At 61.2% G+C, this 57,671-nt stretch carries 41 protein-coding genes (2 of these 41 running past the window's edge); 16 read left to right on the top strand and 25 right to left on the bottom strand.

The window, feature by feature from the left end:
* The 8 genes from NA647_RS08040 to NA647_RS08005 form a co-directional block, all read right to left on the bottom strand.
* Positions 1 to 1,624 carry the 5' portion of a TonB-dependent receptor gene (locus tag NA647_RS08040; protein WP_256057209.1) on the bottom strand. The gene continues 836 nt to the left of window position 1, outside the view, so 1,624 of the gene's 2,460 nt are visible here — the first part of the coding sequence; its start codon is at positions 1,622 to 1,624; the stop codon falls past the left edge of the window.
* A 127-nt stretch (positions 1,625 to 1,751) separates the two neighbouring features.
* Positions 1,752 to 2,738 (bottom strand): FecR family protein, encoded by a 987-nt coding sequence (locus NA647_RS08035; RefSeq protein ID WP_256057208.1) that lies wholly within the window; start codon positions 2,736 to 2,738, stop codon positions 1,752 to 1,754.
* The gene (locus NA647_RS08030) at positions 2,735 to 3,253 is read right to left on the bottom strand and encodes an RNA polymerase sigma factor (RefSeq protein ID WP_256057207.1); all 519 of its coding nucleotides are present in this window, start codon (positions 3,251 to 3,253) and stop codon (positions 2,735 to 2,737) included. The genes NA647_RS08035 and NA647_RS08030 overlap by 4 nt, the downstream gene beginning before the upstream one ends.
* Positions 3,254 to 3,384: 131 nt before the next feature.
* Entirely contained in the window at positions 3,385 to 4,089 is a 705-nt protein-coding gene (locus NA647_RS08025; protein ID WP_256057206.1) for a 3'-5' exonuclease, read from the bottom strand.
* Positions 4,086 to 6,020: a putative nucleotidyltransferase substrate binding domain-containing protein gene (locus NA647_RS08020; RefSeq protein ID WP_256057205.1), complete on the bottom strand. Its 1,935-nt coding sequence runs from the start codon at positions 6,018 to 6,020 to the stop codon at positions 4,086 to 4,088. Before NA647_RS08020 ends, NA647_RS08025 begins: the two co-directional genes overlap by 4 nt.
* A 188-nt stretch (positions 6,021 to 6,208) precedes the next feature.
* Positions 6,209 to 6,613 carry a phosphate ABC transporter substrate-binding protein gene (locus NA647_RS08015; protein ID WP_256057204.1) on the bottom strand — a complete coding sequence of 135 codons (405 nt, stop codon included), beginning with the start codon at positions 6,611 to 6,613 and terminating at the stop codon, positions 6,209 to 6,211.
* An 11-nt stretch (positions 6,614 to 6,624) separates the two neighbouring features.
* Complete coding sequence (locus tag NA647_RS08010) at positions 6,625 to 7,773, bottom strand: porin (RefSeq protein ID WP_256057203.1); 1,149 nt, start codon at positions 7,771 to 7,773, stop codon at positions 6,625 to 6,627.
* A 21-nt stretch (positions 7,774 to 7,794) separates the two neighbouring features.
* Positions 7,795 to 9,414, bottom strand: coding sequence for a methyl-accepting chemotaxis protein (locus NA647_RS08005; protein ID WP_256057202.1), 1,620 nt, complete (start codon positions 9,412 to 9,414; stop codon positions 7,795 to 7,797).
* 555 nt (positions 9,415 to 9,969) lie between these two features.
* On the opposite strand from NA647_RS08005, the gene NA647_RS08000 reads away from it, so the two are divergent.
* On the top strand, positions 9,970 to 12,222 hold the full coding sequence (locus NA647_RS08000; protein ID WP_256057201.1) for a putative bifunctional diguanylate cyclase/phosphodiesterase: 2,253 nt from the start codon (positions 9,970 to 9,972) through the stop codon (positions 12,220 to 12,222).
* 217 nt (positions 12,223 to 12,439) lie between these two features.
* Here NA647_RS08000 and NA647_RS07995 read toward each other — a convergent pair whose 3' ends face one another.
* On the bottom strand, positions 12,440 to 14,620 hold the full coding sequence (locus tag NA647_RS07995) for a malate synthase G (RefSeq protein WP_256057200.1): 2,181 nt from the start codon (positions 14,618 to 14,620) through the stop codon (positions 12,440 to 12,442).
* Positions 14,621 to 14,893: 273 nt separating this feature from the next.
* On the opposite strand from NA647_RS07995, the gene NA647_RS07990 reads away from it, so the two are divergent.
* Positions 14,894 to 15,412, top strand: a complete 519-nt coding sequence (locus NA647_RS07990) for a glycine cleavage system protein R (RefSeq protein WP_181099623.1) — start codon at positions 14,894 to 14,896, stop codon at positions 15,410 to 15,412.
* A gap of 29 nt (positions 15,413 to 15,441) precedes the next feature.
* Here NA647_RS07990 and rarD read toward each other — a convergent pair whose 3' ends face one another.
* Complete coding sequence (gene rarD, locus NA647_RS07985; protein WP_256057199.1) at positions 15,442 to 16,335, bottom strand: EamA family transporter RarD; 894 nt, start codon at positions 16,333 to 16,335, stop codon at positions 15,442 to 15,444.
* A gap of 191 nt (positions 16,336 to 16,526) precedes the next feature.
* On the opposite strand from rarD, the gene NA647_RS07980 reads away from it, so the two are divergent.
* Entirely contained in the window at positions 16,527 to 17,294 is a 768-nt protein-coding gene (locus tag NA647_RS07980) for an SDR family NAD(P)-dependent oxidoreductase (RefSeq protein ID WP_256057198.1), read from the top strand.
* The gene (treF, locus tag NA647_RS07975) at positions 17,291 to 18,892 is read left to right on the top strand and encodes an alpha,alpha-trehalase TreF (protein ID WP_256057197.1); all 1,602 of its coding nucleotides are present in this window, start codon (positions 17,291 to 17,293) and stop codon (positions 18,890 to 18,892) included. Before NA647_RS07980 ends, treF begins: the two co-directional genes overlap by 4 nt.
* A gap of 110 nt (positions 18,893 to 19,002) precedes the next feature.
* Here the strand turns inward: treF and NA647_RS07970 are convergent, their stop codons facing one another.
* The 3 genes from NA647_RS07970 to NA647_RS07960 are packed head-to-tail and all read right to left on the bottom strand — an operon-like array spanning position 19,003 to position 21,659.
* Entirely contained in the window at positions 19,003 to 19,506 is a 504-nt protein-coding gene (locus NA647_RS07970) for an LEA type 2 family protein (protein ID WP_423836463.1), read from the bottom strand.
* A gap of 8 nt (positions 19,507 to 19,514) precedes the next feature.
* Positions 19,515 to 20,276, bottom strand: coding sequence for a slipin family protein (locus tag NA647_RS07965; RefSeq protein ID WP_272889603.1), 762 nt, complete (start codon positions 20,274 to 20,276; stop codon positions 19,515 to 19,517).
* 3 nt (positions 20,277 to 20,279) lie between these two features.
* On the bottom strand, positions 20,280 to 21,659 hold the full coding sequence (locus NA647_RS07960; protein ID WP_256057195.1) for an NfeD family protein: 1,380 nt from the start codon (positions 21,657 to 21,659) through the stop codon (positions 20,280 to 20,282).
* 212 nt (positions 21,660 to 21,871) lie between these two features.
* Between NA647_RS07960 and NA647_RS07955 the strand changes: the two genes are divergently transcribed.
* The 7 genes from NA647_RS07955 to NA647_RS07925 all read left to right on the top strand — a co-directional run bounded on the left by NA647_RS07955 (position 21,872) and on the right by NA647_RS07925 (position 30,005).
* Complete coding sequence (locus tag NA647_RS07955) at positions 21,872 to 22,705, top strand: MBL fold metallo-hydrolase (protein WP_256057194.1); 834 nt, start codon at positions 21,872 to 21,874, stop codon at positions 22,703 to 22,705.
* Positions 22,705 to 22,920: a hypothetical protein gene (locus NA647_RS07950; RefSeq protein ID WP_256057193.1), complete on the top strand. Its 216-nt coding sequence runs from the start codon at positions 22,705 to 22,707 to the stop codon at positions 22,918 to 22,920. Before NA647_RS07955 ends, NA647_RS07950 begins: the two co-directional genes overlap by 1 nt.
* A gap of 399 nt (positions 22,921 to 23,319) precedes the next feature.
* A complete protein-coding gene (locus tag NA647_RS07945) occupies positions 23,320 to 23,478 on the top strand; it encodes a YqaE/Pmp3 family membrane protein (protein ID WP_131649596.1) in 159 nt (52 codons plus the stop codon).
* 395 nt (positions 23,479 to 23,873) lie between these two features.
* The gene (locus NA647_RS07940) at positions 23,874 to 27,386 is read left to right on the top strand and encodes a response regulator (protein WP_256057192.1); all 3,513 of its coding nucleotides are present in this window, start codon (positions 23,874 to 23,876) and stop codon (positions 27,384 to 27,386) included.
* 1 nt (position 27,387) lies between these two features.
* A complete protein-coding gene (locus NA647_RS07935) occupies positions 27,388 to 28,206 on the top strand; it encodes a CheR family methyltransferase (RefSeq protein ID WP_256057191.1) in 819 nt (272 codons plus the stop codon).
* Complete coding sequence (locus NA647_RS07930; protein WP_256057190.1) at positions 28,203 to 28,805, top strand: chemotaxis protein CheB; 603 nt, start codon at positions 28,203 to 28,205, stop codon at positions 28,803 to 28,805. The genes NA647_RS07935 and NA647_RS07930 overlap by 4 nt, the downstream gene beginning before the upstream one ends.
* 3 nt (positions 28,806 to 28,808) lie before the next feature.
* Entirely contained in the window at positions 28,809 to 30,005 is a 1,197-nt protein-coding gene (locus NA647_RS07925; protein ID WP_256057189.1) for a hybrid sensor histidine kinase/response regulator, read from the top strand.
* Between the two features lie 36 nt (positions 30,006 to 30,041).
* Here the strand turns inward: NA647_RS07925 and NA647_RS07920 are convergent, their stop codons facing one another.
* From NA647_RS07920 to NA647_RS07865, 12 genes are all read right to left on the bottom strand, one after another.
* Positions 30,042 to 31,190 (bottom strand): catalase family protein, encoded by a 1,149-nt coding sequence (locus tag NA647_RS07920; RefSeq protein ID WP_256057188.1) that lies wholly within the window; start codon positions 31,188 to 31,190, stop codon positions 30,042 to 30,044.
* A 51-nt stretch (positions 31,191 to 31,241) separates the two neighbouring features.
* The gene (locus NA647_RS07915) at positions 31,242 to 33,113 is read right to left on the bottom strand and encodes a di-heme-cytochrome C peroxidase (protein WP_256057187.1); all 1,872 of its coding nucleotides are present in this window, start codon (positions 33,111 to 33,113) and stop codon (positions 31,242 to 31,244) included.
* 202 nt (positions 33,114 to 33,315) lie between these two features.
* Complete coding sequence (locus NA647_RS07910; protein WP_256057186.1) at positions 33,316 to 34,461, bottom strand: hypothetical protein; 1,146 nt, start codon at positions 34,459 to 34,461, stop codon at positions 33,316 to 33,318.
* Positions 34,461 to 37,964 carry a toxin VasX gene (locus NA647_RS07905; protein ID WP_256057185.1) on the bottom strand — a complete coding sequence of 1,168 codons (3,504 nt, stop codon included), beginning with the start codon at positions 37,962 to 37,964 and terminating at the stop codon, positions 34,461 to 34,463. Before NA647_RS07905 ends, NA647_RS07910 begins: the two co-directional genes overlap by 1 nt.
* A complete protein-coding gene (locus NA647_RS07900; RefSeq protein ID WP_256057184.1) occupies positions 37,961 to 38,851 on the bottom strand; it encodes a DUF4123 domain-containing protein in 891 nt (296 codons plus the stop codon). The genes NA647_RS07905 and NA647_RS07900 overlap by 4 nt, the downstream gene beginning before the upstream one ends.
* The gene (gene tssI / locus NA647_RS07895) at positions 38,841 to 40,964 is read right to left on the bottom strand and encodes a type VI secretion system tip protein TssI/VgrG (protein WP_256057183.1); all 2,124 of its coding nucleotides are present in this window, start codon (positions 40,962 to 40,964) and stop codon (positions 38,841 to 38,843) included. The genes NA647_RS07900 and tssI overlap by 11 nt, the downstream gene beginning before the upstream one ends.
* A 190-nt stretch (positions 40,965 to 41,154) precedes the next feature.
* Positions 41,155 to 41,673, bottom strand: a complete 519-nt coding sequence (locus NA647_RS07890) for an Hcp family type VI secretion system effector (RefSeq protein ID WP_003284174.1) — start codon at positions 41,671 to 41,673, stop codon at positions 41,155 to 41,157.
* A gap of 284 nt (positions 41,674 to 41,957) precedes the next feature.
* Complete coding sequence (gene selO / locus NA647_RS07885; RefSeq protein WP_256057182.1) at positions 41,958 to 43,418, bottom strand: protein adenylyltransferase SelO; 1,461 nt, start codon at positions 43,416 to 43,418, stop codon at positions 41,958 to 41,960.
* Between the two features lie 71 nt (positions 43,419 to 43,489).
* Positions 43,490 to 46,786, bottom strand: a complete 3,297-nt coding sequence (gene mscK / locus NA647_RS07880; protein WP_256057181.1) for a mechanosensitive channel MscK — start codon at positions 46,784 to 46,786, stop codon at positions 43,490 to 43,492.
* Between the two features lie 109 nt (positions 46,787 to 46,895).
* Positions 46,896 to 48,641 carry a potassium/proton antiporter gene (locus NA647_RS07875; RefSeq protein ID WP_256057180.1) on the bottom strand — a complete coding sequence of 582 codons (1,746 nt, stop codon included), beginning with the start codon at positions 48,639 to 48,641 and terminating at the stop codon, positions 46,896 to 46,898.
* A 235-nt stretch (positions 48,642 to 48,876) separates the two neighbouring features.
* The gene (locus NA647_RS07870) at positions 48,877 to 50,679 is read right to left on the bottom strand and encodes an acyl-CoA dehydrogenase (protein WP_256057179.1); all 1,803 of its coding nucleotides are present in this window, start codon (positions 50,677 to 50,679) and stop codon (positions 48,877 to 48,879) included.
* Between the two features lie 117 nt (positions 50,680 to 50,796).
* Positions 50,797 to 51,699: a polyprenyl synthetase family protein gene (locus NA647_RS07865; protein ID WP_256057178.1), complete on the bottom strand. Its 903-nt coding sequence runs from the start codon at positions 51,697 to 51,699 to the stop codon at positions 50,797 to 50,799.
* A 115-nt stretch (positions 51,700 to 51,814) separates the two neighbouring features.
* Between NA647_RS07865 and fni the strand changes: the two genes are divergently transcribed.
* The 5 genes in view from fni to NA647_RS07840 are tightly spaced (at most 43 nt apart) and all read left to right on the top strand, a layout consistent with a single transcriptional unit that may run on beyond the window.
* Complete coding sequence (gene fni, locus NA647_RS07860) at positions 51,815 to 52,864, top strand: type 2 isopentenyl-diphosphate Delta-isomerase (protein WP_256057177.1); 1,050 nt, start codon at positions 51,815 to 51,817, stop codon at positions 52,862 to 52,864.
* Between the two features lie 43 nt (positions 52,865 to 52,907).
* Positions 52,908 to 54,197, top strand: a complete 1,290-nt coding sequence (locus NA647_RS07855; RefSeq protein WP_256057176.1) for a glycosyltransferase — start codon at positions 52,908 to 52,910, stop codon at positions 54,195 to 54,197.
* On the top strand, positions 54,190 to 55,353 hold the full coding sequence (gene crtY, locus NA647_RS07850) for a lycopene beta-cyclase CrtY (protein ID WP_256057174.1): 1,164 nt from the start codon (positions 54,190 to 54,192) through the stop codon (positions 55,351 to 55,353). The genes NA647_RS07855 and crtY overlap by 8 nt, the downstream gene beginning before the upstream one ends.
* The gene (locus NA647_RS07845) at positions 55,350 to 56,867 is read left to right on the top strand and encodes a phytoene desaturase (RefSeq protein WP_256057172.1); all 1,518 of its coding nucleotides are present in this window, start codon (positions 55,350 to 55,352) and stop codon (positions 56,865 to 56,867) included. The genes crtY and NA647_RS07845 overlap by 4 nt, the downstream gene beginning before the upstream one ends.
* A protein-coding gene (locus NA647_RS07840) for a phytoene/squalene synthase family protein (RefSeq protein WP_256057171.1) crosses the window boundary here: on the top strand, positions 56,864 to 57,671 show its 5' portion. Its footprint extends 119 nt past the window's final position; 808 of the gene's 927 nt are visible here — the first part of the coding sequence; its start codon is at positions 56,864 to 56,866; its stop codon lies off the right edge, out of view. The genes NA647_RS07845 and NA647_RS07840 overlap by 4 nt, the downstream gene beginning before the upstream one ends.

Here is a 57,671-nt window from a genome sequence, read left to right as displayed (position 1 = left end):
CGTCGCCGATCAGTACGCTGTCGGCCTGGGAGCGGCTGGCCAGATGGTAGTCGCCGTCGCCAAGGTCGTAGGCGGGCTTGGCGACTTGCGGATATTTGTCGAAGGAAGCCGCGCCGCACAGTACATCTACATATTGCGGCCCATTACCAGTACTGCCGCAGAACGTGCCTGCGGCATAAGGGATGTAATCGGTGTTATAGCGAACCCGTGCGATGTTTCCTTGGTAACCGAAGGTCATCTCATGGCCGATGCCCACGGTGTCGAAAACTGCATCGAGAAACAGGTTGCCCGAGGTCTCTTCGGTTTCTACCGGGGCGAAGGCATAGAGTGGCTGGACGTACACGCCGGCCGAATTCACGGTCGGCCCCGTATAGGCGTATTCGGTCGTGTACTGGCTGTAGCCCAGCGCGCCGCGCAGGCTGAACACGTCGCTCAGGCGCCACTGGAAGCGGCTGCCGACACGGTCGTGGCGGCTGTCGTTGTAGGCCCAGCGTTGGCTATAGAGCTCGTCGTTCTCCAAGTCGTCGGCATCAGGCCGGAATGCTTGATCGGCGAAGTACCAGTAGCTGGTGAGGCCCCGCGTCTCACTCTGCTTGTGCGAGGCGTCGAACTGGATGAGCAAGTCGTCGCTGACGTTCCAGTCCAGTGCGACGCTGGCCATGTGACGGCGTTCGACCTGGCCATCGATGGCGGTTTCACCGTCCTGGGCGAGCAGGTTGACGCGGTAGGCGAAGCGACCTTCGCTGTCGATCGGCCCGCCGAAGTCGCCGTGCAGGTACTGGTTCTCGCCGCCAGGGGTGCCGTAGGTCACGCTGTTGTAGCGCTCGGCAGTGGGGCGCTTGAGCACGTAGTTGACCAGTCCGCCGGGGCTGGCCGGACCATATAGGAAGCCGGACAGACCGCTGAGGATTTCCAGCCGCTCCATTTCCTCGATGAAGTTGCCGCCATCGTAGCCGTTACTGAAGCGCAGGCCATCATTGGCGATACTCAGGTTGCCGACGCCGCTGAAGCCGCGAATGGCTACCGCGCTGGCGTAACCGGCGCTGGTCGGGGAGGTGAACTGCGTGGTCGGGCTGAGCTTGAAGATGTCGTCGCTGGAGGTGGCCTGGATGTTATCCATCAGCTCCGAGGAAATCACTGCCACCGAATAGGGAGCATCCTGGAGTGCCATTCCGCCCAGCGCGCCGACGTTTCGCACGGCGCTGGCGCGATAGCCGCTTTCTTCGCCGCCCTCAGCCAACGCCTCGGTTGCCGTCACGGTGACATCCGGCAGTGCCATCGCCTCGGTTGCTGCCTGCTGCAAACTGAAGCTGCCCGAAGGGTCCTGACGAAGTTCGAGTCCGGTGCCGCGCAAGGCTCGCTGCAGCGCACCCTGGCCATCGAAGCGGCCTTGTACCGGCTCGGCCAGGCGGTCGCGGGTCAACGCCGGATCGATGCTGAGCACCAGTCCCGCTTCGGCGGCGATACGATTGAGGGTCGAGGCCAGAGGTGCGGCGGGCAGAGAGTACTCGCGAACATCGCCAATAACCGCTTCGCCGTTGGCCGCCTGGGCCAGTAGTGGCAGTGGTGCGACGGCAATAGCAACGGCCAGGAGGCTGGGACGGAACAGTGAAAGCGATGGCATTTGTGAATAACTCCCGAATAGGAATATGTCTCAGTTATTCATCAGGCCGGATCAGAAATGAAAAGTGATAGGGGCCGCTGAAAATATTTCATAGGGGCCCGCAGCGCCGCTGTGGTGGGCGCCGTCGCTACTTGCCCGGGGGGCTGACGGGTTGCGCCGGAACCACCTTGACCCACCAATCGGTGTGCCGCTCGATCCGCACCGGAAGGCTGGGCGGAAGCGCCGCCAGGGCCCGGTCGGTGTCATGCAGCGGAAAGCTGCCGCTGATGCGCAGGGACTCGAGGCTCGGATCGAGGCCCAGATAGCCGCGGCGGTATTCGCCCAGTTTTTTCAGCAGTTCACTCAACGGCAGGTCATCAACGACGAGCATGCCGAGGCTCCAGGCATCCGCCGCGATGGGCGCGGCCGAACTCTCTCCGAGGCGATTGCGATGCATCAGCACCTGCTCGCCAGCGCCTATGGTGCGGCCCGTTTGCCCGTCGTCCGGATGCGCGGCGACCGCCGAGCGCAGCACGATCAGCCGAGTGGCATTCCTTTCGCGACGAACGATGAAGCGCGTACCCAGCGCTCGAAGGTCGCCATGTGCGGTTTCCACGATGAACGGTCGCGGGTCGCTTCCCGGCGCCGTTTCCACTAGCACTTCTCCCTGATGCAGGAACAGTCCGCGTCGCCGCTCATCGAAGCGGATGTCCAGTGCGCTGCGGCTGTTCAGCTGGATGCGGCTGTTGTCGTCCAGCGTAAGGCTGCGCTGCTCGCCTGCGCCGGTGCTTGCGTCTGCGAGCCAGACCGGCAGCGGGCGCGCCTGAAGCGCAAGGCCGAGACCGAGCAAGCCGAGCAAGGCCAACCCCAGAAGCGTGCGGCTAACGGCATGCTGCCGTTTGGTCGCGGCATTGCTCTGCAGGGCGCGCCTGGCGCTTGGCGAGTTGATCGTTCCCAGACGCCGATCGATACCCCCCAGCTGCGCCCAGGCCTTGGCGTGCTCGGCGCTTTGGTTCAGCCAGCGCTGGAGTTCGGCGTCGAGCTGGATACCCGCTGCGTCGTCCCCCAGGCGCAATTGCCAGGCGATAGCCTCATCGAGGACGCGGGCCGATACCGGTGTGCGGTCCAGGCTCATGTCGGCTCGCCGTAGACGGCGATGTAACACTGGCGCAGCGCCTGGGCCAGATACTGCCGCACACGCGGGACCGACACGCCGAGGCGTTGGGCAATCTCGGCATGCGTCATGCCATCCAGGCGGTTGTAGAAGAATGCCGCGCGCGCGTTCGCGGACAGTTGACCCAGCAGCGCATTCACCTCGCGCAGCGCCTCGATGATCTGCAGCTGCTCCTCGGCGCTGGGTTGCGTTTCTTCCGGCTGAAGCGCCAGTTCATCGAGATAGGTGCGTTCCAGCGCACTGCGGCGAAAATGGTCAATCAGCAGGCCGCGGGCAATCGTCGCCAGCAGCGCTCGCGGTTCGCGCACCTCACCCAGGTCATTGCGTTTGAGCAGGCGCAGGAATGCATCCTGGCTCAGGTCCTCGGCGCGATGCGGGCAGGTCTGGTAGCGCCGCAGCCAGCTGAGCAGCCAATCACGATGGTCGCGATACAGCGTGCCTACAAAAAGTTGATTGGACGATTCACCCGCCGACAAGACGAACGCTCCGAGGCCTGGATTGGCCGGTAACGAGAACTATTCGCAGCATGATCGCAAGTTGCCGTTAGCGGTGCAACGACTGGCTATCGGTTACGCGGCAGATCCGAAGAGATTCATGTGCGGCGGTGCTACATCAATTGCGCCTGTTGGCGCCGACGCCAATTAGTCAGCCGCTGATTCAGCGCCGCCAAGCTATCCAATCCTTGCCGGCGCGCCTTACTGAGCAGGATCAGCGCCAGCTCGGCCGTTACGAGCGCGTCGGCGCTGGCATGGTGACGCTGCAGCACTTGCAGGCCGAAACGACTGCACCAGTCGTCCAGCCCATTCTGTCGCGGGCGATTGTCGGGACACAGCATCGGCGCGAGTTCGGCCACGTCGAGGAATGGATGACGCAGCTTGTGGCCGAGCGTCTGCCTGAGCGCGCGAGCCAGCATGCGCTGATCGAAACCGGCATGAAACGCCAGAATCGGGCTGTCAGCGACGAACTCCATGAAATCCAGCAACGCTTCGGCGGGATCTTCGCCGGCTTCCAACTCGCTCGGCGCGATGCCGTGGATAAGTACGCTCTCGCTGATTTTCTGAGCCGGTCGCAGCAACGTCGACTCGAACTGCTGGCCCAGGTCGATGCCGCCGTTCTCGATGACCACCGCGCCAATGGACAGAACGATGTCGCGACGCATATCCAGCCCGCTGGTTTCCAGGTCCAGCACCACCAGACGCGTTTCACTGAGCGGGCAGGTAGCGGGTGCCGACGGCACGGGTAGCCGGTCGCGTCGCTGCAGCTGTTCAAGGTCCAGTACCGGACCACGCATGTTGAACCAAGGCATGTTCATAACTGATAACGCAGGGTCAGGCTGCTCTGCAGGCGCTGGGCCTGACGGAAAGATTCGCGCAGGATACGACGGTCCAGGTGGTTCAGGGTGTCAGGGTCGAGCCGGTTGGAATAGGGCCGCCCCTCGCGTGCCTGCTGCTGGTGTTGCTGCATGCGCGTCTGCTGGATGAAATGGTAGGCCTCTTCGTAGGCCGCGCCATCCTTTTCGTCGACGACCTGCTTTTCCACCAGCTGCCGCAGCCGGTCGAGCGTGTTGGTGCTGGCGATACCGTTGGCCAGCGCCAGCAGCCGGGCACCGTCGACGAAGGGCGTCAGGCCCTGCACCTTGAGATCCAGCGTCGCCTTGCCGTCGCCTTTGCGGGTCATGACGAAGTCACGGAACCGGCCTACCGGTGGCCGGTGACGCAACGCATTTTCGGCCATCATCCGCTGAAACAGCCGATTTTCTGCAATCTCTTCGAGCAGGTCGCTGCGCAGCCGCTCACAGCCATCGCTGGAGCCGCAGACCGCTCTCAGGTCGAAGAAGATGGTACTGCCGAGCAGGTTCTCCGGCGTCGATTCACGGATGAACGAGCTGAAGCGCCGGCGCCACTCCTGCCGCGACAAACACAGCTGCGGATTGCCGGCCATGATGTTGCCCTTGCACAGGGTAAAACCGCAGGTGCCGAGGTCCTGGTTGATGCGCTCGGCGAGTGGCAGCAGTCGTCCCCGGATGTGTGCGGCTTCGGCCGCGTCCTTGGCTTCGAAGAGAATGCCATTGTCCTGGTCGGTATGCAGCGTCTGCTCGCGCCGGCCCTCGCTGCCGAAGCACAGCCAGGTAAAGGGGACGCCTGGATCGCCCAGCGCGTCGATGGCCAGCTCGATCACCCGGCACACCGAGTGGTCGTTGAGCAAGGTGATGATGCGCGTGATCTGGGTGGACGAGGCACCGTGGGCCAGCATGTTGTCGACCAACTGCTGGATGCGGCTGCGAATGATCACCAGCGTCTCGACGCTATCGGCATGCGAAATGGCCTGCGCCAGATGAACCAGATCGACGCGTTGCAGCGAGAACAGATCGCGCTCGGAAATGACGCCGCGCAGCAAGCCGTTCTCCACCACACAGATATGGCCGATGTGCCGCTCGGTCATCGCAATCGCCGCGTCGAACGCGGATGCGTCCGGCGGCAGGTGGAACGGGTCCTGTGTCATGAACTGGGCAATGGGCATCGACAGATCGGTCGTGCCGGTGCCGATCACGCGGCGCAGGTCGCGTAGCGTGAAGATGCCCTGGGGGTGCAGGCCGGCGTCGGTCACCACAATGCTGCCGACATTGTGTTCATGCATCAGGGCGACCGCTTCGTTCAGCGGCATCGAGGGCAGGCAGGAAACGGGATGATGCAAGGCCAACTCACCGATTCCGGTTTCCAGCGAATATTGCGAACCGAGATTTTCCACCGCCCGCATCTGTGCCTGCTGATTGACCAGATCCAGCAGGCTGCTCACGCCGCGCATGGCGAAGTCGCGGAACGCGGCGGATTTGGACACCAGCTTGACGAAGGCCGGCTTGTTCAGCAGAAAACAGAAGGTGTCCTCGGCGGCGAAATGACCGGTGCGGGTTGCGCGCTCGCCCATCAGCGCGGCCATCGGGAAGCATTCGCCGAGGATCACTTCGAAGGTGGTTTCGGTTCCGCGTTTGCTTGTGTGCGGCCGCTGGCCATGGACACGGCCCTGCTTGACGATATAGAAGTGCTCGACGATGCCATCGTCGGGCGAAATGATGCAGTCGCCTTCACTGTAGAAGCGCAGCTGGCAGTTTTCGACCAGATAGGCGAGGTGGCCCGGTTCCATCTGATTGAACGGCGGATACTTGCGCAGAAATTCCATGGTCCCGTGAATGTTCTGCAGCACAGCAGTCTTCCCTGCCTCGGCGAAGGCATCGGCTTTGCTCATGGTTCGCTTCCATTTTTCAAGCGCCCAATGGTGGGCCGTGGGTTCGGAAGGGCACATTGGACGTAAGTCTAGTCGCCTAAGGGAGGCATTGTGCTGACGGGCGTCGGTTGATTCGATGAGGGTGTTGCGGGTTTTTGCACGCAAAAAGAAACCGCCCAGAAGGCGGTTTCTTGCACTGCAGAATCAAATCACGGCAGGGTGAACAGCACCTTGACCGAATCATTGACCGCCGCGCTGTCGACATAACCGACTGCGTCGGCTTCGGCAGCGACCTTGGCGACCATCGCTGCGTCATCGGCGACGCTGGCCATCGGCTGGCCCTTGCCGGTGAATACGAGGCCGGACCAGTAGGACTTCAGCTGCGACTCGTTCTTGTTGGTAACTGCCGAGTAGAAGCTTTCCTTAGCCGGGGTCCAATCCTTGAGGTCCACGCCTTTCATGGACTTGTCCTTGCCCAGAAAGATGTTGGCGACGTCAGACTGCGAAGGTGCCTTGGCCGCGCCTGGATTGACGATTACGGCGACTTCGGCCTGAGCCATGGAAATCATGCCGAGCAGGGCTGCGCCACTGAGAATGCGAAGGGATGTTTTCATCTGGACGCTCCTCAGAATACGAAATCGACGCCGACGGAAACGATGTCGCCGTCGTAGTTGCGGGTTGGGGGACCGACGACCACTTCGTCGAACACTTCCTGAGCGCTACGGGTAAACCACCCGACGTAGCCGTTGGTAGTATCAACGCGCTTGTACTCGCCCTTGACTACTACGGTTGGCGCGGCCTGGTAGTTCAAGCCCAGGGTCCAGGAGTTCTGGCGACCACCGTTGTCATCCTGCTGTGCGTAGGTTACGTGCGGCAGGAAGTCACCAAAGCGGCGGCCCCCCATCAGGTAGAAAGAATCGACGGACTTCGCGCCGTCGTTTTCGATCGTGCGCGAGGTCCACTCGTTGCTGCTGAGCCAGGTGCCGTTGTCGTACTGGTAGCCGATCGAGGCGAATTTGCCTTTATCTTTATCGAGGCTCATCATTGGAAGCTTTGCGTTAGGACCCCAGCCTATAGCGGTAGCGTCTACGGTGCCGTAAATATCAGTTTTGATAGCCGTTTCGGCGTAGCCGATGCGCAGCATGCCGAAGTCATTGGTTGCCAGGCTCACACTGGCGGCGAGTATCTTGCCATAATCGATATCGAACCGCTCGTCGGAAGCATAGATGTCACGGTTCATCGCTTGACCGCCAGCGACCTGGAATACGATTGAACCGAAAGACAGCGGTACGGTGTACACCGCATCGACGCCTTCGTAGTTGGTCACCTCGACCTGGTTGTAGACCTCGTCCGGCAGGCGTAGCCAGGGGTAGGTGTACCCGACGTCGAGGCTTTCGGAATACATATAGATCGGGGTGCGCAAACGGCCGGCACGGAGCATCAGCTGGTCGTTGGTCTGCCAGGACAGGTAGGCCCACTCCAGGCCGGCCTTCCACTCATCATGCTGTGCCTTGGCGGTGGCCTGAACGGTCACGCTGACGGTGTCGGTCAGGCCATAGCTCAGCTGCGCGCCGAACTTGGATAGCTGGTCGCCACGCCAGGAATCGTTGGTCTGGCTCTGCACGCCATAGTTGCGGCCTTCGTCTTCGCCACCCAGATGGGTGAAGCCGACGGTGCCGAAGCCGTTGAAACGGTGCTCGCCCTGCTCGAGAGCGAATGCGGGTGTTGCTGCCAGGCAGGCAGCTGCCAGGCTTATGACACGTACTGCGGTCATGGGTGATGCTCCTAACACTGATTAAACGCGGAACTGGGCGGTGGCCGCCCGCAGGTGGTCGCCGGTACTGACCAGTTGCTCGCCGAGACGAGCAGTGGCTTCGGCGCCGTTTGCGGTTGCTTGTGCGTCCTGCTGCAACACTTGGGTTTCTTGTTGGATGGAACTCGACAGGCCGATCTGCTCCTGAGTGAACTGGGCGATGCCGGCGTTGAGTTCGTCGATCTGGTTGACGGTCTGGGCAATGGTTTCGAGCAATTGGGTGGCTTCTACCGAGCGCTCGATACTGGCGCGGGATTTCTCCCCGTTGCTGGTCATGACGTTAAGCACGGTGTTGGCGCTGGTTTGCAGCCGCTGGATGATTTGCTGAATTTCGGCGGTGGAGGCGGCGGTCTTCTGGGCGAGGTTACGCACCTCATCGGCGACCACGGCGAAACCGCGGCCTTGCTCACCGGCGCGGGCGGCCTCGATGGCGGCGTTGAGCGCCAGCAGATTGGTCTGCTCGGCAATGCTGCGGATCACCGTCAGCACTGAACCCACTTCCTGGGTTTCCTCTTCCAGCTGCTCCATGGCCTGCACAGCGCTCATCACACTGTTGCCCAGATCGCTGATGCCGCTGGACAGGCTGCCGACGTGCTCACGCGCGGTGGCGGCCTGGCGGGCGGCGGAGTTGGCTTCGTCGGAGGCCTGCTGCGAGCGCTGCGCCACCTCTTGAATGCTACCGGTCATGGTGAGGATGTCGCGGGTAATGGAGTCAGTGTGGTGCTGTTGCGACTTGGCGTTCTCTTCTGAACCTTGGGTCAGGTTGTAGAGCTCCTTCGATACCTGGCCGAGCGGGCTGGCGGCCTCGATAATCTGGCGAATGGTGCCCTGCAGTTTGTCGAGGAAGCCGTTGAACAGACGGATCATTGCGCCGATTTCATCGTTGGACTCGACGTTGACGCGGCGGGTCAGATCGCCGTCGCCCCTGGCAATGCCCTGCAATGAGTCGATCACGCCACGAACGTTGCTCATGATGCTGCGAGTCACGACCCACGCGCACAAGGTGACCAGAACCAGAAACGCCAGGCTCAGGACGATCCCCAGCCGCGTGGTGGTTGCATTGACTTCGCGGGTTTCGGCCAGCGTATGCTCGAAGTCATCGTAAGCGGCGCTGCGGAATTCAGCAGCCAGCCTCTGGGCCTGTGCTAGGTCGTTCCCCATACGATCGAGACTCGGGCGCAGGTCTTCGAAGGAAGCGCTGCCGCTGACGAGCTTGTTGGACGCGGAGATGGCATTGTCGGCGTAGCGCTCCACGGCGAGACGCCAATTGTCGAGGTGCTGGCGGCGGCTGGGCACCTGTACGAGTTTTTGCAGTTCGTGCTGGTGCGCCTTGATGTCCTGTAGCACTTCGCCGGCTTCGGTGAGCAAAGTTTGTTCGCCAGCCGCAACCGCGCTGTTGAGCAGGCCAGGGACGCGCGAGAACTGGAAAATAGCTGCGTCGGCCCGTTCCAGCACGGGGTAGCTGTGGGTTTCCAGCGCGTGTAACCGCGAGTCGGTGGCTGAGAGCTGGAACGATGTGTAGCCCACGAACAGGACAAGGCCCAATATCGCAACGGCAGGCGCGAGGGACAGTTTGAACGTCAGTGGTAGGTTTTTCAGCATTTTAGGGTTCCCGGACAGGGCCAGATGTTCGCTAGCCAAATGATGGCGTAATGATATCAAGGGTAAATTATGGGTACTAACTGACTTCTGGGTCATGTATCGCTAGATCCCAAATAAACTTAAGTTTTTTTGTTGGCGTCAGAATATCTTACGACGAAAGGCGCTTTTATCGTTACGCTCCTTAATTTCGACCTATAGCAGCAAAGCTTCCAGAATTCGGATGCATGGTTTCAACGGGTCAACTCGACAATCACCTCGCTGCGGTAACATTCGCCGGTCCGCGCAGCCAATAAGTAGAACGGGTACTTCATGGGCGTCAGCCAAATCCTTCTTCGTCGCTCGCTTCCCCTGCTGCTAGCGGTTCTCCTGGTTGCGGCGTCTGTTATCGCCTATTCCGTCACGCGCATGGCCCATTCGCTCGACCTTAACGTCAGCGAGCACAGTCGCTTTTTGGTCAGTAAAGCGCTGGATTACAGGCGGACAATGCTTGACCAAGGAGCGAATGCGCTCGTCGCGCTTAGTGAGGTGCCCGCGGCTCCGCAGCCAGGCGGGGAGATGGCTGCGCTGGACGCGCTTTTCCATAGGCTCGATTACGATGCCCTGTTGTTGTTTGGCCCCGGTGCGGAGACGGCTCGAGCATTAACCTCCGAAGCCGTGCGCGACAGCGAGTCGCGACGACAGCTCGATATCGGGTTTGAAAGGCTGGTGGAGCAGGCTCGGCAGGCCGGCCCCGGAGCGTTCAGTAATGGCGTTCTGCGGCTCGGCGATATGCTGGTATTGGCTGCTGTAGCAACCGCGTCGGCTGACGATCAAGCCGCCCCGGGCCAGATACAGACTGAGACCTTCATTCTGATGGACGTGCTGACTCCGGATGAGCTGCTGCAGCTTGGTTTTCAATACGGACTGATCGATCTGCATGTGGCCGACGAGGGCGCGATATCGGCAGAGTCCGGCCTGGCCATCCCCGGTCTGATCGGAGCACCGGTGATCTTCGGCTGGTCGCCGCCAAGGTTCGGTCGCGAGATGCTTTATGGGCTGCTGCCGGTTGTGGGCTCATCCGCGTTGCTTCTGCTTGTGCTCATGGGCCTGATTGCCCTCGATGCGGTGAAGGCTTCGCGACGCCTCGAAGAGAGCCATTCAGCGCTTCTGGACAGCCAGGCAAGCCTTGGCAGCAGCGAGAGACGCTTCCGTGATATCGCCGAGGCTGCATCCGACTGGCTGTGGGAAACCGATGAGCAGCTGAGGTTGGTATATCTCTCCGAGCGGTTCGAGCGCGTCACTCACCATACCGCCAGTCAATGGCTGGGCCGGCCGCTGGATGAGCTGCTTTGGGCTGAGGGTCAGGAGATCGCGCAGTGGTTGAGCAAACAGAGCGGCAAGTCCTTGCACTGCCAGTACTCGGACCGGAACGGCAATGTTCGGGTCTGCCGCGTGGCGTCACGTCCGATCATAGTGGACGGGCAGTGTGTCGGTTACAGAGGCACTGCCAGTGATATTACCGAGGAGGTCAAGGCCCAGACGCAGGTGGCGCACCTGTCTATGCACGATGCCTTAACCGGACTGCCCAACCGTAACAACCTGCATAATTTCCTCGCCGACAAGCTGGAGGCGGGAAGGCCGTTGGCGATGCTCAGTCTCGATCTGGATCGCTTCAAACCCGTCAACGACACCCTTGGTCATGCGGCCGGCGACCACGTGCTGAAGGAGGTTTCGCTTCGTTTGCTTCATTGCACGCGCAATGAAGACATGGTCGCCCGGCTTGGGGGTGACGAGTTCATCATGGTGCTTGATGGCATGAGCGCCCAAGAAAGCATCGAAGCGCTCTGTGCACGTCTTATCGAACAGATCAATCAGCCGATGGCCTACGAAGGCCAGGACATTTTCATCGGTGGAAGTATTGGTATTGCGCTTGCGCCGCAGGACGCGAACGAGGCGAACGAATTGTTGCGCTGTGCAGACATCGCGCTCTATCAGTCCAAGGCAGACGGACGTGCGACATGGCGGTTCTATGCCAGCGAAATGAACCAGCGGCTGCTGCAAAGACGGCAGATGGAGATGGACCTGCGAGACGCCATGGCCGCGGGAGAGATGATGCTCCACTATCACCCGCGCTATCGAACCAATGGCATGCACATGATCGGAGCGGAGGCGCTGGTGCGCTGGCAGCACCCACAAGCAGGGCTGCTCGGCCCGGCGCAGTTCATTGAATTGGCAGAGGAGACCGGGCTCATCGTCCCGTTGGGGCGATGGGTTTTGAGCGAGGCCTGCAGGGAAGCAGCACGTTGGCCAGAGCACATGATCGTGTCGGTCAACTTGTCTGTCGTCCAGTTCCGCCAGAGCGATCTGCGACTGGACGTCCAGGAGGCGTTGCAAGAGGCAGGCCTAGCCGCCTCGCGTCTCGAACTGGAGGTGGTCGAAAGCATCCTGCTGGATGAATCCGCGGGTGCGTTGAAAACGCTCAATTCGCTCAAAGAGCTAGGCGTACGGCTGACCATGGATCAGTTCGGTAATGGCTATTCTTCGCTCAATTACCTGCGAAATTATCCGTTCGATGGGCTGAAGATCGATCGCAGTTTCATCGCTAACGTTCTCAGGTCTGCGGATGACCGTTCGGTTATTAAGGCCATCATTGGGCTCGCTCAGGCCTTGGACATCAGCGTCACGGCTGAGGGGGTAGAGACCGGTGAGCAACTCGAGTGGTTGGGAGAAGAAAATTGCGCGGAGGTACAGGGCTTTCACATGTCCCAGCCGCAGACCGCTGAAGACTTGGACCGCCTGATTCGTGGCGTGGACGACGCAAGCGTATAACTGTTGCGGGACGATGTCGGCAGGCTACGCAGTTTTTTGTCCGTTCAGTGTCTGAACGATGGTTTTCCCTGCTCCCTTTAGCCTCGCCTTGCAGTTTTGGGGGCGAGCGCTACATGGGATCGCTGTGCTAGGTCGCCCTATCCGGCACTGATCGTACTGTTCGACTGTTGTGAAAAAGCCGCGCTGAGTGAAAGCGCGGCTGTAGTTCCTGCTGCGGTTACAAACCGTTCTTGGCCTTGAACTCGCGGCGGCGGCGGTGCAGGACCGGCTCGGTGTAGCCGTTGGGCTGCTTGGTGCCTTCGAGGACCAGCTCTAGGGCGGCCTGGAAGGCGACGCTGTTGCCGAAGTCCGGTGCCATCGGGCGGTACAGCGGATCACCTTCGTTCTGACGATCGACCACTGGCGCCATGCGCTTGAGGCTTGCGACGACCTGGTCCTGAGTCACTACGCCGTGACGCATCCAGTTGGCTACGTGCTGGCTGGAGATGCGCAGGGTGGCGCGGTCTTCCATCAGTGCGACGTCATTGATGTCCGGTACCTTGGAGCAGCCCACGCCCTGTTCGACCCAACGCACCATGTAGCCGAGGATGCCTTGCGAGTTGTTGTCCAGCTCGTTGCGCTTTTCCTCGTCGCTCCAGTTGGTGTCCTTGGCCAGAGGGATGGTCAGGATGTCATCCACCGAGGCCTTGGTGCGCTTGGCCAGCTCGGCCTGACGGGCGAACACGTCGACCTTGTGGTAGTGCATCGCGTGCAGCGTGGCGGCAGTCGGCGAGGGGACCCAAGCGGTGTTTGCACCGGCCAGGGGGTGGCCGATCTTCTGCTCGAGCATGCCGGCCATCAGGTCGGGCATGGCCCACATGCCTTTGCCGATCTGAGCCTTGCCCTGCAGGCCGCAGGCCAGGCCAACGTCGACGTTGTTGTCCTCATAGGAGCTGATCCACTTCTCGCCTTTCATCGCGGCCTTGCGAACAACCGGGCCGGCTTCCATGGAGGTGTGGATCTCGTCGCCGGTGCGGTCGAGGAAGCCGGTGTTGATGAACACCACGCGCTCGCGCGCTTCCTTGATGCAGGCCTTGAGGTTGATCGACGTGCGGCGCTCTTCGTCCATGATGCCGACTTTCAGGGTATTGCGCGGCAGCTTGAGCACGTCCTCGACGCGGCCGAACAGTTCGGTAGCGAACGCCACTTCTTCTGGGCCGTGCATCTTCGGCTTGACGATGTAGACCGAGCCGGTGCGGGTGTTCTTGCGGGTGGTGTTGCCGTTGAGGTTGTGCATCGCGGCGAGGCTGGTGAACAGGCCGTCCATGATGCCTTCCGGCACTTCGTTGCCGTCCTTGTCGAGGATGGCGTCGTTGGTCATCAGGTGACCGACGTTGCGGATGAACAGCAAGGAGCGACCATGTAGGGTCAGCTCGCCGCTGCCATCGGCCTTGCTGTACACGCGGTCGGGGTTCATCGCGCGGGTGATGCGCTTGCCGCCCTTTTCCAGTTCCTCGACCAGGTCGCCCTTCATCAGGCCGAGCCAGTTGCGGTAGACGATGGTCTTGTCGTCGGCGTCGACGGCTGCGATGGAGTCTTCGCAATCCATGATGGTGGTCAGCGCCGATTCCATCAGGATGTCTTTGACGCCGGCAGCGTCGGTCTGGCCGATGGGGCTGGCCGGGTCGATCTGGATCTCGAAATGGATGCCGTTGTGCTTGAGTAGCACGGCGATCGGCGCGTTGGCGTCGCCCTGGAAGCCGAGCAATAGCTGCGGGTCTTTCAGGCCGGTGGTGCTGCCGTCTTTCAATGAGACGACCAGCTTGCCGCCGTCTATGCGGTAGCCGGTGGAGTCGGCATGCGAGCCGCTTTCCAGCGGGGCTGCTTCATCCAGAAAGGCGCGAGCGTAGGCGATGACCTTGTTGCCGCGAACCTCGTTGTAACCCGGGCCCTTGCTAGCGCCGCCTTCTTCGGAGATGGCATCGGTGCCGTACAGGGCGTCATACAGCGAACCCCAGCGGGCGTTGGCGGCGTTCAGCGCGAAGCGTGCGTTCATGATCGGCACCACCAGCTGCGGGCCGGCCATGCGGGTGATTTCTTCGTCGACGTTCTGGGTGGTGGCCTGGAAGTCTTCGGCTTCGGGCAACAGGTACCCGATCTCCTGCAGGAAGGTCTTGTAGGCGGCGAAGTCGTGAGCCTGACCGGCGCGGGCCTGATGCCAGGCGTCGATTTTCGCCTGCAGTTCGTCACGCTTGGCCAGCAGAGCGCGGTTTTTCGGCGCCAGATCATGGATGACGCTGTCGGCGCCGGCCCAGAAGGCCGCGGCATCGACGCCAGTACCGGGGATCGCTTCGTTGTTGACGAAGTCATACAGGACTTTGGCGACCTGCAGGCCACCGACTTGAACGCGCTCAGTCATTACTCGCCTCACTTGGTTCTTCAAATCTTCGGACGATTCTTCTTGTAGTCCGGGTCGGCGGATACTACAGGAAGCCGTCCGGAAAAGCAGTTCGTTGCGCTTGTCAGCCCAGGTCGACGGCGCGGCATTGGAGATCAATTTGACCGTGCTAAAGCGGCGAAACCGACACCTTGTTCTATACCTATGGAACCGGGCTCCATGGGTGCACGACTCACGCTCAGGCGCACGCGGCTTTCGCCGGTAGCGCAAGAACCAACTGAAGAGGAGCCAGACATGGACCATCTCGTCCTGACAGTCATCGCCGAAGATCAGCCGGGGCTGGTCGAACGTATCGCCAACTGCATCGCCGGGCATGGCGGCAACTGGCTGGAGAGCCGCATGTCGCGCATGGCCGGGCAGTTTGCCGGAATTCTGCGGGTCGCGGTGCCGGCCGAAGCGCATGCCGACCTGATCGCCGCGTTGCAGCAGCTGGAGCGACAAGGCATCCGCGTGGTGTTCGCGCACAGCGGCGAAGAGCCCGAGCGCAGCTGGCGGATGATCCAATTGCAACTGGTGGGTAATGATCGTCCCGGCATCGTCCGCGACATCACCCGACTGCTGGCCGGGCACGGCGTCAACCTGGAAAGCCTGGACACCGATGTGTTGCCCGCGCCGATGACCAACGAATTGCTATTTCATGCCGATGCGCGCCTGGCGGTGCCGACCGAGCTGTCGCTGGAAGCGTTGCAGCAGCATCTGGAAACCCTGGCCGACGATCTGATGGTGGAGCTGAAATTGCAGTCAGCGGACTGACCGCTAACTACACCGGCGCATGCGTCGCCTCAGGCTTCAACGCTCCTGCGCATCAGCCGCCAGGCGTCATAGCTGTACACCGCCAGCCCGGCCCAGATGCAGATGAACGCCGCCTGGCGGTCGGCTGGGAAGGGCTCGTTGAACACCCACACCGCCAGTATCAGCAAAAGTGTCGGAGTGATGTACTGCAAAAATCCGAGGGTCGAATAGGGCAGATGACGCGCCGCGGCGTTGAAGCACAACAGCGGCAGCAGGGTGACGGGGCCGGCGGCTACCAGCCACAGTGCCTGAGGTTCGGTCCAGAACGACCATTCGGTGGTCGGCCCGCTGCCAAAGAAAAACAGCCAGATCAGGGCGACCGGCAGCAACAGCCAGGTTTCCACCACAAGGCCAGGCAGTGCCGCCACCGGCGCCTGCTTGCGCAACAGGCCGTAGCTGCCAAAGCTCAGCGCCAGCACGATCGCGACCACCGGAAAGTCGCCGAGCGTGATCAGCTGTAGCAGCACGCCGGTCGCCGCCATGGCTACCGCAAGCCATTGCAGCGGCCGCAGACGCTCACGCAGCACGATCAAGCCGAGCAGCACGTTGACCAGCGGGTTGATGTAGTAGCCCAGGCTCGCCTCGAGCATGTGATCGTTATTCACCGCCCAGACGTAGATCAGCCAGTTGGTGGCGATCAATACGCTGGAAATCATCAGCACGCCGATTCGGCGTGGGTGCGCCAGCAGCTCCTGCCACCAGCCGGGATGGCGCCACAGCATCAGCACCAGCGTGCCGAACACCGCCGACCAGATGGCGCGCTGGGTCACGATCTCGAGCGCCGCGTATTGCTCGATGGATTTGAAGTAGAGCGGGAACATGCCCCAGATGCAGAAGGTCGTGAGACCCAGCAAATACCCTTTACGCAGATCGGCGGTGGCCATGATGGTCCTGTAACGGAGCAACGGAGAGCCGGACATTCTGCGCCTGCGGCAGGCCCTTTGTCTGCTGCTGCGATGGCTCCCGCCGTTGAAGCAATTGGCAAACACACAGGTTGAACGCAGCGGACTGCACCCCGTCTCACCTGAACGACTCAGGGGCGTCCTCGCGCTCCGACAGCCATATGAGGTCTGCGATGAATTTGCACGACAAGGTTGCATTGGTTACCGGTGGCTCGCAGGGCATCGGTCGCGGTATCGCCGTACGCCTGGCCGAGGCGGGGGCCGATCTGGTCATCAACGGACGGCACGATGACGACGAAGTTCGGGAGACTCTTGAACAGATCCGCGCGCAGGGCCGGCGTGCCTGCTTCGTCGGTGCCGATGTCGGCGTGGTCGCCGAGTGCCAGCGGTTGGTCGAGCAAGCGGCCGAGCAGATGGGCCGCCTGGATATCCTCGTCAACAACGCCGGCGTGCAGAAACATGCCGCCTTTCTCGATGCCAGCGAGGCCGACTACGACCAGGTAATGAACGTCAATCTGCGCGGGCCGTTCTTTACTGCCCAGGCGTTTGCGCGATACCTGCGCGACGAGGGGCGGGGTGGGCGCATCATCAACAACAGCTCAGTTCACGAGGAGCTGCCATTCCCCAACTTCACCAGCTACTGCACCAGCAAGGGCGGTTTGAAAATGCTCATGCGCAACCTGGCAATCGAGCTGGCGCCCTTGGGTATCACGGTCAACAACGTCGCGCCGGGCGCGATCGAGACGCCGATCAATCGCTCGCTGATGAACCAGCCGGAAAAGCTCGCAGGCTTGCTGGCGAACATTCCCGCCGGCCGTCTCGGCCAGCCGCGTGACGTGGCGGGCGCGGTGGCCTTCCTTGCCTCCGACGAGGCCGAGTACATCACTGGAACTACGCTGATCATAGACGGCGGACTGCTATGGAATTACAGCGAGCAATGACCGATATCGATCACAAAGGCCCCTTCGATTACGACACGCATGCGGTCTCCGCTGCCGACACCCTGACCCCGGCGGATCGTTATCAGGAACTCTTCGTGGCCGTGCAGACGCAGCGCGTATTCCCAGACAGTAAGACCTTCGTCGACTGCGCGCCGCGCCAGCATCCCGAGCGAATTCTCGAGGCCTATCGCGCACGGTCGCGCGACCCTGGTTTCGATCTGCGCGCCTTCGTGCACGAGCATTTCAGCGTGTTCGAACTGCCGGCGAAGGAGTTCGTCGCCAATCCCAACGACAGCCTGAGCGAGCACATCGACCGGCTCTGGCCTGTTCTGACCCGCCATCCACGCCAGCACCCGAAATTCTCATCACTGCTGCCGCTGCCGCACGATTACGTAGTGCCGGGCGGGCGTTTCACCGAGCTGTATTACTGGGATTCCTACTTCACCATGCTCGGCCTGGACGAGAGCGGGCATTGCGAGCTGCTGCGTTCGATGGCGGATAATTTCGCCTACCTGATTGACACTTACGGCCACGTGCCCAACGGAAATCGCTCCTACTACCTGAGCCGCTCGCAGCCACCGGTGTTCGCGTTCATGACCGACCTGTTCGAGGAAACCGGCGTGCATCGCGCCAGCGATTACTTGCCGCAGTTGCGCAAGGAATACGCTTTCTGGAGCGAGGGCGGCGATCAACTGCGTCCGGGCGAGGCCCATCGGCGCTGCGTCTGCCTACCCGATGGGAGCGTGCTCAACCGTTATTGGGATGACCGTGACACGCCACGCGAGGAGTCCTATCTCGAAGACGTCGAGACCGCGCGCTCGTCGAGCCGGCCTGCGCATGAGGTCTACCGCGACTTGCGTGCGGGCGCCGAATCGGGCTGGGATTTCAGCTCGCGCTGGCTGGGCGACCCCCAGCGGTTATCGAGCATTCGCACCACCAACATCATCCCGGTGGACTTGAACTGCTTTCTCTACAAGCTCGAACGGCAAATCGCCCGCCTCAGCGAGGTGAAGAGTCAGCATGGCTGCGCCGATCAGTTCCGCCAACGTGCCGAGGCGCGTCTGAAGGCGATCGACCGCTACCTGTGGAACGACCAGCGCGGTGCCTATTTCGATTACGACTGGACGCTGCAAAAGCCGCGCGACAACCTCACAGCCGCGACGTTGACGCCACTATTCGTTCAACTGTCCAGCGCCGTACAGGCGGCACGCGTCGCCGACATCGTGCGCGAACGGTTGCTGGCGCCGGGCGGGCTGGCGACGACCGAGATTGGCGACAGCGGCGAGCAATGGGACCGACCCAACGGCTGGGCGCCCCTGCAGTGGATGGGGATTCGTGGGTTGCAACACTACGGTCACGAGGCGCTGGCGCTGCAGATCGAAGAACGCTGGCTGAGCATCGTCTCGCACCTCTTCGAGCGGGAAAGCAAGCTGGTGGAGAAGTACGTCCTGCGGCCCTGCGTCGAACATGCGACCGGTGGGGAATATCCTCTGCAGGACGGTTTCGGCTGGACTAACGGTGTGACCCGCAAGCTGATGCAGGAAGACCCGACCCATGAAGTGCACCGTTGTCGGGCGGGGCAGTGCCGCTCGGCGTGAGCGAAGTCGGGAGTGACACGTTTAGGTCTGCCGCGCGGCACATTGAATGGCTTTGGCGGACTTCTCAAATCTGCGGCCGAATGAATCCGGCCCTACGGACTATCTGGTCTTTACGGATTTCGGCGATAAGGGCTAGCGAGCGCCCCGGACAAATCCAGCGTGCCTTTCTCGACGAAGCGCTGAGTGCCGAACAGCCCGCCGGCGAGCTTTCCGCGCAGCACGTAAGGCACCTCTTCCATGCCGACATGCTCGGCCAGGCCCAGCGCTTGGCGGACGGCGGAGAATGCGGAGATGGTCACCGGAACGGTCAGAACGGTTTCGCCGAAGCGCGGTACGCTGCCGCGCTCATCGCTGACGCCGCTGGCCAGGCGTCGACCGTTGATTTCCAGATCGAGCGCCACGCCGTTGTAATCCAGCGCCATGTCGTTGGGGTTCTGCACCCGCAGCTTGACCGCCATGCGCAGCTCCAAACCCTCACCGGGCAGCGGCTGGATACCGGCGACCTGCACGTTGAACGGGTCACGCGGGCTGAACGCCGCGCAGCCAGTCAGGCTCAGCACGAGCATGAAAACCAACAGCAAGGCGGTAACGGGTACGGCTCGGCGCATGCGCATAGGATGGTTCACTCGGTTTTTTTGGTGAGGTTGCCCAGGCCCTGCAGCAGCTCCATGGGCAGCGGAAAGACGATGGTCGAGTTCTTGTCGCCAGCGATGTTGCTCAGGGTCTGCATGTAGCGCAGCTGCATCGCCCCACTCTGGCGGCCAAGCATCTCGGCAGCCTGCATCAGTTTCTCCGACGCCTGCAGCTCGCCCTCAGCATGAATGACCTTGGCCCGCCGCTCACGTTCCGCCTCGGCCTGGCGGGCGATAGCGCGGATCATCGATTCGTCGAGATCGACGTGCTTGATCTCGACATTCGCCACCTTGATACCCCAGGCGTCGGTCTGGGCGTCCAGCACCTGCTGGATATCGTTGTTGAGCTGTTCACGCTCGGCCAGCATGTCGTCCAGATCGTGCTTCCCGAGTACCGCACGCAGCGTGGTTTGGGCCAGCTGGCTGGTTGCCGAATGGTAGTCCTCGACCTGAATGATGGCCTTCTCGGCATCCAGCACGCGGTAGTAGACCACCGCGTTGACCTTGACCGAGACGTTGTCGCGAGAGATCACGTCTTGCGTCGGCACGTCCAGCACCAGGGTGCGCAGATCGACCCGAACCATCTGCTGGATGCCGGGAATGACCATGATCAGCCCCGGCCCCTTGACCTTCCAGAATCGCCCTAGCTGGAACACCACGCCACGCTCATATTCGCGCAGGATGCGGAAGGTCGATGCGAGCAGCGCGAACAACAGCACCAGCACCGCGATGAAGCTCATTTCAAAACCCATGGTTCACCTCTTCTCGATTGGCGGCGCGTCGGCCGCGGTGACGTCCAGTTGCAGCCCGTGTCTCGCCACGACACGGACCTGTTGACCCAGATGCAAGGGAGCCGCGCTGCGGACCTGCCAGTGTTCGCCTTGCAGCTGTACCCAGCCGCAAGCCGGGTCGTCCGCCTGAATGCGGCTGACCGGCGCCAGGCTACCGATCAGCTCGGCGTCACCGCTGACCACGCGCTGCCGACGCGCCTTGAGCGCCATGCTGACGATGGCGAACAACACGAATGCGCTGACCACGGCCAGCGTGCCGATCAAGGTCAGGGGTATACCGTAGCCCGGCACCTCGGTATCGATCAGGATGACCGAGCCGGTGACGAAGGCGGCTACGCCACCCAGGCCAAGCACGCCGAAACTGGGCGCGAACGCTTCGGCGATCATGAAGCCCAGGCCCAGCAGAATCAGCGCCACCCCGGCGTAGTTCACCGGCAACAGCTGCAAGGAATACAACGCCAGCAGCAAGCAGATGCCGCCGATCACGCCACCGCCGGTGGTGCCTGGATTGGAGAACTCGAATATCAATCCGTAGATGCCGATCATCATCAGGATCAGCGCCACACTGGGGTTGGTGATCACGGCCAGCAGGCGCACCCGCCAGTCCGGTTCGTAGTGGTCGAGCGTGGCATTGGCGGTCTGCAGCCTTCGCTCGCCGGCGCTGGTCTGGATGGTTTTACCGTCGAGTGTGCCGAGTAGTTCGTCGACATCGGCGGCGAGGTAATCGATCACCTTGAGTTCCAAAGCCTCGTTGGCCGACAGGCTGACTGCCTCGCGCACCGCCCGCTCCGCCCATTCGGCATTGCGCCCGCGCAGCTGCGCCAGGCCGCGGATATACGCAGCTGCGTCGTTGACCTGCTTGCGGCTCATGGCATCGCTGCTTTTATCGGAATCAGCTTTTTCGGCGTCTGGCTTCTCGGGTGGGTTGCCTGGCGAGCCGCCGATCTGCACCGGCGTAGCGGCGCCGAGGTTGGTGCCCGGCGCCATCGCGGCGATATGGCTGGCGTAGAGCATGTAGGTACCGGCGCTAGCGGCGCGCGAGCCACTGGGCGTGACATAGGTGGCGATCGGAACGGGGCTAGCGAGGATTTCCTTGATGATGGCGCGCATGGAGCTGTCCAGCCCGCCGGGTGTGTCCAACTCCAGAACCAACAGCTGCGCATCGTTTTGCACGGCGCGCTCTATGCCGCTGGCAATGTAATCGGCACTGGCCGGGCCAATCACCCCGTCGACCCGCAGCACCGTCACCGCAGCCGCTGCCTGAGTCGTGCCTGCGAACCCGAGCCATGAAGCCAGCAAGAGCGTCAGCAGCCAGGCCAATCGAGCAAAGGGGCGGCGGCGCATAGGCGTGAACCTCCCGAATCGACGATGCGCGATGATGTATCGCGGCGGTATCAGAGAGGGTAGTCCAGTTGACACGAGGTTCCTGTCACGACGTCGGATCGTCCGCAAGAGACAGGCGCCTGAACTCTCAGGCGCCATCGGGCCTCACAATTCACACGACGTTGATATTTGCGCGGAGTTGTCGCGCCGGCCCGCTCCATGAGGAGTCTTCCATGCGTATTCACCATCTCAATTGCGGCTGCATGTGTCCGGTGGGCGGCAAGCTGTTCGATGGCTTCAGTGATGGGCTGACCGCCAGCCTCGTCTGCCACTGCCTGTTGATCGAGACCGAGCAGCACGGGCTGGTGTTGGTCGATACCGGCTTCGGCAGCTGCGATGTACTGGAGCCACGCAAGCGCCTCAGCCAGTTCTTCATCGCCTTCAATAACATCAAGTTCGAGCGTCGCTTCACGGCGCTGGAGCAGGTGCGCCAGCTTGGTTTCAAGCCCGAAGACGTTCGGCACATCCTGCTCACTCATCTGGATTTCGATCACGCCGGTGGCCTCGAGGATTTCCCCGAGGCCCAGGTCCACGTGCTACAGCGTGAAATGGACGCGGCGCGCTCGACTCACAGCTTTATCGGCCATCGGCGTTACCGTCATCGGCAATGGGACGAGGTGCGCAACTGGCAGTTCTACGAGCCGGGCGGCGATAACTGGTTCGGTTTCCAGGCCGTCAAAGAGCTGCGCGGGTTGCCGCCAGAGCTTCTGCTCATCCCGCTGACCGGCCATACCCACGGCCATGCGGGTGTCGCGCTGCAGACCGACCAGGGCTGGCTGCTGCACGCCGGCGACGCCTATTTCTACCGCGACGAAGTCGGCCAGACCGAGCGTTACTGCACGCCGGGCCTGCGTTTGTACCAGCGCATGATGGAAGTCGACCGTCCGGCGCGCCTGTCCAATCAGCATCGGCTCTGGACCTTGTCGTTGGAACACAAGGGCGAGGTGACGCTGTTCTGCAGCCACGATGCCAAGGAACTCGAACGCATGCGCGCGAGGCAGGGTTGATGTCGCGACATGACGAAGAGCGCTTGGGCGGGCCGGTAGGCGCCATGATGAAGTACGTACGCTGGGTCGGTCTGGTAGCCTGCTCGCTCGCCGGGTTGGGCTACGTGCTGGTGGGCAACTTCAACATGGCTGGCCTGATGCTGGCGCTGGCCGTGCTGTCGGGGATCAACATTCGTCGTAAACGCCGAGATCGATCTGGAGAGCCGCCGACCTAGGACTGACCTAATCCGCTGGCAGATGGAAATGAAGCCGGTTCCGGCAATCCCTTCGCGAGGATTCGACTTTCAGCGTATGGAGTGCCTGCGCCGCTTCTGTAATAGTTAGCAGGCTAAGCGAAGCCGCTTGGCAATGCGTACCGCCCACAAGGCGATGCGTATCGCAACGATTGGCCAACCACGCCGCCTGTTGCGTCTCCTCCCTATCGGTGCCTGTGGGCACCCCCTGCGGCTCAAACGGCCGCACCCGGTTCTGACAGCCGCTGTCCATCGACGGCGGTTGCCGTTCCTTCTGCGTTGCTGCTGCGCTTGTGCGCCATGGACCCGAAGGAACCCCCAAGGCGTGATCAGGTCGATTCAAGTGAGCTTTTCAGCCTGCACAGACCCGAGGGGACACACATGGACCTGATCCGAATCATCATCGCGATACTTCTGCCTCCTTTGGGGGTGTTTCTACAAGTCGGCTTCGGTGGAGCCTTTTGGCTGAATATCCTGCTGACGCTACTGGGCTACATTCCAGGCATCATCCACGCGGTCTGGATCATCGCGCGGCGCTGATGGCGTTGCGGTAGAGCGGTCCGGCTCAGCTTGGCGCAGGCGCCGGACGCTTCGTCCTCAAGGGCGCGCCTTCCGCGTCGCCTGCTGTTACGTCGAACAACCCCAGCGAGAGCCGACTCGGGAGCGACTACGGCCGGATGAATCGCTCCGACGCGAGTTCTTGATAGAAAACGAACCCTTGCCCGGCAGGATGGTCTGAACCCGGCCATTCAGCCGGGTTTTTTGTGCTCGCAACCGCAGCGGTGTAAAGTCGCCGGTCGACTTGTTGCGTGGGCCCTATCTCGCGCGAATCACCTTGAACTTGACGGGATGTGGAGCGTTCGCTGCTGGCGACGCGGCTGCCCGCGCTGCCGTGGGTATCGGTCATTCGTGCCAGTACTCGGGAAGGAAACCAAATGGGCGACACTTTCATCAATCAGGACAACTTCCGCCGCATCCTCAACCGCAACGTGGCGGTGCCCCTTGGTTTCGGGTTTCTCAGCGCATTTTTCTTCAGCGCCATCGTCTATTACCTGCTGAGTGTCAGCCAATGGGTCGAGCGCTCGGTTAATGGTGTCGCCTATGCGCACGACACGCTGAAGGTCGCAGGCGATCTGGAAGCCTCCATGCGTGGTTATCTCATCGCTGGCGAGGAGATTTTCCTCGATCCTTACCGGAAAGAGCTGCCAGTATTCGTCGATCTGATGAACCGGCTCGAGGAATATGCGAACGATACGCCGGTGCAGCTGGGCCGCGTCGAGCGTTTGAAGCAGCTCCACGGGCAGTGGCTCGCCTATGCCGAAGAGGCCATTACCCGTCGCGCGCGCAACGAGCCCATTGTCGATTACGTACGCAGCAAGCGCGGGCTGGACCTGAAGGAAGAGCAACGTCAGCTGCTCAACGACATCATTGCCTACGAACGCCAGACGCGTGCCGAACGTACCGACACAGCGGAAGTGGTCACCACGGTCCTGATCGGCAGCTTCCTGCTGTTCAGCCTGCTCTTCAGCGGCCTGCTGGTCTATTTCGGGCGCCGCGATCTGATCAATCTGTCCAACAGCTATGCCGAATCGCTGGAGCAACAGCAGGCGCATGCCGCGGCGTTGGAGAAGCAGGCCTGGTATCGCAACGGCCAGACCCAGCTCAGCGAGTCGATGATCGGGGAGCAGGCGCTGCCGACGCTGGGGCAGAACGTTCTTGGTTTTCTTGCGCGCTATCTCGACGTCGCGGTCGGAGCGCTCTATGTGACGCAGGAAGGCAAGCTGCAGCGAATCGCCGAGTTCGGCTGGGACAAGGACAAACTGAACGGTAACCGGGCGCTGGAACTCGGCGAAGGGCTGGTCGGGCAAACGGCGCTGGAGCGCAGGGCAATTGCGCTCGACAGCGTGCCGCCCGGTTACATGAAGGTTACGTCGGCGTTGGGCAACACCGACGCGCGATCGGTGCTGATCGTCCCGGTGGAAGACAGCGGCATGCTCAACGCCGTGCTGGAGATCGGCTTCCTGCGGCCGTTGCGCGAAGAAGACAGCGAGCTGCTGCGGCGTGTCTGCGAAAACATCGGCTCTGCCATCGAGGCCGCGCGTTACCGCCAGCGCCTGCAGCGCGTACTGGCAGAGACCCAGCAGCTCAACGAAGAATTGCAGGTGCAGCAGGAAGAGCTGCGCGCCGCCAACGAAGAACTCGAAGAGCAATCCAACGCCCTGCGCGAGTCGCAGGCGCACATGGAAGAGCAGCAGGCCGAACTGGAACAGACCAACGAGCAACTCGCGGAGCATTCCGAAGAGCTGGCGCGTCAGCGTGATGAGATGGACCTGAAGAACAGTCGTCTGCACGAAGTGCAGCTGATGCTCGAGGAGCGTGCCGACGAGTTGCAGCGCGCCAGTCGCTACAAATCCGAGTTCCTCGCCAACATGTCGCATGAGCTGCGCACGCCGCTGAACAGCTCGCTGATCCTCGCCAAGCTGCTGTCGGACAACTCCGAGGGCAATCTGAGCGACGATCAGGTGCAGTTCGCGCGCTCGATCTATTCGGCGGGCAACGATCTGCTCAACCTGATCAACGACATTCTCGATATTTCCAAGGTCGAGGCCGGCAAGCTCGATGTGCGGCCTGAACTGCTCGTGCTGACGCGCATGATCGACGGGCTGAAGAGCCTGTTCCTCGCTCAGGCGCTGGAGAAGTCGTTGCAGTTCCAAGTCGAACTGGCCGACGACCTGCCGCCGAGCCTCTACACGGACCGACAGCGCCTGGAACAGATTCTCAAGAACCTGCTGTCGAACGCCTTCAAATTCACCGAGAAGGGCTCGGTCGAGCTACGTGTGATGCGCCATGGCGAAGGGCAGATCGCCTTTGCCGTGCATGATTCGGGTATCGGCATCCCGGCCGATCAGCAGGATGTAATCTTCGAAGCGTTCCGTCAGGCCGACGGCACCACTAATCGCCGCTATGGCGGCACTGGCCTGGGCCTGTCGATTTCCCGCGAACTCGCCCAATTGCTGGGCGGCACCATTGAGGTGAGCAGCGAGCCGGGCGCCGGCAGCCTGTTCACGCTGATCGTTCCAGAGAACTACAGCGCCCCGGTGGCTGTACAGGAGTCGGAATTGCCTGCCGCCGCGCCGATCGAAGCGTCTGCTGCATCGGGGGCCATGGCGCTTGCGCAGGCCGCGCCTTCGCCGGCCGCACCGCTACGCGCGCAGGAGCCGAGCGTGCCGGCTCTGGCCGACGACCGTGATGCCTTCCCGTTCGAGCGCTCGGTGCTGGTGATCGAAGACGAGCCGCAGTTCGCCTGCATTCTCCGCGACCTCGCGCACGAGCTGAAGTACAGCTGTCTGATCGCGCAGAGCGCCGATCACGGTTTCGACACTGCCGTGCAGTACCGCCCTGATGCCATCCTGCTGGACATGCGACTGCCCGATCATTCCGGCCTGACCGTGCTCGAGCGGCTCAAGGAAAATCCTGTCACGCGGCATATCCCGGTGCATATCGTGTCCGTGGAAGACCGCAAGGAGGCCGCTCTGCAAATGGGCGCTATCGGCTACGCCACCAAACCAACCACTCGCGACGATCTCAAGGAGGTATTTGGCCGCCTAGAAGCGAAGCTGGCGCAGAAGGTCAAGCGCATCCTGCTGGTCGAGGACGACGCCCGCCAGCGTGAAAGCGTGTCGCGGCTGATCGAAGACATCGATGTGGAAATCACGGCGGTGGAGTTCGGCGAGCAGGCCCTCGAACTGCTGCGCTCGACGCTCTACGACTGCATGATCATCGACCTCAAGCTGCCGGACATGGATGGCCATGAGCTGCTCGAGCGCATGGCTCACGAGGACATCTGCTCCTTCCCGCCGGTCATTGTCTACACCGGGCGCAACCTGACGCGCGATGAGGAAGCGTCGCTGATGAAATATTCGCGCTCGATCATCATCAAGGGCGCGCGGTCGCCGGAGCGGCTGCTCGACGAGGTTACGCTGTTCCTGCATAAGGTCGAATCGGATATGGCGCCGGAGCGGCAGAAGATGCTGAAAAGCGTGCGCAGCCGCGAGAAGGCCTTCGAGGGGCGCAAGATTCTGGTGGTCGACGACGATGTGCGTAACGTTTTCGCGCTGACCAGTGCGCTGGAGCAGAAGGGCGCGCTGATCGAGATCGCCCGTAACGGTCACGAGGCCATCGCCCAACTGCAGAACGTGGCCGATATCGATCTGGTGCTGATGGACATCATGATGCCGGAGATGGACGGTTTTACCGCGATGCAGGAGATTCGCAAGGATTCGCGCTTCGCCAAACTGCCGATCATCGCGGTCACCGCAAAAGCCATGAACAACGATCAGGAGCGCTGCCTGCGCGCCGGGGCCAACGATTACCTGGCCAAGCCAATCGAGCTCGATCGTCTGTTCTCGCTGATTCGTGTATGGCTACCGAAAGTGGAGCTGTTGTGACATGCCTCACCGCAATCAGGCCATCGAGCTGAAACTGCTGATCGAAGCCATCTATCTGCGCTACAGCTACGATTTCCGCGACTATTCCGGCGCTTCGCTCAAGCGCCGGGTGCTGTTGGCGTTGAAGCAGATGCAGTGCGAAAGCATCTCGGAGCTGCAGCGCAAGATTCTCTACGATCCGCAAGCCTTCATGGAGCTGTTGCAGTTCCTCACGATCCCTGTCAGCGAGATGTTCCGCGACCCGAGTTATTACCTGGCGCTGCGCGAGCAGGTGGTCCCGGTGCTGCGCACGTACCCGTCGTTGAAAATCTGGATTGCCGGCTGCAGCACCGGCGAAGAGGTCTACTCGATGGCGATCCTGCTCAGGGAGGAGGGCCTGCTGGAACGCACCATTCTCTATGCCACCGATATCAATCCACGGTCGCTGGAGCAGGCGCGCCAAGGTATTTTCGATATTGGCGACATGCAGCTGTACACGACCAACTATCAGCGCGCTGGTGGCAAGCGCAGCCTCAGCGATTACTACACGGCCGCCTATGACTCGGCAATCATGGACAAGACCCTGAAAGACCAGGTGACCTTTGCCGACCATAGCCTGGCGACCGATAGCGTCTTCGCCGAGACCCAGTTGATTTCCTGCCGCAACGTGCTGATCTACTTCAACAAGCCGCTGCAGGACCGGGCCTTTGGCCTGTTTCATGAGTCCCTCTGCCATCGCGGCTTTCTCGGCCTGGGTAGCAAAGAGACCGTCGAGTTCTCCGGTCATGCCGACCGTTACGAGGCGTTCGACAAGCCGCAACGGATCTTTCGCAAACTATGACGTTCGCGACCATAGATGCTTCAGCCAAATTACCGGCCCGGTCTGTCGATGCCATAGTGATCGGCGCCTCGGCCGGCGGTCTTGCCGCCCTCAGTGCTTTGGTCGACGGCTTGCCGAAAGATTTTCGCCAGCCGCTGCTGATGGTCCAGCACGTACCGCCGTACGGGCCGACACAGCTGGTCGAGATCTTCCAGCGCAAAACCGCGCTGCGGGTCAAGGAAGCGGACGACAAGGAGCCGGTGTGCGGCGCGACGCTGTATTTCGCCGCGCCGGGTTATCACCTGCTGGTGGAGGCGGACCTGACGCTATCGCTCAGCCAGGACGAGGCGATGCACTTCTCCCGTCCTTCGATCGATGTGTTGTTCGAATCGGCCGCCGATGCCTGGGGCGAGCGCGTTGCCGGTATCCTGCTGACCGGCGCCAACGAAGACGGCGCGGCAGGCCTCGAAGCGATCAAGCGGGCCGGCGGCATGACCATCGTTCAGGACCCTGGCGAAGCCGAGGTTCAGACCATGCCCTTGGCCGCACTCCAGCGCTTTGCGCCGGATTACATTTTGCCCTTGCGCGATATTCATCGACTGTTGCGTGAACTGGAGTGACCCATGCCTGACCATACCGATGAAGCGAACCTGCTGATTGTCGATGACCTGCCGGAAAACCTGCTGGCGCTGGATGCCATTCTCAGGAGCCCGGGGGTTCGCGTGCATCAGGCCGAATCGGCGGAACAGGCACTTGAACTGTTGCTTCAGCATGAGTTCGCACTGGCTATTCTCGACGTGCAAATGCCTGGCATGGATGGGTTCCAGCTGGCGGAGATGATGCGCGGTACTGAGCGCACCAAGCAGATCCCCATCGTGTTCGTCAGTGCGGCCGGGCGCGAACTCAACTATGCCTTCAAGGGCTACGAGAGCGGCGCGGTGGATTTCATGCACAAGCCGCTCGATACCCATGCGGTTCGCAGCAAGGTCAGCGTGTTCGTCGATCTCTACCGCAACCGCAAGCGGATGGCGCGTCAGCTCGAAGCGCTCGAGCGCAGCCGCCGCGAGCAGGAAGTGTTGCTCGATCAGCTGCGCAGCACCAAGGCCGAACTCGAAGATGCCGTGCGCATGCGCGACGACTTCATGTCGATCGTCTCCCATGAGCTGAAAACGCCCCTCAACACGCTCATCCTCGAAGTCCAGCTGCGCAAGCTGCAGCTCGGACGGAACAACTTCGCCGCGTTCAGCGACGACAAGCTGCGGCAGATGGTCGACAAGGACGAGCGGCAGATCCGCAGCCTAATCCGCCTGATCGACGATATGCTCGATGTCTCGCGCATTCGCACCGGCAAACTGTCGATCCGGCCCAACCACTTCGATCTGGGCAAGCTGGTCGCTAGCGTCGTCGAGAATTTCGCTCCGCAGATGGAAGCCAGCGGTTGCACGCTGCTGTTTCAGCGACCGGAGCCGATCGTCGGGGTCTGGGATGAGTTTCGCATCGAGCAGGTGCTGGCCAATCTACTGACCAACGCGATGCGCTACGGCGCGGGCAAGCCCGTGCAGGTCAATGTCAGCGCCACTGCGGCGAGCGCTTGTATCGAAGTGCGTGATCAGGGCATTGGCATCAGCCAGAAGAGCCTCGAAAGAATCTTCTGCCAGTTCGAACGCGCCGAAGGCAGCGAAAGCAGCGCCGGCCTGGGTCTTGGGTTGTTCATCGCCGAACAGATCGTCAAGGCGCACGACGGTCGCATCCAGGTCGAAAGCGAAGAGGGCAAGGGCGCGGTATTCCGGGTTTTGCTGCCGTTGAATGTCGAGGCTTAACGCGGCCTCGCGCCGATTTGACTCCACGCTGCAGTACTAGTGGTCCGTTCGCAACGCGCCGTTGCGGTCCAAGCGGTAAGCACTGATGGCTTCGTACACCGCTTTTCTCAGGCGGTTGATGCCGCCGATTGGGCGATGCTCAGGAAGTGAATGCCAAGGATTGAAGGACAGGTTGTCACAATCGATGTTCTGCCCCGGACTGTCGAAGTCCTGGGCGAGAAGGCGAATATCCGCGACAGGCTCGAAAGCGGAGATCGACTCGTCCCACTCGACGCTGGGATCCTCGATGGGCATGTAGAAATCGGCGTTCTGACGTTGTACCTGCAACGTGAAGCATGCGGGCGTCCGGTCGAGTGAAAGTTGTTGATAGAGTGCGTTGCGCAAGAAGTTAGGCAGGTCGCGATTCTGTTCCGGTAATTGGTAAGCGGGGCAGTTCTCCGGAGCAGGTATCAAGCGGTACTTGATGTTCAGCGGCCCAAGCTTGAATGGCGCCACCGAGTTGTAAGTCGTCGCTACCGGACTGTCGGGCGCCTGCGACAGGGTTTTCAGCGCAATGATCAGATGGCGGATTTCCCATTGGCGAGGATCCCAACCGGGGAAGAACGCCAGCGCTTTCTTACCCTCGGCCTGGGCAGCGAAATTGCTCCGGTATTCGGCTACGTCACGGACGAAGAATGCCGGGTGATTGAACATGACGAAATCTTGCTCGAAGGCGTGAGCCGGGTTCGCTGTCAATTTCGTTCCCGGTACCTCGAGCAGCTTTATCGCCATGCCTCGCGCATCACGGACACGGTCGAACTGAGGGTAAGCATTGCCGTTGGAAAGCCTTACCCAAGCCTGCCAGCTATGTCCGGGTTGGCTGAAGACGCCATGGCGCAGATCGCTGTCGATGTCGCTGCGAATGGAAACTTCCGCCTTGAGGCAACCGTGGGCCTTGGCATGCGCGTCGCGCAGCACCCGAGTGTTGTCCCGGTGCTGCTCGACGACACGGATCGCATCAGCAATGATGGCCTGCGTGTCAGCCTTTTCGGTGATGGGCACCTGTTCCTCGCGTGACACTGGCCCGGAGAATTTCCAGCCATAGAACAGACTGCCAATCAGCCAGCCGCCAAGGCCTACGGCCAGAGCCAGCAATAGGATTTTGCCGAGCCAGCTACCCAGACAGAGCCAGATTTTTTTGAGCATGGTGAAGTCCCTTTGACCGTTCCAGTATGAGCAGCGCTGCGGTGTGTGGCGTTACCCGCAGTTGGGGCCCGGTGTCCATGGTTTGGCTGGCAAATGTTGCAGCTGCGACTCGAACCGATCGTCGCCCAACACTTTTAAATACTCGAGCAGCGCCCAGCGCTCATGAGGTAGCAGAGCGCGCCCTATAACGCCCTGCTCGCGGCAACCAGCGCGAAACTCATGGCCCTGGTTGCCATTGCCGGTAATAGACGTATCGAGCAAAAAGCCGCCGGGAAAGGCGCCGGTTTCAAAGCCGAGACGCTCGGTGTCGTATTCGAAGGTGCCTACCCAGAATTGCTTTTGCCGTTCGGCCACTGGCGACAATAATTCGAACAGGTTCGCAACCGAGCCGTTGTGAAGAAACGGCGGTGTAGCCCAGATGCCATCAAGGGGGCGGGCTTTATAGCCGCGTATCTCCTGAACGCCGATAGGCAGTCCGAAACCATCCAGGCGTGCGCGCTCGTCCGGATGGACGCCAGCGTCGCGGTAGGCTCGTTGTTCGACGTAGGCCGTGATGTAAGCCAGCCCTTTTGCGCTGGATATGTTTTGCAGGTCCAGCTCTGCTGGTGAGGCGTCAAAGAGCCGAACATTCAGTTCTTTCAGCTCGTGTTGCGTCCAGCCTAATCGGCTGACATCGAAACGATGGTCGGCAATATTGTCAGCGGTGGTGGGGTCAGTACCGATGACCTCGGTCGGTACGATCCGCATGCGCCATTCAGGGGCTCTGCTTGCAGCAAAGCGCTCCTTCACAGGCTTGGGATCGGCTGCGTGACAATAAGCGCAATTTTCCTCGAACAGTGCGCGGCCGAGACTGGCCTTTTCGATATCGACCTTGCCCAGCACTTCCTCAGGCCAGCGCGGCGGCTGCAGGCGTTTGAGCGTCTGCTCCAACCTATCGAGGTCGTGCACGCGAACGCCCGATGGGTAGCGCTCGTCGAGCATGAATGGGCTGCCATCTTCATGCAGCAGACGCAGTGGCGCGCCTACGCCTAATGCTTCGCCGATATTGCGCGCCATTGGCTGCATGGCTGAGCCGTTCCACTGAACCCAGTCGAACTTCCAGATATCCCATACCTGCGGATAGCTAACCGGTGCGTTGGCGACCCGATAGTTATCCGCATCGATTGCATCGCCAAACACAGTATTGGCGATACGTCCGAATGCATCGGTACGACCGAAACCCTCTTCTGTTGGATACAGGCCTCGATGCCAGTCGTTGAAAGCTGTGCTGAGCAACCGATCCAGCACCCGCTTGAAGTCGATACGCAGCTGTTCGCGGTCGCTTGCATAGTTATCGCCCAAGACTTCCAGCGCGAACCGTTTGAATTTGAGCGGATTGTAGTAAGTTGCGGCCATGCTCATTCCCAGCGCCTGGCCGAACGCCCCACCACGCAATGTGGGTACCGTCGAGGCAAGCGAGTGTAGTGCCGCTCCGCCATCGATACGTATGGCCTGGCCACGGTGGCGCAGCTCACCGGTATGACAGGCTGCACAACTTATATCGAGATAGGCGATACCGGTTTCGCTGTCTTCGTGTCGCGCAAAGCCAACGGGAAGGTTGGCCGGATTGCGTGTGGAGGGTTGCTGCTGCGGGTCCACAAGAAAACCGAACCTGGCCAGATAGTCCGGCGCTGCGAGCTTTCCTCGTCCGAATGGTTTTTCAAGCGCCTGGAACCATTCGTACCTTAAGCCCTTAACTTGTGTGCCTTGCGGCGTGTAGTAGAAAGTCTGCCGATCTGCCTCGCTCCACTGGTTCAGATAATGCAGCTGCTCGGGCTGTTGGTAAGCGGGCAGGTTGGGGTAGGCAACAAAATACGCGCCAATGCCCGCGAACAAGGCGACTAGGAATAAAAGCCCGAGCAGGGCGCGGCGGAGCAGTTGCATGGGTGAACATCCATGTAGTCAAGGCAGTCGCGCTTTATGCCAATCTCTTGGCTTAATAGCAATATGCCAGGCCGTCCGTAACGTTCTTATGTTTGGGCACGAAATATGGCCAGGTAGGCGATTTGCCCGGAAGGAAAGGGTTGGGTATCGCCTGCCTTGGGTTGCTGCTTGAGAAACTGGGTAGCATTGCTGTCGGGCAGGGTCATGCCGGTTTCCGGGTATTGCTCTTGGTTGGCGATGTGCGCAGCACTTCAGCAAAAATCGCGGTAATCGGTTTTTGTGGCTGTTGTGTGTGCAGGGCTTTTACCTGCTGGCTAAGGCGCTGTAACTCGGCGCTGGGTTTGGCCCATTGCTCCGGAGGCAGGGGTTTGGACCATTCCTGCATGGTGCGCGGCAGGGCGGCGCGGCTTTTGCGCTTGATGCTGCGGATATCCCACTCGGTCATGTAGTTGGGCAGCGTCCAGAGCGTCATCACATGGTAGAGGTACCAACCGAGAACGCCGAATACACCCACATCGCCCTCGCGGAAGCGGCGGTGCAAGCGCTGACGGGCATTGCGGAAGGTGTGCAGGCCTTCGTGGGGCGGGTCATCCGGCCCTTGCAGTTCCAGCGGGTCCTGAATGTCCTTGAGGCTATGCACCTCATACTCCATATAGGCGCGAATGGCCTCCCAGTTGCTGATGGCCAGGGGCAGGCCGGCACAGGGAAACTCCAGGGTACAGTCCCGCCCGCTGGGTGCATGATGAAAACCCACGCCCATGGCGTATTGGCGCTGCACGCCGTACTGGGTGACGCCCTGAGCCTGGATCACCCAGGCGGAAAGCGACTCCCAGGGCACGATAATCGGATCACGATCGCCAATGGGGACAAAGCACACTTCACGGCGCTGACGGTTAAAACGGGTGGGCCTTATATGGCTGGCTTTGCTGCGAGTCTGGAACCAAACGAAAAAGCTCAGCATGAGTAGAAAAATGGACCCAAAAGGGCCTAAATAACGAAACCCCTCATATGTGCCATAGAAAAAATCTTTTGCATCATCAAGCGTCCCTCCTACCAATAGAGCGCCACAAGCCGATATTAAGGGCAGCAAGTAAGTGATCATTACGAAGAGGGTAAAAGGGCCACCCAACAACATTTGCCAGCCAAATACCTGCGGAAGCCCCGTACCAAAGTCTAGATAGGTGTCATTCACCTCGCCCACGGCATGACTGTAATCCTGGGCCGGATGCTGGGTGGGTAGAGGCAGCGGTGCCAGGTAGGTGATCTGCCCGGAAGGAAAGGGCTGAATATCGCCCGCTTTGGGGTGCTGCTTTAGAAACTGGGCGGAATTGCTGTCGAGCAGGGTCATTACGGGCCTGTGGCGGGTAAAAGAAGCGGGTCCAGAGTCAGCCAGGCGGCCTGAGCACCACGAGGCGTTTGCTCGCTGGTTGCGTAGCTGTCTTCATTATCGGGTTGCAGGCGAATCATATGGTGTATCGCCTGATACTGGCCTTGCGCATTGCGCGTTTCGATACGCAGGGCCAGCAGCAGCTCCCTGATGGCCACGCCCTCAGTTGCGGGGGGAGGTGTCAGTTGTAACTTTAGCGGGGCGGCCTGGAGCAGTTGCAAGCTGTCGAACACCCACTCACTCACCGGCTGCCAACTTACATAGCGCACCCGGCCCCCCGTTGTGCTGATCTGATAGGCCGCAACAGCCAAACGCACGGGCGACTGCCCGCCCAGCGGGGCCTGCAGCTCGCCTTCGCACAAACTGGGTAGGCTTAGGGTGATATTGATGGCCTTGGGTGCACTGAATATATCCCGCATCCAACTGCCATGGCCTTGATGGCTAACCTCAGCAATAGGGCTCTGGGCAATGGCCTGCAGGCGCCCCTGATAGCTGGCCAGGGGTAGCGCCTGGCGCTGCTCAGGGTCATTGCTCCACGGCGTGCTAAGCAACCAGGCATCATGCCGGCTGATATTGTGGTGGTTGTACCACCAGCTACCGCCCAGTTCGAGCAGGGTAAACGCCGCGCCCAATAGATTGAAGCGGAAAAACACCATGGACAGGCGTGTGCCTGCGGTTGCCCAAGAAGCGCCCCGCCAAACGTCATAGCCTGTTTTGAGGGTAAGGCCAAAGCCATAGGCGTTGCTGCCAACCATACCGGCAGCCCCGACCATGCTAAGTGCTGCGCCCGACTGAGCCTGTTTATTACCCTGACGTACCGCCTCACTCCACTCGGCTTGTCGGCTATTCAAACTGAGAAGGGATGCAAAAAAACCAAAGCCATACCCCAAAATACCCAACCCCATATGCAGCTTGCCCATTTGCGCATGCACACCTTCTAAGGCATGTAGTTGCAGGCTCTTAACCAACTGAGTGCTGCGAGCCGTTAGCGCGGTATCGGCAATGGACTGCGCAGCCATAAAGCCTGCTGCTCCAGTCGAAAGTGCGGCACTCCTAAGCGCCGTCTTTTGCTTGTCTTCGTCAGCCTGCCCCAGTGTTTCCCGCCACACCTGCACCAAGTTAATTGCCTGCGCCACAAAGACCAGCAAGCCGGCCCCATCGCCCAGTACGCCCTTAGTTGAGGCATGGGTATAACCCTGGCGCACGCTTTTGAGCACACGCCCGACTTCTTGTTGTTGGGCGGCGGGGAATACCACCGTAATACCGGCACGTAGCGGCGCGGCACCGGCCACCCGCAGCGAGTTATCTGGCAGCGCGGCGATAGGGCTAAGGCCCTGGGCCAGGCGTTGTTCCAGCATGGTCAGGTTATTGCGCACATGGCGTATTTCGGCCAGTAACTGTTGCGCTCTGGCTGACTTGTGGCCGCTATTGCGTTTGACGTGCTCGCGCTCGCGGTTGAGGCGCGACAATTCGGTGCGTTCACGCAGTACATCGCCGATGGTGCCCCGCAGGGCTGCTAATTCATCCGGACTGGCGACGGTAAAGGTCACGCCCTCTATTCGCGCCGCGTCCAGAAGCCGAGCAGGCAAGGCCTTGGGCAACTTACGGAAGAGTTCGTCGAGTGTCGGCAGTTGTTTACTGACGCTGTTTTGGAAAGAGCCATCGAGGGCTTTGGACATGCCATAAGCCAATGCCGGGTTCAGGGTCTGGTGGGCGCTCTCGCCGAGTACGCGAACATTCTCCGGCAATTGGTCCAGGGCGGGCAGATGATTGGCTTCGATGGTACGAAGCTTCTCGATCAACTCTTTCAGCTTGGTAAACAGGTTATAGCCAGCATTGATAATGTTGCTGAGGTGACCGATCAGCTCGGTTTGGCCGCTCAGCGGCAGGCTGTAAAACAGGGGGCGGTCGTAATGAGGCTGCTTCTCCAACCAGGCATGGATATCGGCTATAGCCTTATCGCTGCGGCATATGTCCTTGAAACAGGCATATTGGGCACTGAATGCCAGACCAACCTGCTCGGCCTGCTGGGCGTCGTAATACCAGGCGGCCAGATGAAAGCGATTGTTTGTGATCAAGGCTACACGGTCGTCCGTGATGCGCTCCAGCAGCGCATTCCAGCGTGACAAGCTAGTCCGATGGGTCGCCAGAAAGGCATCCATGGCAGGGCGGTCGATCAGCTCGTTAATGCCACGCTGGCCAAACTTTGCACCTTCTAGAACGGCTTTGACCCGTTTGTTCTGCTGCTTCTTGAGTTTTATCAGGGTGTCGAGATGTTTATCGGCAAAGCCCGAGTTAGCCGCTGCCAGGCTTTGTTTGGCGTAGTAACGCTGGGTGGTTGTATTGAGTTCATCGGCAATGGCAAAGGCATTGGTTTTGTTGGCCTTTTGCCGGATCGCGTCCAATTGCGCCTTCAGCTCGGCGGGCTGATTAGGGTCGCTGGGTCCGGGGACGCGAGTGGTGTTGCTGCCCTGGTTGAGGTAGTCGAGCACTGCCTGACGGCTGGTATCGCGCTCAGGCTCAGGCAAGCGCTCCAGATCATTAAGCATCGCCTGTATGGCCGGGTCATCGGAGGCCTTGGCAATTTCCTCCAAGTCCCGCCCGGTTACCTGTGACAACGACTCGATATAGCAGGCCAGCAAATAGTCCCGCTCGTTGGCGTTTTCCTGCGCACCGCCTTTGGCCCAGTCCTCAAGCCAGCCCACAACTTTATTCTGAGCGTTGGCCAAATCGCTCAGCACACCGATGTCGTCACGCACCACCAAGTAGAGGTGATCGTTTTCGTACTGAGGATTCAGGTTTTTCTTCAGCATGCCCAGCTGGATTTGCTGGTACAGGGATGGTTGCTCCCACGCGTAATCCTTTACCTCTTCGGGGTTCACTCCTTGGCTAGCGCTTGTTGCGGCTGGCTTTTCCGCTATTTCGGCAAGCCACTTAGTGGCTTGGTGAGTGGTCAAAAGGTCGGCGGCACCTTTCTCACAATCCACCCGGCTGAGGTCAACGGCTTGCATGAAGTGATTACGCTCTCTTGGGCTGTTGAGCACTTGAGCGCATTTTGCGGCAGTCCACTGCACCTGGGAGTAGGCCACATGCAGCGGATCATTACGGGAGAAAATCAGTTGGGCTGCGCCGACGCTGGTCTCCCGCTTGTCGGCAATGACCTCGGCCTTGTTCCACAGCAGTTGGGTAATAACACCCTTGGCAATGCGGTACTCATGCAGAATGGCTTTAGGCTGCTTGCTGACGATCACATACAACCAGCCATCGCGAATCAACCGAATACCCAATGGCCGCGATTTAAGTGAGTAAGGCATGCTCAGCTCGGCCGATGGATCCAGGCGTTCTACCAGGCCATAGCGCAAGGGTAGTAACTGCACCTTGTTCTTCATGTGCGGGCAGGCGCCGATTGGGCTCTTGGCGTCGCTTTTGGCTTTGTCAGCGTGGTTGGGGTTCTTGCTGCTCATGAGAAAATCCTTTGCGCTGACTGGGCGCGGGTGTAGGCCAGATCCGCCGCCTGTTCGATACGTTGGGAAGGCGTACGTGAAGACTTTTGCGTCAGCAATTCGGCAATGTCGGCATGCGCCTGCAGGGCGTCGTCACCCAACAGGCCGAAGATGTTGGCGTAGAGAGTGATGTCCTGTTCGCTATTAAAGCCCTGGGCATAGGCCTGTTCCGCCAGCATCCGTAGGTGCTGCCAGCGCTCTGGCGGGCTTAGGGCCTGTTGGTAATGGGGAAAGTACTCGCACAGGTGCTGGTCTAGGCGGATAAGGATGCCGCGAAACGCCACCTCGCCGAGCCTCTCCAATTGCGCGTCGGATAGCCGATAGGGCCGATCATGGCGGGGGACTGCTGCCGAGCCTGGGCGTTGAAGCTGATGCCAGCTGTTCTGCGTGCGGTCGGCGGCAACGATCTGTTCGATGGGGCCCCATAGCGTGGCATCTGCGTCGCGCTGGGTGGGCTCAAGTAGCGCCTGCATCACCGCCGGGTCAGCCAGCCGTAGCAGCATCGCCTCGCCTTGTGGGTGGCGCACGGCTACCAGCCAGCGCAGGTGGTTCAACACCTCATCTCGGCTGGCACGACTGAACAGCAGGTAGCCCCATTCGTCGTGGCTGTTTTGCACAAACGCGGCCAACGCGGGGTCTTGCTGCCCGTTCAGACGAATCAGGCAGGGCGAGACATCACTCAGCTGAGCCCAGGGTGTATCCAGGTAGAGCACGTCGAAATCGGGCGATTCGGACCACTCATAGAGCCGTTGCGCCAGGCCATCGACACTGATGCCGTCCAGCAGCAGGTAGGCGGAGGCGTCCCAGGGCAGGGCTGCTGGCAGTTGACGCAAATCGTTAGTTGACATCTGCGGCCTCCAGCTTGGCGGCCTCGCAGATGAGGCAAAGTGGTTGCTTGCGCGTCAACGCCTGTTTCTGCGCCTGAATAAGCAACTCACCTGCCTTATCCGCATCCGCTAGCTTCACCGCGCCCGGCAATACCGGCGCCGCGCCTGAGCCTGCGCCCGGACTTCCCCCCGAGTTCATCTTGATCACCGGCCCAACCATGGTGATGCCGCTCGCATCGAGTTTCACGAAGCTACCGCTGGCTTTGAAGGTAAGTTCGCTGCCGGCTTCGAGGACAACTTTCAGGCCGCTGGAAAGATGGATTTCCTGACCCGCCTCGACGAACTGGCCGGTGCCGATTTTCACGTGCTGGTTGTTGCCGACGGTTAGATGGTCGTTGGCTTTTACTTCGCTGCGGCGGTCGCCGTGGGTGGTGCGGTGTTCTTCGGCCTTGAATTCGCTGTGGCTATTGGCCTCGACGGTGTCGTGGCGTTCGTGGCCGACGCGGATCTTCTGGTCGTGCCTGATGTTCTGGTCCCAGTCGCGCTGGGCATGGATGTAGATTTGCTCCTGCCCCTTGCGATCTTCGATGCGCAATTCGTTGTACCCGTCGCCCCCCGGCGAGCTGAGGGTCTTGAACAGGCTGCGTGTCTTGTTCGCTGGGAGGTCGTAGGGGACGGCGTTTTCCTTGTGGTACAGGCAGCCGGTGATCAGCGGCTGGTCGGGGTCGCCTTCGAGGAAGGTGACCAGCACTTCCATTCCGACCCGAGGGATAGCGATGCCGCCGTAGCGGTCGCCAGCCCAGCTGGAAGATACACGCAGCCAACAGCTCGTCTTGTCATCGGCTTGGCCCTCGCGATCCCAGTGAAACTGGACTTTTACACGACCGTATTGGTCGCAGTGAATTTCCTCGCCGGCGGGGCCGGTGACGACTGCGCTCTGGCTGCCAAGAATGCGGGACTTTGGATGTTTGAGCGCTGGGCGGAAGGGGACGGCCCAGGGCGTGGCGGTGAAGTGGTTGCGGTAGCCTTGAGTGAAGGCGTCTGCTCCGAAACGTTGGGCAATGCTCCCTAGCCCCTCACCCCAGCCCTCTCCCCCGAGGGGAGAGGGGGTTGGTGCGTGCGGGCGTGACGCGTCGGTGGTTGACTCCTCCAGTACTTGCGGTTGCTTGCCCTCATGAAATACTTCGGTGAGTAGCCACAGCTGATTCCAGTCACTACGCGGGTGCTCGCTGAGCGGGAGGAAGTGACCACTGACCAACAGCGGCTGATCGCTTTCGCCGTCGGCCAGTTCGAAATCGTGGCGGTGCCGTTCCAGAACACGCTGAGACAGTTGCTTGCCGCGCTCGCGATCGACGAAGCGGCCGGGATAGTCGTAATCCTCCAGGTCAGGCTGGGCGTCGCTTCGAACGCCGGCTTCCAGCATCAGACGGGGCTTTTCGAAGTCGTAATCGCGGCGGGTGACGCGGCCGGTGCGGGTCTCGATGCGCACGCCGAAGCGTTTGATGACCGGCGCGTCAGCAACCAGTCCGCTGTCCTGCTGGTAAGCGACCGGTGCAAGTTTCGGGAACACCGTCTGGTCATCACCGAACACCAGCATGTGGCCGGCTTCGCTGTGCCGAAAGTGGTAGTGAATGCCTTCTTCCTCACACAGGCGCTGGATGAAGTGCAAGTCGGTTTCGTCGTACTGAACGCAGTAGTCACGCTCAGGGTAAATCACTGGGCCAAGGTCGAAACGGTGGCCGTCGGCAGCGAAAATGCCGTGCTCTTCCAACACCAGAGCGATGATCTGCGGTACCGAGAGGTGCTGAAAGATTCGCTGGTTGGTCCGGTGCGCCAGATAGGCGAGCTTCGGAACGATGACCAACCGATAGCGAGTCAGGCGTTTGCCTGATTCGCCCTGTGCGGCGCGGTGGATCTGGCCGTGGATGCCGGCGCCATCCGCTGTGAATGCCAGAAACGCGGATTGGTGCAACAGGCTTTCCAGATCCAAGTCGGGCCGCTCGCTGACCAGCTCCAGTTCGAAGCGGTAGGGCTGGCTGATGGCTTCTCGGCCGCTGAACTCAAGCACTTGAAGGTCATGCTCGATGCCTTCGATGTGTAGGTAAAAGTGCTTCTGGTTGGCGGGGGCGAACATCCTTGTTCCTCCTGGATCCGTCCATGGTGTGCGCCAGGGCGCATGCGGGGGCTTGATGTACCACGCGCTGGCGGCATTGCGGTGCGCTGAGTCGCGCATTGCGACGCCGCGGTCCGAATTTCCGCTACTGTTTCGCAAAAAGGCTTCAGCCGGGGTGCGCCCGACCGAAGCCTGCTTTGCCGCGATCGCGTTAGCCAGCGATTGGGGTGCGCCAGTCGTCAGAGCCGGAAGTGCCGGAGACTTCGTGGGTCCAGACGATCTTGCGGTAGGTGAAGTACACGTCTTCCAGATGGGTGAAGTGGGACATGTTCGGGTCTTGGCAGTTGGGCATGCGCGACTGCACGTCGACGATCACCGCGTCTTCCAGTTCGATGGTGTAGTAATGCTCTTGGGTACCGGTGGAGGAGGTGCGGTACCACTCCAGGCGGCACTTGTTCAGGCGCTCGCCGGAGGTCAGGGCGTTGAAGATCAGCGGCGACGACTTGTCGAACACCTTGGTGATCATCAGCGGCTTGTGTACACGCTGGCCGGTGGGCTGACCGGACTGCGGATCGCGCGGAATGATGACCTGGTGCTGGAAAGCCTGCACCAGGATCTGGTCTTCATGTCCTTCCTGGAAGATATTGCCGACCGAGTCCTCGGTGAAAGTGCCTGCGGTGATCAGGCCTTGCTTGGTGCCTTCGAGGGACAGATACGCGGGTGTTGGCATGAGTGCTCTCCTTTGCCTTTGTTGAATGCCGGAATGGCAGGCAGAGAAGTACAAGTCGCGTGCCAGGTTGATGAAAATCCTTACATATCAACGGGTTACTGGATGCACATCGCAAGCGCTCGATCTGATCTGCGGGGCTGCTCACACTAAGTTGAGCAACTTCCTGCCGGCGCTGTGCAAGGTTTGGCACAGATGCGCCCCAGCCCAGCGTTTACGGGCCGCGAGGCCGAGGGGATCAGGGTGGTGAGCGAAGTTCTGCGCAGCATATTGCGCAACGCCATTGCTCACGACGAGCAGCTGATTTCCAGATGCTTGCCCCATTCCGGCGGGCGCTTGGCGTAGTGCTCCATACCCGGTTGCTCATCGAAGGGGCGGCTGAGCACCGCATGCAGCTCACGCACCGGACCGTAGTCGCCAGCTTCCGCAGCCTCGATTGCCTGCTGGGCCAAGTAATTGCGCAAGATGTATTTGGGATTGACCGCGCGCATGCGCGTCCGCCGCGCCTGCTGGGCGCTGCCCTCGCTCTCGGTGCGCTTGCGATAGCTCGCGGCCCACTCGTCGAACGATTTGATATCGATGAAATCCTCGCGTAGGCGAGCCAGGGCCTGCTCCGCTGGGCTCTCGCCGAGTTCGCGGAAGAAGTTTGTGTAATCGATAGCGCTGCCCTGCATCAGCTGCAGCAGGCGCTGCACCAACTCTTTGTCGCTGTCGTCAGCGGTCTGCAGGCCCAGCCGCTGGCGCATCAGGTCGAGCCAGGCAGCTTCGTAGATCGGCAGGAACAGGTCCATCGTCTCGCGTAGCTGCTCGATGGCGATGAAGGGCGTCAGCGCCTGGGCCAGCGCGGCGAGATTCCAGTGCGCGATGGGCACCTGATTCTCGTAGGAATAACGGCCGGTGTGGTCGGAATGGTTGCAGATGAAGCGCGCATCGAAGTCATCGAGAAAAGCGTAGGGACCGAAATCGAAGGTGATGCCCAAGATCGACATGTTGTCGGTGTTCATTACGCCGTGGCAGAAACCATAGGCCTGCCAGCGGGCGATCAGCTCGGCGGTGCGCTGCAGCACCTCGCGGAAGAATGAGTGGTAGGGCTCCGGATGTTCCAGGCAATCGGCGAAGTGAGATTCGACGACGTGATCGAGCAGCTTCTTCAGTTCGTCGTGCTGCTTGGTGTAGTAGAAAAATTCGAAATGGCCGAAGCGTACATGGCTGGGCGCCAGGCGCAGCAGCATCGCGCCGCGCTCCTGACGCTCGCGATAGACCGGCGTATCCGAGCCGGTCACGCACAGCGCGCGTGAGCTGGGAATGCCCAGCGCATGCAGATGCTCGCTGGCCAGGAATTCCCGGATCGAGGAACGCAGCACGGCGCGGCCGTCACCCATCCGCGAGTAAGGCGTAAGGCCGGCGCCCTTGAGATGCAAGTCCCAATGCTCGCCGGCATCGTTGACCACCTCGCCCAGCAATAAACCGCGACCGTCGCCTAGCTGCGGGTTGTAGCTGCCGAATTGATGACCGGAATAGACCATCGCCCTCGGCTCGGCGGTGCTCCAGAGCTTGTGGCCGGAAAACAGCTCGGTAAACAGCGGATCGTCCGCCAACGCCGGGTCGAGATCGAGCAGCCTCATTGCTGCCTCGCTGGCCACCACCAGGCGCGGTTCGGCCAGGGGCTGGGGCGTCACCTTGGTGGAGAATACGTCGCCGAGTCGGGCGAAGCTGTTATCGAAATGCAGCTCGGTGAGGGTTTTCACGGTGGCTCCGGCGCTGTCTTGAAAGATAGCGCCCGCCGGGCGAGCGCATATGAATTTGGAGGTCGCGTCTGTCAGGGCGTTCCTCGAGGCTGACCGCTGGCAGGTGTGTCGATGAGATTTTCGTCCTTATCGACCCGCCGGATTTCCAGCGGCGGGTTTTTCAGGTGTACATCCAGCTGCCGGAAGGCGATGACGATTCCGCGCGTGCGGAATTCCTGATCGAGCCACCGGTTTATCTCGTCGATTACCGGGTTGCGGTCGGCGAGGTCGCGCACGTGCAGGCGCAGTTCATGCTCCAGCCGGCTCTCGCCAAAGTTGAGAAAGAACACCTGCGGCTCGGGCTCCTTTAGCACGCGAGGATTCTCTCGGGCCGCCTGGAACAACAGGCTGCGAACCACTTCCAGATCGGAGCCGAACTGTACGCCGATGCGAATGGTGACTCGGGTGACGGTGTCGTTGAGCGACCAGTTGACCAGCTGGTCGGTCACGAAGGTCTTGTTCGGGACGATGATTTCCTTGTTGTCGAAATCGGTGATGGTCGTCGCCCGAATGCGAATGCGGCTGACGGTCCCGGACAGGTTGCCGATGGTCACCACGTCGCCGATGCGTACCGGTTTCTCGAACAGAATGATGAGGCCCGAAACGAAGTTGGCAAAGATCTCCTGCAGGCCGAAACCCAGCCCCACCGACAGGGCAGCGACCAGCCACTGCAGCTTGTCCCAGCTCACGCCAAGCGTCGAAAGCGTCGTGACGATGCCTATGCCGACCAGCGTGTACGAAAGCAAGGTGCCGGTGGCGTAGGCGCTGCCCTGCGCGAGGCGCATTCGGGACAGCACCAGGACCTCGAGAAGCCCTGGCAGATTTCGCGCCAGCGCGATGGTTATGACAACCGTGGCCATTGCGCCGAGCAGGTTGTTGAGCGTTATGGCGGAAGTGGTGACGGTCTCGCCGCTGCCGCTGGTGAATTCATACAAGGTGACGTTATCGAGATACGACACCACGCTGATAAGGTCGGCCCAGACCCAATACAGCACGACGAAGAACAGGCCGAACATGGCCAGCCGGGTCAGGCGCAGGGATTGTTGGTTAACCTGGTCGATTGCCAGGCCGGGCTCTGCTGCCTCTTCGTGGGGCATGGTCGATTCATCGGGATTCGCTTCTCGCCTGGCGACCGCGCGCTTGTATGCCAGACGCCGCGCAGCCACCGTAAGACCACGGATCAGCGCTGCCTCGATAACGACCCAGGCCAGCAGGAGATAGAGCGTGTCGATCAGCCGGCCGGTTAATTTCAGTGCGGTGTAGTAATACCCCAGGCCCACCACCACGATCAGCGCCAATGGCAGCATGCTGAACAGCAGGCCGATGAAGCGGCGGACCGGCGGTGCGTTCTGGCTTGACGGTCCTTTGAGCAGCAGGCGCGTCAGTCTCCAGCTCATCAGTGCGTAGCAGGTGATGACGACCACGATGCCGATCACGTCATCTACCAGGCTTCCTGGCTGATGTTCGGCGATTGCCACCACCGCCACCAGTGCCATGACCACCAGCCCCAGCCGGCGGATCTCATTGCGCAGAAAGGCCACCTGCGGCTGGAACCAGCCGAAATGCGTTTCGGCAACACGGTTGGGCGACAGCATGCGATAGGCGCTATAGAACACCAGCCAGGCCTGCGCCATCTGATAAAAAGCGGCGCCGAGGCTTATGTTCTGTCCTCGTCCGTCCATCTGTAGCAGGTACCCACACAGCGCCAGAAACAGCGCACCGGGCAGCGCCAATAGAAGGTTCAGCATCAGCGCCAGCGGTGTATGCAGCTGACTGTCGTTGCGGAAGTGACCGATGTCCGCACTGAGCGAGTCGAGCTTGGCGTTTATGGCATTGCGGCGCCACAGCAGCGCGCCGATCACCAGCAGCAGTGGCACGAAGAACAATGGCCGTTCCAACAGCCCGGCACCGAGCGCCTCGAACGCGGAGCCCCAGGGCATCGCGCGCAACTGCCGGTCGAGCAGCGTCGGTATGTTTTTGAGCCAGTCCAGATCCAGCGGCCTATTGCTCGGAATCCAGAACATCTGCTCGTCCAGTGTTTCGCTCAGCGCTTGGGCCTTGGTTTGAAGCTGGCGCTGATTCAGCTGCAGCGTGATCGATTCGCTCAGTAGCGCGTTGAGCGCGTGATTGAGACGATCGAGCAGCTCTCCACGGGTGCGCACGAGCTCCAGCAGCGCGCTGCGCAGCTCCGGCGTTACCTCGTCGGGAGGCTGGCTGGCGAGCTGTTGTTCGACGTACGCCTCGACGTTACCGCTGAGCTCGCGGCGCTGATTCAGCTCGAATTGATAAAGGCGGATATCGGCGATTTCATCCGCCAGGTTCTTGTTCAGGCTCAGCTGCGGCAGTGCCTGCTTTTGCTGGTAGAGAACCTTCGACAGCAATAGGCTGCCTTCGAGCACGGCGATCTGCTCTTCCAGCGCCTGATCGGCCTGATTGAGCGTATCGAGCTGCTGGCGAGTCTGTAGATTTTCCTGGGTCAGGTCGTTGAGACGCTCGGTGGCGCGTAGCAGATAACCCGAAAGTTTGCGGTTCTCTGCACTCTCGGCCGGTAACAGTTTGTCCGAGCCGGCTTTCTCGGCCTTCAGCGAGAATTCGGCGACGGTTTGCTCCGATTCCTCGCGGCGTTTGTTGTTGATCGCGGTCTGCAGCGCCATGGTTTCCTGCTCGGCGCGCGTGATGCGCTCGGACAGCAGGTCGCGGCGGGCAACGCCCAGATCCTGCAGCAAGCTGTTGCTGGCCAACTCGTTGCGACGCAATTCGATCTGAGCGTTGAGCGCGGTTTTCTCCGCGTTGAGCAGTTCACGACGCTCTTCCGTCAAGGGTTTGCCGCTCTCACGGCCCGTCTTGAGGAGGTTGTTGATCTCGTCGATGCGCGTCTGAGATTTGCTGATGTCGGCCTGGGCGCGCTCCGGGCGCGTCTGCGAGCTGATGATCATGCTATTGGCCGACGTCAGGGCCGCCTGCCAAGCCGAGAGTTCATCGACGCGTTCGGTCAGTCGCTGTTCGAGTGCGGGGACGCTCTGCTTAGCCAGCTTTGACGCCAGTTCGCTGGTGTCGCTGCCCTTGAGCTTGCTCAGCTCACGTTGCGCCTCGGCAATTTCCTTTGGCGCGCCGGCTAGCTCGGCCTTGAGTTCGGTCAGCCGCTGCTGCGCCTGACTCGCTTGGTCGGCGAACCGGCTGGCGCGTTCATCGTTGCTCGGTTGCGCGGGTTTCGCCTCTTCCCCGGCGCTCTGATTGCCCGTCAGCCCTGGGATGGTCGGGGCGGCGTGGAGAAGGGGCGGGGCGATAAGGAGCAGTGTCGCCAGCAGCAAGTTACGCAATGAGGCCATGGGTGCTATCGAAGTGCAGAAAGAGTGCGGAGTCTAAGGGCTGTGGATGGTCGCGGCGAGTCCATAGATCGGAACGTCCCGCCATCCTGACCGCGACCCAGGCGCCTCGTCAGAACTGCAGCGACGGGCCTGGTTTTTCGCCTTCCGGGAACCTCAGTCCGACTTTGCGGACTTCCCCCTGTTCCATGGCGGCAATCGTCCAGATCAGGCCGCTCCACTCGATATAGTCGCCAATGACCGGTTTGCCGCCGACACGCTCGGTAATGAACCGGCCTATCTGTTGATGTTCATCGACATCACCCAGCTTCAAGCCATACAGCGCCGCGAGAGCGCCCATTTCGGCTTCGCTTTCGAGAATGAAGTCACCGAAGAACCGCATGTCGCGGCCCCGCTGCGGCGCCTGGCTGAACAGTTTGCCGAGTGCCGGCAGATCTTCTTCATGGCCAATGACGCACAGGATGTCATCGACCTGCAGGCGCGTACTGCCGGACGGGTGCAGCAGCGCTCGGCCACGGAACAATGCAGCAATTCGCGTGCCTTCGGGCATCTTAAGCTCGCGCAAGGCCGCCCCGACACACCACTTGCTGGCGCTCAGGCGATAGATGAATAGCTCCCATTGGCTGGTGGGGTGGACTTGCAGACCGGTGCGCGAAATCGGCGATGGCGAAGGCGGAACCTCGACCTTGGCCTTTTTTGCTGCCCAGCCGAGCGTGGTGCCCTGCAACAGCAGCGAGACAAGCACGATGAAGAACGCAACGTTGAAAAACAGCTGCGCATTGTCCAGGCCGGCGACCAGTGGAAACACAGCGAGAATTACCGGCACCGCGCCGCGCAGGCCGATCCAGGAAATGAATAACCGCTCGCGTAGATTGAAACTCTTGAACGGCAGCAGGCCAATGAACACCGAGAGCGGGCGGGCGAACAGGATCATCCACAGCGACAGGAGCAGGGCGGGAACGGCGATGGGCAGCAGTTCGCTGGGCGTTAGCAGCAGTCCGAGTACGAGGAACATGCCGATCTGGCTGAGCCAGGCCAGGCCGTCGAACATGTGCAGAATGCCGTAGCGGTTGCGAATCGGACGGTTGCCCAGCAGCAAGCCGCAGACGTACACAGCCATGATCCCGCTGCCGCCCGCCGCGCCGGATAAGGCGAAAATCATGATGCCCCCAGCTACGGCCAGCAGCGGATAGAGGCCATCGGCGACGGAGAGGCGATTGATCAGATGCAGCAGCAGCCAGCCGCCGGCCAGGCCGAGCAGAATGCCGATACCGAACTGCTGAATCAGGCTGATCAGCACGGTCCAGGTGAATGAGGTTTCCCCCGAGGCGATCATGCTGATCAGGGTGACGGTAAGGAACATCGCCATCGGATCGTTGGTGCCCGATTCGATTTCCAGCGTGGGCCCGACGCGTTCGTTGAGACCCTTGCCGTTGAGCAGGTTGAATACCGCCGCGGCGTCGGTGGAGCCGACAATAGCGCCGATCAACAGACCTTCGATCAGGCGCAGGTCGAATAGCCAGGCAGCCGCTATACCGGTCAGGCCGGAGGTGATCGCCACGCCGAGGGTGGCCAGCGACATCGATGGCCAGAGCGCGACGCGGAAGGTGGCCTTGCGTGTTCGCATTCCGCCGTCGAGCAGAATCACCGCCAGCGCCAGGTTGCTGATGATGAAGGCGAGCCGGTAATCCTCGAAGACGATGCCGCCAATACCATCGACTCCAGCCAGCATGCCGACACCGAGGACGATGACCAGGATCGGCACGCCAAGGCGCGCTGACAAAGAGCTCATCAGGATACTGGCAGCAACCAACAGGGCACCGACGAAAAAGAGGTGGTTGATGTTGCCGACGTCCAAGTGCGGTCTCCGAGAAAAGCGAGTTTCCCGGCACTTTATGCACGGGACATGCCAGCGATTCTAACCCGATGATTTGACGGGCTGTCAAAAAAAATGCCCCTTGTGCTAAGAGGCATTCCTGGAGCGCTGCGTGATGAATGGCGGCTGGCTTTAAGGCTTTGTCTCGGTTTACGGGGATGGTTGCTAGAGCTTCGGCGACACCGCACAGTGCGGTGCGCCGGAAGCGGAAACCGACCTAGAACCAGCGGTCGTCCATCGTCAGGCAGGTATCGTCGCGCGCGTCCAGCAGGTTCAGCTCATGCTGGCAACCCGGCACTTCCCAGGTCAGAAAATAGCGCGCTGCCTGCAGCTTGCCTTTATAGAAATCGGCGTCGGATGGATTGCCAGCCGCGAGGCCTTGTTCAGCGCGAATCGCCTGCTCCAGCCAGCGCCAGCCGATCACGGTGTGTCCGAAGACTTTCAGATACAGCGCGGAGTTGGCCAGCGCCAGATTGACCTTGCCGGCCATCAGGTCGCCCAGCAGTGCCTGGGTTACCGCCGTCAGGCGCGCAACCAGCTGTTGCAACGGATCGAGCAACGGCTCCAGCGATGGGTATTCGGCGGCGCGTGCGCAGCAGTTCTGGATCAACTCGAGCAGCTGGCGCAGGCCAGCGCCCTTGTTCTGCATCAACTTGCGGCCCAGCAGATCTAGAGATTGAATACCGTGGGTGCCTTCATGAATCGGATTCAGACGATTGTCGCGGTAGTACTGCTCCACCGGATATTCGCGGGTATAACCGTGGCCGCCGAGGATCTGGATCGCCAGTTCGTTGGCCTTCAGGCAGAACTCCGAAGGCCAGGATTTGACGATGGGGGTGAGCAAGTCGAGCAGCTCGGCGGCGTTGCGTCGTTCTTCCTCGCTTTCGGCGGTGTGCTCGTCATCCACTAGCCGCGCGGCATACAGGCCCAGATCGAAGGCGCCCTCGACGTAGGCTTTCTGCGTCAGCAGCATGCGCTTGATGTCGGTGTGCTCGATGATCGGCACCTGCGCCGAGACGGGATCCTTACCGTCCGGCAGTCGGCCCTGCGGTCGTTCGCGGGCGTAGTTCAGTGAGTACAGATAGCCGGCATAGCCGAGCATGATGGCGCCCATGCCAACGCCGATGCGCGCCTCGTTCATCATCTGGAACATATAGGCGAGGCCTTTGTGCGGCTCGCCCACGAGGTAACCGACGCAGTTGCCGTTGTCGCCGAAGTTCAGCGCTGTACTGGTGGTGCCGCGCCAGCCCATCTTGTGGAACAACCCAGCCAGCACCACGTCGTTACGCTCACCCAGCGAGCCGTCGTCGTTGACCAAGAATTTGGGCACGATGAACAGGCTGATGCCCTTCACACCGGCCGGGGCGTCCGGCAGCTTGGCCAGCACCATGTGCACGATGTTCTCCGACAGCGGGTGATCGCCGCCGGAAATGAAGATCTTGTTGCCCTTGAGGCGATAGGTGCCGTCGCCGGCTGGCTCGGCGCGGGTGCGGATATCCGACAACGATGAGCCGGCATGCGGCTCGGTGAGCGCCATGGTGCCGAAGAAACGACCCTCGATCATTGGCTGCAGGAAGCGCTGTTTCTGCTCATCGCTGCCGAAGGTCTCGATCAGATGCGCCGCGCCCATGGTCAGCATCGGATAAGAGCTGGTGGCGATGTTGGCGGACTGGAAATGCGCGAAGCAGGCCCGCGACAGCAAGTTGGGCAACTGCATGCCGCTGTCTTCAAAGCTGCGCTGAGCGTTGTGGAAGCCGGCCTCGATGAAGGCGTCTACCGCCGGTTTGACCTCCGGGATCAACACCGCCTCGCCGTTCTGGTAGAGCGGCTCGTTTTCGTCCGATTTGCGGTTGTGCGGGGCGAAATACTTTTCCGCAATCTGGCGGGCGGTACCCACGGCGGCGTCGAACGTTTCGCGGCTGTGGTCGGCGAAGCGTTCGCGGCGGGTCAGCGCTTCGGCGTCGAGCACTTCGTAGAGCTCGAAGGCGAGGTTGCGTGGGCAAAGCAGCATCTCGGGCATGGGGTGTCCTCCGTTTTATGGGCCGGAGTCTAAGGAGACGGCGAGATGGCTGCCTAGCACCATACATTCGAGTGATAGAGCGACACAGCGGTCTGTGCCGGGGCTTGCTGGCTGCCGTCAGTGGGGCCAAGCGCGGAAGCGACCCAGCAACTGGGCGAGATGCCCGTCGCCGACATCTGCTTCGATCAGATGTTGCGCCGCGTGCGCCAGATGCTGTTCGACGTGCTTGCGCGCTGCTTCCGGGCCAAGCAAGGCGACGACGGTGCTTTTGCCTCGATCCTTACCAGCATCCTTGCCGCTCTGCTGAGGGTTGAGCCCGTCGGCCAGATCATCGAGCAGCTGGAAAGCCATTCCCAGCTCCGTAGCGAAACCCTTCAGATGATGTGTGCGACTAGCGCTGGCGTCAGCCACCAAAGCGGCAAACTCCACCGCAGCGGTGAACAACGGGCAGGTTTTCAAACGATTAGTGTGGGCAATGGCCTCCATCGGGCGGTTCCGCTGACCCTCGCGCAGATCGTGATACTGCCCACGGACCAGCCCCTGCGCGCCGGTGGACTGTGCGAGCAGGCGTACCAGCTGGTTGCGCGTTGCATGATCGAAGCCTTCCACGGACGCCGCTATGCTGAACGCATGGCTGAGCAGCGCGACAGAGCCCAGCACGGCGACATCTTCACCGAATCGCAAATGAATGGTGGGCTGGCCACGGCGCAGCTCGGCGTTGTCCATACAGGGCATGTCGTCTAGGAACAGCGAGGCGGCGTGCACTATCTCAATAGCGCAGGCGAGGTCGAGTGCAGGCCCTGTGGATCGTTCCGGTTGCAGATCTTTGAGGGTCAAAAGCAGCAGCAATGGCCGAATTCGCTTGCCTGGCGCCAGGGTGCCGTCACGCATGGCGGTACCGATGGCGTCCTGCGGCGGGCATCGGGGCAGCCATAGACTTAACCGGTCGTCGACCTGCGTACGCAACGCACTGAGCACTTGCTCGAAGTCGAGTTGCGTACTCGGCAAAACGGTCGCCATGGCGCCCTCCTGTATGGATTTCGGGGAACTGTGACAATACCTATACAGCGTGTATAAGTCTTGGCACTTTTATTGACCATGTCCGTCAACATAAGGTCATCGAACGAGGCGCCGCATGAGCAAAGAACTTTTCGTAGAGCGTAAAAATGAGCATCTGGATATCGTTCTCGACCCGAGCCGCGCCTGCTCTGCGGTGGAGTCCGGCTTCGCCGCGTTGACGTTCGAGCATTGTGCGTTGCCAGAGTTGCGTCTGGACGACATTGATATTGGCAGCTCGTTTTGTGGCCGGACTCTGGCAGCACCCTTGCTGATCAGCTCCATGACCGGTGGCGCGGCGCGGGCCACGCAAATCAATCGCCATTTGGCCGAGGCGGCCGAGACGCTGGGCATCGCGCTGGCAGTCGGGTCGCAACGCATCGCGCTGGAAACCGGTGCCGATCAAGGCCTGACACGGCAATTGCGACAGCTGGCGCCGTCCATCCCGCTGTTGGCTAACTTCGGCGCGGCGCAGCTGGGGGCCGGTTATGGGCTGGACGAGGCGCGGCGGGCAGTGGAGATGATCGAAGCGGACGCTCTGATCATTCATTTCAATCCGTTGCAGGAAGCTGTGCAGACAGGTGGTGACCGTGACTGGCGCGGCGTGCTAAGGGCAATCGAGGCGCTTGCATCGCGGCTTCCGGTTCCGCTGGTGGCCAAGGAAGTCGGAGCGGGTATTTCAGCCTCGGTGGCCCGGCGGCTGCTGGATGCCGGAGTATCGGTAATCGATGTCGCTGGCGCCGGCGGTACCAGTTGGGCCGCAGTGGAGGCCGAACGGACGGCGGACCTCAATCAGCGCGCGGTGGCCCAGGCGTTCGCCGGCTGGGGAATCCCGACGGCGCAGGCGATCGCCGAGGTGCGGCGGGTCTGTCCGACAGCACAGTTGATCGCATCGGGCGGGATACGTGACGGCATCGATGCGGCTAAGGCGATTCGTCTCGGCGCTGATCTTGTCGGTCAAGCGGCCGGTGTGCTCGACGCTGCGCTCATTGGTCCGCACGCGGTAATCGAGCACTTCCAGGTGCTGCTTCAGCAGTTGCGCATCGTCTGCTTTTGCACCGGCTCGGCGAATCTGGCGGCCTTGACTCGGGCGCCGTTGCTGCCAGCCTTTGATCCGTCCACTGCCTGATGCGAACGCAGCGAGAGTCCGGCTACCGGCAAGGCGCGCCCCGATGACTCACTTCGCGATTATCGTGCCGCCGTTCCACAGTCATATACGCGCAATGGAAGCGATTAGCGCCGAGCTGATTGTTCGCGGGCACCACGTGACGATCGTGCATCAGGCGGATGTCGCCGGAGCGTTGCGTCATTCGCAGCTTGGTTTCGCCCTGGTCGGCGCCGTTTCGCATCCGCCTGGTTCGCTCAGGAGCGTGATCGGTCGCGCTGCGCGGCCCGGCGGCCCTTGGGGCATCCGCCGGGTCATCGCCGACATGGCCGCCGCGACCGAAATGTTCTGCCGAGAGGCGCCCTCGGTGCTGCGCACTATCGGCGTCGACGTCATCATTGCCGATCAGATGGAAGCGGCCGGCGGGCTGGTGGCTGAGCATCTCGGACTGCCGTTCGTCTCGGTGGCCTGTGCACTGCCGGTCAACCGGGAGGCGCTGGTGCCCTTGCCGGTGATGCCGTGGCGCTATCGCCCGACGCCCTGGGGCGAGCAGTTGAATCTGCACAGCAGCGGTATTTACGACCGGGCGATGCAGGCCCATGCCGAAGTCGTCTCGCGCTATGCCGCGCGATTCGGCCTGTCGCCTCGCCAGCGTCTCGATGAATGCTTGTCACCCTTGCTGCAATTGAGCCAGACCACCCCGGGTTTCGACTTTCCACGCATCGCACTGCCTGAGCATTTCCATGGCGTCGGCCCGCTGCGTTCGGCATTGACCGCTGAGCCCTCGCTGGAGGTGCCGATCGCGACTCGAAAGCCCTTCGTGTTCGCCTCGCTGGGTACCTTGCAGGGGGATCGTTTCGGCCTGTTCGAACGCATCGCCGAGGCCTGTCGCGAGCTCGACGTGCAGCTGTTGATCGCTCATTGCGGCCGCCTTGGCGCGCAGCAGGAAAGGAATTTGCTCAAGGCCGGAGCCAGCTGGGTTACTGATTTCGCGCCGCAACGTGCCGTGTTGGCGAGGGCCGATGCGCTGGTCACCCATGCCGGCCTGAACACCGTGCTCGACGCGCTGGAAGCTGGAGTGCCGAGCCTGGCCTTGCCGATTGCCTTCGATCAGCCCGGCGTCGCGGCACGCGTGGTCCATGCGGGCGTGGGCTTGAAGCTCGATCCGCGCCTGGCCAGCCGGCGCCGTATCGTGCTGGCGCTGCGCCGACTGTTGCGTGACCCCAATTTTGCACAGCGAGCGCGAAATCTGGGCAATGAGGTTCGCGCTGCTGGTGGCGCGCTGCGAGCGGCACAGTTGGTCGAGGAGGCGCTCGGAATCGAATCGCCAGTTGCTCGGGGAGTCGAACATGGCTGATGTGGACCTGATCTTCGTCGGTGGTGGCCTGGCCAATGGGCTGCTGGCGCTGCGGCTGCGTCAACAGCGGCCCGACCTGCGCCTGCTGATTGTGGAACAGGGCGAAACGCTCGGCGGCAACCATACCTGGTCCTTTCACGAACACGACCTGACCCCTATGCAGCATCTCTGGCTGGAGCCGCTGGTGAGTCATCGCTGGTCTTGCTACGACGTGATCTTCCCAAGCCTCCGGAGGCGTCTGAACAGCGGCTACGCCAGCATCTTCTCGCAGCGGTTTCATCAACACCTGATAGCCGAATTGGGTGATGGCGTACGTCTGCGCACCGCAGTTGCCAAGGTCGAACCGCAACGGGTGCGACTGGCTTCGGGCGAAACCCTGAACGCCGGCGCGGTGATCGACGGGCGTGGCGCACGCCGTAGCCATCAGTTGGCATTGGGCTTTCAGAAATTTCTCGGCCAGGAGCTGCGTCTGCACCAGCCGCATGGCCTACAACAACCGATCATCATGGATGCCAGCGTCGCCCAGCAGGACGGCTATCGGTTCGTCTATGTGCTGCCGCTTAGCGCCGAACGCTTGTTGATCGAGGACACGTATTACGCCGACGGTGAAGCCGTAGCGCTCGACACGCTGCGAAACAACATCGAGCGCTACACCAGTGCACAAGGTTGGACCGTCGTTGAAGTGCTGCGCGAGGAGCAGGGCGTGCTGCCCATCGTGCTCTCCGGTGACCTGCCGGCATTCTGGGATGAGGCACGGGGTGTGCCGCAGAGCGGGTTGTCGGCGGCCTTGTTTCATCCCACCACCGGCTACTCGCTGCCCGATGCGGTGCGCCTGGCCGATCACCTGATCGCGCTGGATCGCTGGGACGCGGCCAGCCTGTTCGAGGCGATCCGCGCTTACTCATTGGCCCAATGGCGCCAGCGCGGCTTCTTCCGTTTACTCAATCGCATGCTGTTCATGGCTGGCCCGGCCGATCGCCGCTGGGCCGTGATGCAGCGCTTCTACCGCCTGCGCGAACCGCTGATCCAGCGTTTCTACGCGGCAAATCTGAGCGCCTGGGACCGTGCGCGCATCGTCTCAGGTAAACCTCCCGTGCCGGTAGGCGAGGCGCTTCGAGCGCTCGCCGCCGTCAATCTGCACAAGGACAAGCGATGAACCAGCCAATAGGTAGTGTGAGGAGGGCTGTGGTGATTGGCGCCGGTTTCGGCGGGCTGGCGCTGGCGATTCGACTGCAGCGCGCGGGCGTCCAGACCACTTTGCTGGAAAAGCGCGACAAGCCGGGTGGCCGTGCCTACGTCTATCACGATCAGGGCTTCACCTTCGACGCAGGCCCGACGGTGATCACCGATCCGCCGGCGCTGGACGAGCTGTTCACGGGTGCCGGCAAGCGCATGGCCGATTACGTCGAGCTGTTGCCGGTCAGCCCGTTTTATCGGCTGAGTTGGGAAGACGGCTATAGCTTCGACTACGTCAACGACCAGGCGGCGCTGGACCGGCAGATTCACGCCCTCAATCCCAAGGACGTGGCCGGGTATCAGCGTTTTCTAGCGTATTCCCGTGCAGTCTACGAGGAAGGCTACATCAAGCTCGGCACCGTGCCTTTCCTGTCGTTCCGCAGCATGGTCGGGGTGGCTCCGCAGCTGGCTAAACTGCAGGCTTGGCGCAACGTGTACGACATGGTGGCGCGCTTCGTGGAGAACGATCGGTTGCGCCAAGCGTTGTCGTTTCATTCGTTGCTGGTGGGCGGTAACCCATTCGAAACCTCGTCGATCTATACGTTGATCCATGCGCTGGAGCGGCAAGGCGGCGTCTGGTTTCCGCGCGGCGGCACCGGTGCGCTGGTGCAGGGCATGGTCAGGCTGTTCGAAGATCTGGGCGGTACGCTGGAGCTGAACGCCGAAGTCGCTCGCATCGAGCTGGCCGGAGGGCGGGCAAACGCGGTGATTACTCAGGATGGGCGCCGCTTCGAGACCGATGCGGTGGCGTCCAACGCCGACGTGGTGAACACCTATAAGCAGCTGTTGGGACATGAGCAACGTGGTCGCGACGAGGCCAAGCGGCTGAGTAGCAAGCGCTTCTCCATGTCCTTGTTCGTCATTCATTTCGGTCTCAAGCGACGACACGAGCACCTGCAGCACCATACGGTCTGTTTCGGGCCGCGTTACCGAGAGTTAATCGACGAGATCTTCAAGCGCGAAACCCTGGCCGACGACTTCTCGCTGTATTTGCATGCACCCTGCGTGACCGACCCGTCGCTGGCGCCGGAGGGCTGCGCCAGCCACTACGTGCTGGCCCCGGTGCCGCATTTGGGCACGGCGGACATCGATTGGGCCGTGGAAGGGCCGAAGTACCGCGACCGCATTTTCGAGTACCTCGAGCGTCACTACATTCCGGGATTGCGAGAGGATCTGGTCACGCACCGGATATTCACGCCGCACGACTTCCGTGACGAGCTCAACGCGCATCTCGGATCGGCATTTTCGCTGGAGCCCATCCTCACTCAGAGCGCCTGGTTCCGCCCGCATAATCGCGACGACGTGATTCCCAACCTCTACATCGTTGGCGCTGGAACCCATCCGGGAGCAGGCGTACCCGGCGTGGTGGGCTCGGCCAAAGCAACTGCCGGATTGATGTTAGAGGGCTTCATGTTAGAAGGGCAGGCCGGATGAACGATCAAGTCATCGATCACTCGACGCAGGCGATCAACGTAGGCTCCAAGAGTTTTGCTGCGGCGGCGAAGCTGTTCGACGAGCGCACCCGCCAGAGCGCGGTGATGCTCTACGCCTGGTGCCGTCACTGTGATGATGTGATCGATGGGCAAACACTCGGGCATGGTCAGGTCGAGGGCGACCGTGCTGTTGGTGAGGCGCGGCTTGCTGAGTTAGTCGAGCTGACTGAGCGCGCTTATGCCGGCGAGCCGATGAGCGATCCGGCATTCGCCGCGTTTCAGCAGGTCATTCAACGCCACCAGATCCCGCGCGAATACCCATTGGAGCATCTGGCGGGTTTCCGGATGGATGTGCAGGACTACAGGTACCGGACCCTCGACGACACGCTGCTGTACTGCTATCGCGTCGCCGGGGTGGTGGGCCTGATGATGGCAAAGGTGATGGGAGCCGAAGCGGAACCAACGCTGGATCGTGCCTGTGATCTTGGACTCGCGTTTCAGTTGACCAATATTGCTCGCGACATCGTCGAGGATGCTGAAATCGGGCGCATCTACCTGCCGGATGAATGGCTGAGCGAAGCGGGAATAGCCAGAGACGAAATCGGCCTTTCAGCGCACCGCGCAGCGCTGGCCACACTGGCGGCACGGCTGGTTGATCAGGCCGAACCCTATTACCAATCGGCGTCGCAGGGGTTGCGTGATTTGCCATTGCGCTCGGCCTGGTCGATCGCCACCGCGCATGGCGTCTATCGCCAGATCGGCATCGAAGTGAAGGCGCGCGGTGCGGCTGCCTGGGATACCCGTG

The organism is Stutzerimonas stutzeri (genome assembly GCF_024448985.1).
GTDB lineage: Bacteria > Pseudomonadota > Gammaproteobacteria > Pseudomonadales > Pseudomonadaceae > Stutzerimonas > Stutzerimonas stutzeri_AP.
The sequence above is the reverse complement of the archived record's forward strand: the minus strand, read 5'-3'. Positions and strand labels throughout refer to the sequence as shown.

Excerpts from the sequence above, each read along its gene's own strand:
- mscK (WP_256057181.1), bottom strand. The coding sequence starts at position 46,786 with ATGGCCTCATTGCGTAACTTGCTGCTGGCGACACTGCTCCTTATCGCC.
- NA647_RS07930 (WP_256057190.1), top strand. The coding sequence starts at position 28,203 with ATGACGTTCGCGACCATAGATGCTTCAGCCAAATTACCGGCCCGGTCT.
- NA647_RS08000 (WP_256057201.1), top strand. The coding sequence starts at position 9,970 with ATGGCTGCGCTGGACGCGCTTTTCCATAGGCTCGATTACGATGCCCTG.
- NA647_RS07925 (WP_256057189.1), top strand. The coding sequence starts at position 28,809 with ATGCCTGACCATACCGATGAAGCGAACCTGCTGATTGTCGATGACCTG.
- NA647_RS07960 (WP_256057195.1), bottom strand. The coding sequence starts at position 21,659 with ATGCGCCGCCGCCCCTTTGCTCGATTGGCCTGGCTGCTGACGCTCTTG.
- NA647_RS08005 (WP_256057202.1), bottom strand. The coding sequence starts at position 9,414 with ATGCTGAAAAACCTACCACTGACGTTCAAACTGTCCCTCGCGCCTGCC.
- NA647_RS07955 (WP_256057194.1), top strand. The coding sequence starts at position 21,872 with ATGCGTATTCACCATCTCAATTGCGGCTGCATGTGTCCGGTGGGCGGC.
- NA647_RS07855 (WP_256057176.1), top strand. The coding sequence starts at position 52,908 with ATGACTCACTTCGCGATTATCGTGCCGCCGTTCCACAGTCATATACGC.
- treF (WP_256057197.1), top strand. The coding sequence starts at position 17,291 with ATGACCGATATCGATCACAAAGGCCCCTTCGATTACGACACGCATGCG.
- NA647_RS07970 (WP_423836463.1), bottom strand. The coding sequence starts at position 19,506 with ATGCGCATGCGCCGAGCCGTACCCGTTACCGCCTTGCTGTTGGTTTTC.
- NA647_RS08035 (WP_256057208.1), bottom strand. The coding sequence starts at position 2,738 with ATGAGCCTGGACCGCACACCGGTATCGGCCCGCGTCCTCGATGAGGCT.
- NA647_RS07865 (WP_256057178.1), bottom strand. The coding sequence starts at position 51,699 with ATGGCGACCGTTTTGCCGAGTACGCAACTCGACTTCGAGCAAGTGCTC.
- NA647_RS08025 (WP_256057206.1), bottom strand. The coding sequence starts at position 4,089 with ATGAACATGCCTTGGTTCAACATGCGTGGTCCGGTACTGGACCTTGAA.
- NA647_RS07915 (WP_256057187.1), bottom strand. The coding sequence starts at position 33,113 with ATGCAACTGCTCCGCCGCGCCCTGCTCGGGCTTTTATTCCTAGTCGCC.
- NA647_RS08015 (WP_256057204.1), bottom strand. The coding sequence starts at position 6,613 with ATGAAAACATCCCTTCGCATTCTCAGTGGCGCAGCCCTGCTCGGCATG.
- NA647_RS07950 (WP_256057193.1), top strand. The coding sequence starts at position 22,705 with ATGTCGCGACATGACGAAGAGCGCTTGGGCGGGCCGGTAGGCGCCATG.
- tssI (WP_256057183.1), bottom strand. The coding sequence starts at position 40,964 with ATGTTCGCCCCCGCCAACCAGAAGCACTTTTACCTACACATCGAAGGC.
- NA647_RS07845 (WP_256057172.1), top strand. The coding sequence starts at position 55,350 with ATGAACCAGCCAATAGGTAGTGTGAGGAGGGCTGTGGTGATTGGCGCC.
- rarD (WP_256057199.1), bottom strand. The coding sequence starts at position 16,335 with ATGGCCACCGCCGATCTGCGTAAAGGGTATTTGCTGGGTCTCACGACC.
- fni (WP_256057177.1), top strand. The coding sequence starts at position 51,815 with ATGAGCAAAGAACTTTTCGTAGAGCGTAAAAATGAGCATCTGGATATC.
- NA647_RS07990 (WP_181099623.1), top strand. The coding sequence starts at position 14,894 with ATGGACCATCTCGTCCTGACAGTCATCGCCGAAGATCAGCCGGGGCTG.
- NA647_RS07965 (WP_272889603.1), bottom strand. The coding sequence starts at position 20,276 with ATGGGTTTTGAAATGAGCTTCATCGCGGTGCTGGTGCTGTTGTTCGCG.
- NA647_RS07980 (WP_256057198.1), top strand. The coding sequence starts at position 16,527 with ATGAATTTGCACGACAAGGTTGCATTGGTTACCGGTGGCTCGCAGGGC.
- NA647_RS07945 (WP_131649596.1), top strand. The coding sequence starts at position 23,320 with ATGGACCTGATCCGAATCATCATCGCGATACTTCTGCCTCCTTTGGGG.
- NA647_RS07920 (WP_256057188.1), bottom strand. The coding sequence starts at position 31,190 with ATGCTCAAAAAAATCTGGCTCTGTCTGGGTAGCTGGCTCGGCAAAATC.
- NA647_RS07890 (WP_003284174.1), bottom strand. The coding sequence starts at position 41,673 with ATGCCAACACCCGCGTATCTGTCCCTCGAAGGCACCAAGCAAGGCCTG.
- NA647_RS07900 (WP_256057184.1), bottom strand. The coding sequence starts at position 38,851 with ATGTCAACTAACGATTTGCGTCAACTGCCAGCAGCCCTGCCCTGGGAC.
- NA647_RS07870 (WP_256057179.1), bottom strand. The coding sequence starts at position 50,679 with ATGCCCGAGATGCTGCTTTGCCCACGCAACCTCGCCTTCGAGCTCTAC.
- NA647_RS07905 (WP_256057185.1), bottom strand. The coding sequence starts at position 37,964 with ATGAGCAGCAAGAACCCCAACCACGCTGACAAAGCCAAAAGCGACGCC.
- NA647_RS08010 (WP_256057203.1), bottom strand. The coding sequence starts at position 7,773 with ATGACCGCAGTACGTGTCATAAGCCTGGCAGCTGCCTGCCTGGCAGCA.
- NA647_RS07935 (WP_256057191.1), top strand. The coding sequence starts at position 27,388 with ATGCCTCACCGCAATCAGGCCATCGAGCTGAAACTGCTGATCGAAGCC.
- NA647_RS07910 (WP_256057186.1), bottom strand. The coding sequence starts at position 34,461 with ATGACCCTGCTCGACAGCAATTCCGCCCAGTTTCTAAAGCAGCACCCC.
- crtY (WP_256057174.1), top strand. The coding sequence starts at position 54,190 with ATGGCTGATGTGGACCTGATCTTCGTCGGTGGTGGCCTGGCCAATGGG.
- NA647_RS07995 (WP_256057200.1), bottom strand. The coding sequence starts at position 14,620 with ATGACTGAGCGCGTTCAAGTCGGTGGCCTGCAGGTCGCCAAAGTCCTG.
- NA647_RS08020 (WP_256057205.1), bottom strand. The coding sequence starts at position 6,020 with ATGAGCAAAGCCGATGCCTTCGCCGAGGCAGGGAAGACTGCTGTGCTG.
- NA647_RS07940 (WP_256057192.1), top strand. The coding sequence starts at position 23,874 with ATGGGCGACACTTTCATCAATCAGGACAACTTCCGCCGCATCCTCAAC.